56 protein-coding genes and 7 tRNA genes (2 of these 63 only partly in view) are annotated in these 57,144 nt (G+C 48.6%); 44 read left to right on the top strand and 19 right to left on the bottom strand.

Annotation, left to right across the window (positions count from 1 at the left end; all coding sequences use genetic code 11):
- The 9 genes in view from cybH to hypA are tightly spaced (at most 47 nt apart) and all read left to right on the top strand, a layout consistent with a single transcriptional unit that may run on beyond the window.
- Nucleotides 1-392: the 3' portion of a Ni/Fe-hydrogenase, b-type cytochrome subunit gene (gene cybH / locus IE064_RS02995; RefSeq protein ID WP_189616276.1), read on the top strand. Its footprint begins 277 nt before the window's first position; the window shows 392 of its 669 coding nt (coding positions 278-669); its start codon lies off the left edge, out of view; its stop codon occupies nucleotides 390-392.
- A 16-nt stretch (nucleotides 393-408) separates the two neighbouring features.
- On the top strand, nucleotides 409-1,008 hold the full coding sequence (locus tag IE064_RS02990; RefSeq protein ID WP_189616274.1) for a HyaD/HybD family hydrogenase maturation endopeptidase: 600 nt from the start codon (nucleotides 409-411) through the stop codon (nucleotides 1,006-1,008).
- A 2-nt stretch (nucleotides 1,009-1,010) separates the two neighbouring features.
- Complete coding sequence (locus IE064_RS02985; protein WP_189616272.1) at nucleotides 1,011-2,804, top strand: NiFe hydrogenase; 1,794 nt, start codon at nucleotides 1,011-1,013, stop codon at nucleotides 2,802-2,804.
- 3 nt (nucleotides 2,805-2,807) lie between these two features.
- Entirely contained in the window at nucleotides 2,808-5,210 is a 2,403-nt protein-coding gene (gene hypF, locus IE064_RS02980) for a carbamoyltransferase HypF (RefSeq protein ID WP_229799841.1), read from the top strand.
- A 47-nt stretch (nucleotides 5,211-5,257) separates the two neighbouring features.
- Nucleotides 5,258-6,022 (top strand): hydrogenase nickel incorporation protein HypB, encoded by a 765-nt coding sequence (gene hypB / locus IE064_RS02975; protein WP_189616270.1) that lies wholly within the window; start codon nucleotides 5,258-5,260, stop codon nucleotides 6,020-6,022.
- The gene (locus tag IE064_RS02970; RefSeq protein ID WP_189616268.1) at nucleotides 6,022-6,264 is read left to right on the top strand and encodes a HypC/HybG/HupF family hydrogenase formation chaperone; all 243 of its coding nucleotides are present in this window, start codon (nucleotides 6,022-6,024) and stop codon (nucleotides 6,262-6,264) included. Before hypB ends, IE064_RS02970 begins: the two co-directional genes overlap by 1 nt.
- Nucleotides 6,257-7,381 carry a hydrogenase formation protein HypD gene (gene hypD / locus IE064_RS02965; RefSeq protein WP_189616266.1) on the top strand — a complete coding sequence of 375 codons (1,125 nt, stop codon included), beginning with the start codon at nucleotides 6,257-6,259 and terminating at the stop codon, nucleotides 7,379-7,381. Before IE064_RS02970 ends, hypD begins: the two co-directional genes overlap by 8 nt.
- A gap of 2 nt (nucleotides 7,382-7,383) precedes the next feature.
- On the top strand, nucleotides 7,384-8,391 hold the full coding sequence (gene hypE, locus IE064_RS02960) for a hydrogenase expression/formation protein HypE (protein ID WP_189616264.1): 1,008 nt from the start codon (nucleotides 7,384-7,386) through the stop codon (nucleotides 8,389-8,391).
- Nucleotides 8,391-8,738, top strand: coding sequence for a hydrogenase/urease nickel incorporation protein HypA (gene hypA, locus IE064_RS02955; protein ID WP_133039475.1), 348 nt, complete (start codon nucleotides 8,391-8,393; stop codon nucleotides 8,736-8,738). The genes hypE and hypA overlap by 1 nt, the downstream gene beginning before the upstream one ends.
- 172 nt (nucleotides 8,739-8,910) lie before the next feature.
- Here the strand turns inward: hypA and IE064_RS02950 are convergent, their stop codons facing one another.
- On the bottom strand, nucleotides 8,911-10,599 hold the full coding sequence (locus tag IE064_RS02950; protein WP_189616262.1) for a VRR-NUC domain-containing protein: 1,689 nt from the start codon (nucleotides 10,597-10,599) through the stop codon (nucleotides 8,911-8,913).
- Nucleotides 10,599-10,877, bottom strand: coding sequence for a peptidylprolyl isomerase (locus tag IE064_RS02945; protein ID WP_189616260.1), 279 nt, complete (start codon nucleotides 10,875-10,877; stop codon nucleotides 10,599-10,601). Before IE064_RS02945 ends, IE064_RS02950 begins: the two co-directional genes overlap by 1 nt.
- Nucleotides 10,878-11,034: 157 nt before the next feature.
- On the opposite strand from IE064_RS02945, the gene IE064_RS02940 reads away from it, so the two are divergent.
- Nucleotides 11,035-11,454, top strand: coding sequence for a secondary thiamine-phosphate synthase enzyme YjbQ (locus tag IE064_RS02940; RefSeq protein ID WP_189616258.1), 420 nt, complete (start codon nucleotides 11,035-11,037; stop codon nucleotides 11,452-11,454).
- On the opposite strand, the gene IE064_RS02935 is transcribed toward IE064_RS02940, so the two are convergent.
- From IE064_RS02935 to IE064_RS02920, 4 genes are all read right to left on the bottom strand, one after another.
- Complete coding sequence (locus IE064_RS02935) at nucleotides 11,451-12,104, bottom strand: LysE family translocator (protein ID WP_189616256.1); 654 nt, start codon at nucleotides 12,102-12,104, stop codon at nucleotides 11,451-11,453. The two genes, IE064_RS02940 and IE064_RS02935, sit on opposite strands and share 4 nt — an antisense overlap.
- 85 nt (nucleotides 12,105-12,189) lie before the next feature.
- On the bottom strand, nucleotides 12,190-13,017 hold the full coding sequence (locus IE064_RS02930; RefSeq protein WP_189616254.1) for an AraC family transcriptional regulator: 828 nt from the start codon (nucleotides 13,015-13,017) through the stop codon (nucleotides 12,190-12,192).
- A 112-nt stretch (nucleotides 13,018-13,129) separates the two neighbouring features.
- Entirely contained in the window at nucleotides 13,130-14,344 is a 1,215-nt protein-coding gene (locus IE064_RS02925) for an RsmB/NOP family class I SAM-dependent RNA methyltransferase (RefSeq protein ID WP_189616252.1), read from the bottom strand.
- Nucleotides 14,345-14,424: 80 nt separating this feature from the next.
- Nucleotides 14,425-15,084 (bottom strand): DUF3334 family protein, encoded by a 660-nt coding sequence (locus tag IE064_RS02920; protein ID WP_189616250.1) that lies wholly within the window; start codon nucleotides 15,082-15,084, stop codon nucleotides 14,425-14,427.
- Between the two features lie 265 nt (nucleotides 15,085-15,349).
- Between IE064_RS02920 and IE064_RS02915 the strand changes: the two genes are divergently transcribed.
- The 13 genes from IE064_RS02915 (at nucleotide 15,350) to IE064_RS02855 (ending at nucleotide 26,710) form a co-directional block, all read left to right on the top strand.
- On the top strand, nucleotides 15,350-16,984 hold the full coding sequence (locus IE064_RS02915; RefSeq protein WP_189616248.1) for a methyl-accepting chemotaxis protein: 1,635 nt from the start codon (nucleotides 15,350-15,352) through the stop codon (nucleotides 16,982-16,984).
- Between the two features lie 89 nt (nucleotides 16,985-17,073).
- A complete protein-coding gene (locus tag IE064_RS02910) occupies nucleotides 17,074-17,463 on the top strand; it encodes an ACT domain-containing protein (RefSeq protein ID WP_189616245.1) in 390 nt (129 codons plus the stop codon).
- Nucleotides 17,464-17,520: 57 nt separating this feature from the next.
- Nucleotides 17,521-17,778, top strand: a complete 258-nt coding sequence (locus IE064_RS02905; RefSeq protein WP_189616582.1) for an HPr family phosphocarrier protein — start codon at nucleotides 17,521-17,523, stop codon at nucleotides 17,776-17,778.
- Nucleotides 17,779-17,787: 9 nt separating this feature from the next.
- A complete protein-coding gene (gene ptsP, locus IE064_RS02900; RefSeq protein WP_189616243.1) occupies nucleotides 17,788-19,497 on the top strand; it encodes a phosphoenolpyruvate--protein phosphotransferase in 1,710 nt (569 codons plus the stop codon).
- Between the two features lie 90 nt (nucleotides 19,498-19,587).
- Nucleotides 19,588-20,097: a PTS glucose transporter subunit IIA gene (gene crr / locus IE064_RS02895; protein ID WP_133039464.1), complete on the top strand. Its 510-nt coding sequence runs from the start codon at nucleotides 19,588-19,590 to the stop codon at nucleotides 20,095-20,097.
- Between the two features lie 104 nt (nucleotides 20,098-20,201).
- The gene (locus tag IE064_RS02890; RefSeq protein WP_189616240.1) at nucleotides 20,202-20,558 is read left to right on the top strand and encodes an arsenate reductase; all 357 of its coding nucleotides are present in this window, start codon (nucleotides 20,202-20,204) and stop codon (nucleotides 20,556-20,558) included.
- Complete coding sequence (gene dapE / locus IE064_RS02885) at nucleotides 20,555-21,685, top strand: succinyl-diaminopimelate desuccinylase (RefSeq protein ID WP_189616238.1); 1,131 nt, start codon at nucleotides 20,555-20,557, stop codon at nucleotides 21,683-21,685. Before IE064_RS02890 ends, dapE begins: the two co-directional genes overlap by 4 nt.
- A 2-nt stretch (nucleotides 21,686-21,687) precedes the next feature.
- Nucleotides 21,688-22,389: a M15 family metallopeptidase gene (locus tag IE064_RS02880; protein ID WP_189616581.1), complete on the top strand. Its 702-nt coding sequence runs from the start codon at nucleotides 21,688-21,690 to the stop codon at nucleotides 22,387-22,389.
- 137 nt (nucleotides 22,390-22,526) lie between these two features.
- Complete coding sequence (gene can, locus IE064_RS02875; RefSeq protein WP_133039460.1) at nucleotides 22,527-23,153, top strand: carbonate dehydratase; 627 nt, start codon at nucleotides 22,527-22,529, stop codon at nucleotides 23,151-23,153.
- Between the two features lie 268 nt (nucleotides 23,154-23,421).
- Entirely contained in the window at nucleotides 23,422-24,609 is a 1,188-nt protein-coding gene (kdnA, locus tag IE064_RS02870; protein WP_189616236.1) for an 8-amino-3,8-dideoxy-alpha-D-manno-octulosonate transaminase KdnA, read from the top strand.
- 20 nt (nucleotides 24,610-24,629) lie between these two features.
- On the top strand, nucleotides 24,630-25,700 hold the full coding sequence (kdnB, locus tag IE064_RS02865; protein ID WP_189616233.1) for a 3-deoxy-alpha-D-manno-octulosonate 8-oxidase KdnB: 1,071 nt from the start codon (nucleotides 24,630-24,632) through the stop codon (nucleotides 25,698-25,700).
- Between the two features lie 72 nt (nucleotides 25,701-25,772).
- A complete protein-coding gene (kdsB, locus tag IE064_RS02860; RefSeq protein WP_189616231.1) occupies nucleotides 25,773-26,510 on the top strand; it encodes a 3-deoxy-manno-octulosonate cytidylyltransferase in 738 nt (245 codons plus the stop codon).
- A 20-nt stretch (nucleotides 26,511-26,530) separates the two neighbouring features.
- Nucleotides 26,531-26,710 (top strand): DUF2897 family protein, encoded by a 180-nt coding sequence (locus IE064_RS02855; protein ID WP_189616229.1) that lies wholly within the window; start codon nucleotides 26,531-26,533, stop codon nucleotides 26,708-26,710.
- A gap of 71 nt (nucleotides 26,711-26,781) precedes the next feature.
- Here IE064_RS02855 and IE064_RS02850 read toward each other — a convergent pair whose 3' ends face one another.
- The 4 genes from IE064_RS02850 to zwf are packed head-to-tail and all read right to left on the bottom strand — an operon-like array spanning nucleotide 26,782 to nucleotide 31,465.
- Entirely contained in the window at nucleotides 26,782-27,423 is a 642-nt protein-coding gene (locus IE064_RS02850) for a bifunctional 4-hydroxy-2-oxoglutarate aldolase/2-dehydro-3-deoxy-phosphogluconate aldolase (protein WP_189616227.1), read from the bottom strand.
- 19 nt (nucleotides 27,424-27,442) lie between these two features.
- Nucleotides 27,443-29,269: a phosphogluconate dehydratase gene (gene edd / locus IE064_RS02845; protein ID WP_189616225.1), complete on the bottom strand. Its 1,827-nt coding sequence runs from the start codon at nucleotides 29,267-29,269 to the stop codon at nucleotides 27,443-27,445.
- 9 nt (nucleotides 29,270-29,278) lie between these two features.
- The gene (gene pgl, locus IE064_RS02840; RefSeq protein WP_189616223.1) at nucleotides 29,279-29,983 is read right to left on the bottom strand and encodes a 6-phosphogluconolactonase; all 705 of its coding nucleotides are present in this window, start codon (nucleotides 29,981-29,983) and stop codon (nucleotides 29,279-29,281) included.
- Between the two features lie 9 nt (nucleotides 29,984-29,992).
- Entirely contained in the window at nucleotides 29,993-31,465 is a 1,473-nt protein-coding gene (gene zwf / locus IE064_RS02835; protein WP_133040033.1) for a glucose-6-phosphate dehydrogenase, read from the bottom strand.
- A 345-nt stretch (nucleotides 31,466-31,810) separates the two neighbouring features.
- Between zwf and IE064_RS02830 the strand changes: the two genes are divergently transcribed.
- Entirely contained in the window at nucleotides 31,811-32,665 is an 855-nt protein-coding gene (locus IE064_RS02830; RefSeq protein WP_133040034.1) for a MurR/RpiR family transcriptional regulator, read from the top strand.
- Between the two features lie 189 nt (nucleotides 32,666-32,854).
- On the top strand, nucleotides 32,855-34,291 hold the full coding sequence (gene pyk, locus IE064_RS02825) for a pyruvate kinase (protein WP_189616220.1): 1,437 nt from the start codon (nucleotides 32,855-32,857) through the stop codon (nucleotides 34,289-34,291).
- A 71-nt stretch (nucleotides 34,292-34,362) separates the two neighbouring features.
- Here pyk and IE064_RS02820 read toward each other — a convergent pair whose 3' ends face one another.
- From IE064_RS02820 to smrA, 3 genes are all read right to left on the bottom strand, one after another.
- On the bottom strand, nucleotides 34,363-36,639 hold the full coding sequence (locus IE064_RS02820; RefSeq protein ID WP_189616218.1) for an acyl-CoA dehydrogenase: 2,277 nt from the start codon (nucleotides 36,637-36,639) through the stop codon (nucleotides 34,363-34,365).
- A gap of 15 nt (nucleotides 36,640-36,654) precedes the next feature.
- Nucleotides 36,655-37,290, bottom strand: a complete 636-nt coding sequence (gene psrA / locus IE064_RS02815; RefSeq protein ID WP_133040037.1) for a TetR family transcriptional repressor PsrA — start codon at nucleotides 37,288-37,290, stop codon at nucleotides 36,655-36,657.
- 121 nt (nucleotides 37,291-37,411) lie between these two features.
- The gene (smrA, locus tag IE064_RS02810) at nucleotides 37,412-38,002 is read right to left on the bottom strand and encodes a DNA endonuclease SmrA (protein WP_189616217.1); all 591 of its coding nucleotides are present in this window, start codon (nucleotides 38,000-38,002) and stop codon (nucleotides 37,412-37,414) included.
- Nucleotides 38,003-38,119: 117 nt separating this feature from the next.
- On the opposite strand from smrA, the gene IE064_RS02805 reads away from it, so the two are divergent.
- Nucleotides 38,120-38,680 (top strand): YybH family protein, encoded by a 561-nt coding sequence (locus tag IE064_RS02805; RefSeq protein WP_189616215.1) that lies wholly within the window; start codon nucleotides 38,120-38,122, stop codon nucleotides 38,678-38,680.
- Nucleotides 38,681-38,685: 5 nt separating this feature from the next.
- Nucleotides 38,686-39,174 (top strand): YchJ family protein, encoded by a 489-nt coding sequence (locus IE064_RS02800; protein WP_229799840.1) that lies wholly within the window; start codon nucleotides 38,686-38,688, stop codon nucleotides 39,172-39,174.
- On the opposite strand, the gene IE064_RS02795 is transcribed toward IE064_RS02800, so the two are convergent.
- From IE064_RS02795 to IE064_RS02785, 3 genes are all read right to left on the bottom strand, one after another.
- On the bottom strand, nucleotides 39,163-41,343 hold the full coding sequence (locus tag IE064_RS02795) for a putative bifunctional diguanylate cyclase/phosphodiesterase (protein ID WP_189616212.1): 2,181 nt from the start codon (nucleotides 41,341-41,343) through the stop codon (nucleotides 39,163-39,165). The two genes, IE064_RS02800 and IE064_RS02795, sit on opposite strands and share 12 nt — an antisense overlap.
- A gap of 131 nt (nucleotides 41,344-41,474) precedes the next feature.
- Nucleotides 41,475-41,765, bottom strand: coding sequence for a DUF406 family protein (locus tag IE064_RS02790; RefSeq protein WP_189616211.1), 291 nt, complete (start codon nucleotides 41,763-41,765; stop codon nucleotides 41,475-41,477).
- A 70-nt stretch (nucleotides 41,766-41,835) separates the two neighbouring features.
- On the bottom strand, nucleotides 41,836-42,321 hold the full coding sequence (locus IE064_RS02785) for a VC2046/SO_2500 family protein (RefSeq protein WP_189616209.1): 486 nt from the start codon (nucleotides 42,319-42,321) through the stop codon (nucleotides 41,836-41,838).
- A 126-nt stretch (nucleotides 42,322-42,447) separates the two neighbouring features.
- On the opposite strand from IE064_RS02785, the gene IE064_RS02780 reads away from it, so the two are divergent.
- The 3 genes from IE064_RS02780 (at nucleotide 42,448) to IE064_RS02770 (ending at nucleotide 42,769) form a co-directional block, all read left to right on the top strand.
- Nucleotides 42,448-42,532 (top strand) — tRNA-Tyr (locus tag IE064_RS02780).
- A gap of 37 nt (nucleotides 42,533-42,569) precedes the next feature.
- A tRNA-Tyr gene (locus IE064_RS02775) sits at nucleotides 42,570-42,654 on the top strand.
- Nucleotides 42,655-42,684: 30 nt separating this feature from the next.
- A tRNA-Tyr gene (locus tag IE064_RS02770) sits at nucleotides 42,685-42,769 on the top strand.
- Nucleotides 42,770-42,850: 81 nt separating this feature from the next.
- Here the strand turns inward: IE064_RS02770 and queE are convergent.
- On the bottom strand, nucleotides 42,851-43,519 hold the full coding sequence (gene queE / locus IE064_RS02765) for a 7-carboxy-7-deazaguanine synthase QueE (RefSeq protein ID WP_189616207.1): 669 nt from the start codon (nucleotides 43,517-43,519) through the stop codon (nucleotides 42,851-42,853).
- Nucleotides 43,520-43,670: 151 nt separating this feature from the next.
- On the opposite strand from queE, the gene queC reads away from it, so the two are divergent.
- Entirely contained in the window at nucleotides 43,671-44,393 is a 723-nt protein-coding gene (gene queC, locus IE064_RS02760; RefSeq protein ID WP_189616205.1) for a 7-cyano-7-deazaguanine synthase QueC, read from the top strand.
- Nucleotides 44,390-44,971, top strand: coding sequence for a rhombosortase (gene rrtA / locus IE064_RS02755; protein WP_189616203.1), 582 nt, complete (start codon nucleotides 44,390-44,392; stop codon nucleotides 44,969-44,971). The genes queC and rrtA overlap by 4 nt, the downstream gene beginning before the upstream one ends.
- A gap of 63 nt (nucleotides 44,972-45,034) precedes the next feature.
- Here rrtA and uvrB read toward each other — a convergent pair whose 3' ends face one another.
- Nucleotides 45,035-47,050, bottom strand: coding sequence for an excinuclease ABC subunit UvrB (gene uvrB, locus IE064_RS02750; RefSeq protein ID WP_133040046.1), 2,016 nt, complete (start codon nucleotides 47,048-47,050; stop codon nucleotides 45,035-45,037).
- Between the two features lie 900 nt (nucleotides 47,051-47,950).
- Here uvrB and IE064_RS02745 point away from each other — a divergent pair.
- From IE064_RS02745 to gloA, 12 genes are all read left to right on the top strand, one after another.
- A tRNA-Asn gene (locus IE064_RS02745) sits at nucleotides 47,951-48,026 on the top strand.
- 38 nt (nucleotides 48,027-48,064) lie between these two features.
- Nucleotides 48,065-48,140 (top strand) — tRNA-Asn (locus IE064_RS02740).
- A gap of 22 nt (nucleotides 48,141-48,162) precedes the next feature.
- Nucleotides 48,163-48,238, top strand: a tRNA-Asn gene (locus IE064_RS02735).
- A 26-nt stretch (nucleotides 48,239-48,264) separates the two neighbouring features.
- Nucleotides 48,265-48,340, top strand: a tRNA-Asn gene (locus IE064_RS02730).
- 658 nt (nucleotides 48,341-48,998) lie between these two features.
- The gene (gene rsxA / locus IE064_RS02725; RefSeq protein ID WP_133040068.1) at nucleotides 48,999-49,577 is read left to right on the top strand and encodes an electron transport complex subunit RsxA; all 579 of its coding nucleotides are present in this window, start codon (nucleotides 48,999-49,001) and stop codon (nucleotides 49,575-49,577) included.
- A gap of 12 nt (nucleotides 49,578-49,589) precedes the next feature.
- Nucleotides 49,590-50,132 (top strand): electron transport complex subunit RsxB, encoded by a 543-nt coding sequence (rsxB, locus tag IE064_RS02720; RefSeq protein ID WP_189616201.1) that lies wholly within the window; start codon nucleotides 49,590-49,592, stop codon nucleotides 50,130-50,132.
- A gap of 12 nt (nucleotides 50,133-50,144) precedes the next feature.
- Complete coding sequence (gene rsxC, locus IE064_RS02715) at nucleotides 50,145-52,445, top strand: electron transport complex subunit RsxC (RefSeq protein ID WP_229799839.1); 2,301 nt, start codon at nucleotides 50,145-50,147, stop codon at nucleotides 52,443-52,445.
- A gap of 1 nt (nucleotide 52,446) precedes the next feature.
- The gene (gene rsxD / locus IE064_RS02710; RefSeq protein WP_189616199.1) at nucleotides 52,447-53,496 is read left to right on the top strand and encodes an electron transport complex subunit RsxD; all 1,050 of its coding nucleotides are present in this window, start codon (nucleotides 52,447-52,449) and stop codon (nucleotides 53,494-53,496) included.
- A 10-nt stretch (nucleotides 53,497-53,506) separates the two neighbouring features.
- A complete protein-coding gene (gene rsxG, locus IE064_RS02705) occupies nucleotides 53,507-54,142 on the top strand; it encodes an electron transport complex subunit RsxG (RefSeq protein WP_189616197.1) in 636 nt (211 codons plus the stop codon).
- Entirely contained in the window at nucleotides 54,139-54,834 is a 696-nt protein-coding gene (locus IE064_RS02700; RefSeq protein ID WP_189616195.1) for an electron transport complex subunit E, read from the top strand. Before rsxG ends, IE064_RS02700 begins: the two co-directional genes overlap by 4 nt.
- Before the next feature lie 22 nt (nucleotides 54,835-54,856).
- Complete coding sequence (gene nth, locus IE064_RS02695) at nucleotides 54,857-55,495, top strand: endonuclease III (RefSeq protein ID WP_189616193.1); 639 nt, start codon at nucleotides 54,857-54,859, stop codon at nucleotides 55,493-55,495.
- Between the two features lie 329 nt (nucleotides 55,496-55,824).
- Nucleotides 55,825-56,235: a lactoylglutathione lyase gene (gene gloA / locus IE064_RS02690; protein WP_133040051.1), complete on the top strand. Its 411-nt coding sequence runs from the start codon at nucleotides 55,825-55,827 to the stop codon at nucleotides 56,233-56,235.
- Nucleotides 56,236-56,373: 138 nt separating this feature from the next.
- On the opposite strand, the gene IE064_RS02685 is transcribed toward gloA, so the two are convergent.
- On the bottom strand, nucleotides 56,374-57,144 hold the end of the coding sequence (locus IE064_RS02685) for a TonB-dependent receptor (protein WP_189616191.1). Its footprint extends 1,779 nt past the window's final position; the window shows 771 of its 2,550 coding nt (coding positions 1,780-2,550); the start codon falls outside the window, past its right edge; the stop codon is at nucleotides 56,374-56,376.

The following is a 57,144-nucleotide window of genomic DNA, read 5'->3' as shown; positions in this document are numbered from 1 at the left end:
ATGTGATGAGCTTTAAAAGCTGGATAGCTCAGATCAAATCCTATCTGTGGATGGGCCATCTGGATAAAGCAGGGATATATGGACCGCTGCAGTTTATGACCTATTTTGCGATTTCGGTTGTAGCTGCTTTGATCTGTGTTACCGGACTGATATTGTATGCCAACGTTTATCACGAAGGCTTGGGTGGCGCGCTGTGGAGCACCGCATCCTGGTTGACTGAAGCAATGGGTGGCCTGGCCATGGTGCGTATCTGGCACCACTACATGACCTGGGTATTCATTATCTTCGTGGTAATTCACGTGTATATGGCCGTTTGGTATGGCATTCGCTTCAAGCACAATGCTGTGGATGCGATAGTATCAGGGTACGATTACCACCCAGAAAAGCACTAGGAGTCCAATGCGCCCAATGAAAGTATTATTATTGGGAATTGGCAATGTACTGTACGCCGATGAAGGTATCGGCGTACATTTTGTCAATTATATTCACGAGAACTACCGCTTCTTCCATCCTGAGCATGAGCTAGTTATGCTCGATGGCGGCACGCTGGCACAAGGTCTCACCCCTATTATTAGTCAATTTGATTCACTGATAGTGGTCGACACCATCAACGCCGCTGGCTGCGAACCAGGGGAAGTTTACTTTTTCGACTTTGATCGGGCTCCGCCTGAAGTTGACTGGCAAGGCAGCGCCCACGAAGTGGAAATGCTGCAAACATTGACAATGATGGAAATGTTAGGCGACCGTCCGCACACGATGGTGCTGGGGGTAACGCCAACCGTCATTGAACCTATGACACTGGGATTGACCGAGCGTATTGCCGCCGCTGTACCTCTGATGGAAACTGCGCTTCTCAAACATCTTGAAAATCAGGGATGGCAATGTGAGCGTATTTCCTATACCGACATCGCCGATCTTATTCCGCAATCCTACAAACCCCGTCTGTCCATGGGCGACAGAACCAGCGGCCACGCCCCGCGCCGGCAGGAAACGCAGGACACCGATTAATAATGAAATTGCTGAGATTCGAGTTTGACTGTTCTAAACAGGTGCCTTGGTATGGTTACTTATGCAATCAATACCTTAATTACCAAAAACTGAATTTAACCATAGGCTTGCTGGCTATCCGCCACCAGGCCGATAGCCATTTGGAGCAACAGAAAAAGCCGGTCATCACTTGGCGCTATTTGCTGGAAGCGGAAGGCGAGCAGGCACAACTGGAACAGTTAGCTGAGCAGATAGCCGCTGATTTTCTGATTAGCGTTAACCTGCTAGATTCTCGGATATTGCTCGCTACTGAACGTCTTGGTGATAACAAGCCTATTGACGTTACCGCGGCACAACTGCCCTTCTGCCAACACTGTCAGCCTCGTTTAGGTGATAACCAACATGCTGATTTTGCCAACCTGACATTGACATGTGAACACTGCCACGGTGAACAGGCGACAAAATCGCTCGCTAAAGTTGCGGGATTACAGCGTCAGGACATACAGCAACTGGCAATGCGTTTATTGGAAGGTGAAACGCTGTTCCTTGACGATGTCAACGGAAAGCTGGTTGTCAGTCGTCAAGCTATTGGCTCAGGACGGCAACAACTGTTGGTATGTAACCCCAATACGCTCAATAGTTTGTTCCAAGTCAGCGATAACGAAGTGCTGGCGTTATCTTCTATTGAAAAACCGCTGCTACTATTGCGTCCTACCGCAGCGGCCAAACTGCCAGCACCTTTGTATGAAGTGGGTTTCGCAGCATCGCGTCTGCAATTGGTACTGACAGAGTTTCTCCGGGTCAAAGGCGTTGATGCTATCTATTGTCGTCGGGAAAATCAGCAGGCGTTATATGCTCATATGCTTGGCATGGATATCCCTGTTCGCGCGCCGATAGTCATACTCAATCAAGCCAAACTCGGGCAACCGTTGCCAGAAACCCTGCATGACAGTGCCAGATTTGGCCAATATGTGGCCAAAGCGAATGGTAAACGCCAACAACAGTTGACCGTTAGCTTGAGTGACGATGACTCGATTTGGGATTCCACTGAAGCCAGCAACGCTGCACAGTGCGCATTGTTAGGTATTGCCGCTGAAGATGGCAGTAGTAATAATCTAGGATTACTGTATTTCAGTGACGAATATTGCTCTCAGTTGCTCACCTCTGACGATAAAGGCAATGTCAGCTGTTTTATGCAGATCCCCGAGTTACCAGTACATGGACGGGAAATTGTGGCGGCGTTAGAAGCCAGTCCACAACAAGGGGTATTTGCCAAATTTGCCGAGCAGTATCCAGAACTGTACCAACGGCTAACGCAGCTAGATCTCAGTGATTGCCCGAAACAGAGCCTGAAAACTTTATGGGTAGTGGCTGCAGTGATCATCGGTATTCAAGCTGATAGCAATGCGCAACTTGCCGATGCATTTGTGGCTGCCGCGATGAGCAATACCAGTGCCAATGCACCACGTATTGACTATCCACTGGTGTCCGGTGACAGCGCCAGTTTCAATTGGTGTAAGACTTTTGGCACCTTAATCAGTTTCCGTCTTGCCGGGGATGAAGATGCCGCCAAACTGGCTTTTGCCATGAACGATTCACTGGCGGATTTTATCGCAAACTGGATTGAACGGCTGGATCTTAATACCGCAATTCGCCGTGTTTATCTGGCAGGTAGTAGCTTTGCCAACCCAGTACTGGGCCGCCGCATTGCATTGAGGTTAGGGAAAAACTTCGCGCTTGGCGTTAGTCAAATGCAGGATCTCGACGGTGCGCTGTTAGCTGCTGGGGCGCTTTACCTGCGTCAACGCCGGAGATAGCTCATGAACGAAGCCGTCACATGTTCATCGGAAAACACTAACAGCAACATGCTGCTGGCCCGGTGTTACCATGTGACGGGGATTGTCCAGGGAGTGGGATTCCGCCCCTGGATTTATCAACTTGCTAAACGCTATGGTCTGTGCGGGCATGTACTGAATAACGGTGAGGGTGTAACCATTGCGGTACAGGCGGATATGGCCGCACTGCAAGCGTTTGATCATGCTCTGCAGTCAGAACGTCCACCATTGGCACGTATCGATAGCCTGCATTTTGAGCCAGCCGCCGTAGATGCAGCGCTTAACGATTTCAGCATTCATAAAAGCACCGCCACCACCCAGGCGCTGGTTGCTGTGGGTACCGATAAAAGCTGTTGCCCGGAGTGCCTGAAAGAGATCCGCGATCCCAATAATCGTCATTACCACTACCCTTTTACCAACTGCACCCATTGCGGCCCGCGTTATACCATTATCAATAATCTGCCTTATGACCGGCATAACACTTCAATGGCCGCATTTGCGATGTGTGATGATTGCCGTCGAGCGTATGAAGACCCCATGGACCGCCGTTATCATGCGCAGCCAGTCAGTTGCCCTAAATGTGGCCCGCAACTGCGCTTTGTCGATAATCAAGGCCATGAACTGGCAACACGAGAACCGGCATTTACCGCCGCCGTAGCCGCCATTCTGGCGGGAAAGATTCTCGCCATAAAAGGGCTGGGTGGTTTTCATCTAGTGTGTGATGCCACCAATCATCAGGCGGTCACAACACTCAGACAACGCAAACATCGGCCCGCCAAGCCACTGGCAGTGATGGTGGCTGACTTGTCAATGGCGCGGCAATATGCCGTTGCAACCGATGCCGAATGGCAACTGCTAAGCAGCCAGGAGCGGCCGATTGTCTTGCTGCAAAAATCAGTTGCTGCTGAGATCCCGCTAAGTGCTGCGGTTGCACCAGATATCGACCGCATCGGGCTGTTTATGCCTTACACACCGCTGCACACATTATTGCTCGATGCCGTGAAAACGCCATTAGTGGCAACCAGTGCTAATCTTTCCGGTGAACCAATAATCACCGACGGTGAAGCAATTCTCGCCCAGTTGGCCAACGAACATTTTAGGGTGATCGACGCCATGCTGGATCACAACCGGCCAATCCTAAATGGCTGTGATGATTCTGTGGTACAAATGTGCGGCGGTGAATTGCAAGTGTTGCGACTCGCGCGCGGTTATGCGCCGCTGAGTCTCCCCAGTAAAGTGTTAGCCACACAAGCGTTGCCGTCAGTGCTGGCGGTAGGTCCACAGCAGAAAAACACTTTAGCATTGAATATTGGCAACACCCTGTACCTGAGTCCGCATATTGGTGATCTATTCAGCATAGGTGCCGAAGGTTATTTCCAGCGCACACTGGCCAGCTTCAAGCGGATGTACCATGTTAATGCCGACTTAATCGTGCGCGATCTGCACCCAGATTACGCCTCTAGCCGTTGGGCACAGGAACAAATACAACCTGTTACCGCAGTGCAACATCATTATGCCCATGTATTAGCGACACTGGCGGCCAACGATTTTGATGGTAAGGTGTTGGGATTCAGCTTTGACGGTACCGGTTTAGGCGCTGACGGCGAACTGTGGGGCGGCGAGTTGTTATTGGCCGATAGCAACGGTTACCAGCGCCTTGCCAGTATCAGTCCGTTTGCCTTGCTTGGCAATGAACTCGCCATCAAATCTCCGTTTCGCTTAATGCTGGCGCTATTGCTGCAGCAATTTAGTATTGACGAGATTATCGCCATGGAATTGCCAGCGTTACGTGGTCACAGCCACGCGTTGCTGCGCAATCTGGCAAAAATTTTTGCCGCTGGCAAAATGCCAAAGTCCCACTCAGTTGGCAGACTTTTCGATGCACTGGCGGTATTGTTGGGCCAAATGCAAGATACGCAGTATGAAGGCCAGGCCGGAATTATTATCGAAACATTGGCTCGGCGTGCAGAAGCTGAGGGTAAAACCGAAGAAGCAAGCGCACTGCTGCTGCAGTTACCATTACGGCAGCACCCAGGGTTATTATTGGGACAATGGGATACAGTGGCGCTATTCAGTCAGTTGCTGCAAGCCAAGCAACAGCAACGGGATAACGGCGTTATTGCCATTGCCTTTATGCAGGCACTTGGCGATGCCATCTGCCACAGTGCTGTAAAAGCGCAGCAGCTTTTAGGAAGCGCACTACCCGTGGTATTGACCGGTGGTGTATTTCAAAACCGTTTTTTAACAGAGTATTGCTATCAACAACTGCAGGCGCGAGGCATACAAAGGTTGCCGCAACACTTGGTGCCAGTTAATGATGGCGGTATTGCCTTAGGACAGTTGTGGTATGGTCTCAAGCACGCCACACCGCTGCCCGACCCAATTTAAATCGGCTGACGCCATTGGCGCAGCCCACAGTCAAACCGGAGTTTGCTATGTGTAAAGATTGCGGTTGTTCTATTGCAGGACATGAACACAGCCATGATCACCACCATCATCATGAACTGTCTACTAACCCACAACTCAACGACAAGAAAACCTTGTCAGTGATCCATAAAATTCTCGACAAGAATGATGTTGAAGCCGCCCATAACCGTGAGCATTTCGAAGAACACGGCGTGATGGCGTTCAATCTGATGAGCAGCCCAGGTTCAGGTAAAACCACGTTGCTGGAGCATCTTGGCGACTACACTAGCAAGAAATTCTGTGTGATTGAAGGCGACTTGGAAACCTCACGCGATGCTGACCGCTTGAAGGCAAAAGGCATCAGCGCGGTGCAGATCCAAACCGGCAGCGCCTGCCACCTAGATGCCTTTATGGTGCATGGTGCCCTGCATCAGCAGCCACTGGATAACATGGATATCTGCTTTGTTGAAAACGTGGGCAATCTGGTGTGTCCAGCCAGTTACGATGTTGGCACCCATAAGAATGTAGTGCTGGTTTCTGTACCAGAAGGCGAAGATAAGATTGAAAAATATCCGGTCATGTTTCGTAAGGCCGATGTCGTCCTGATCACCAAATGTGACCTGCTGCCCTACTTCGACTTCAGTACCGAAGAGGCTAAAAGCCAAGTGCAGAAACTCAATCCTAATGCCAAGGTGATCTGCGTTTCCATCAAAGAAAAAGAAAGCATGCAGGAAGTTGCCCACTGGTTTGAACAGGAACTGGCGGCATTCAACGCAACTTTGGAGACTGTCTAATGTGTCTGTCTATCCCTTCGCAAGTTGTTGAGCTGCATCCAGAGACACAAAGTGTCACCGTTGATACGCTTGGCGTAAAACGCACTGTCAGCTGTCATCTGCTGGAAGAGCCATTAGCCATAGGTGACTATGTATTGATCCACATAGGTTTTGTGATGAATAAAATCGATGCTGCATCAGCAATGGAAAGCCTAACGCTGTATAAAGAGATCGTGGATAAAATGGAGGCTGCCGATGTCTGAGCTGCAACTCAAGCAGCTCTATGATGGTTTTCGCGACCCCCGTACTGTTGCAGAGCTAGCCTCACAAATCAAAGAGTTAGCAGCAAAGTTGACGGAGCCGGTAAACGTCATGGAGGTGTGTGGTGGTCATACTCACACCATCATGAAATACGGTCTATTACAGCTGCTGCCAGATAATATCGAATTTATTCACGGCCCCGGCTGCCCTGTGTGCATTATGCCCAAAGAGCGTATCGACCAGGCTGCCGCACTAGCACAGTTACCAGATGTCATTTTAGTGACGCTGGGCGATATGATCCGAGTACCGGGCTCCGAAGGCTCCTTAGCGCAGTTCCGTGCTAAAGGCTGCGATATTCGTCCTGTGTATATGCCATTGGATGCTTTGAAAATTGCACAGGAAAACCCGGATAAAACCGTGGTGTATTTCGCCATTGGCTTTGAAACCTCCACACCCATGACTGCGGTGCTGCTGGAACAAGCTGAAAAACTCGGCATCCACAACTTGCTATTCCATATCAACCATGTACTGGTACCGCCCGCTATTGATGCGGTGATGGCTGATCCCGAAACTCGGGTAAATGCGTTTATCGGCCCATCCCATGTGAGCGTGATCACTGGCAGTCAGATTTATCAGCCAACAGTAGATAAATATCACACGCCGGTTGTAGTTTCAGGGTTTGAACCCGTCGATGTGATGCAGTCAATCCTGTCGATTGTCAAACAAAAGGTCGAAGGTCGTTGTGAGCTGGAAAACCAGTACGAACGTGCCGTTAGCTACAAAGGCAATGAAGCCGCACAGCGTAAGGTGGCTCAATATTTCACCGTGCGCCCTAGCTTCCGCTGGCGAGGGCTGGGGCCTATTCCTAACTCAGCACTCATGCTCAGGCCAGAATACCGTCACCGCGATGCCGAACTCAAATACGGTGAGCGCTTGCCGGTGAAAGAAATTGACGATCACAAAGCCTGTCAGTGCGGCGATATTCTGCGAGGCAAAGCCAAACCTCAGGACTGCAAAGTTTTTGGCCGTGGCTGCACGCCTCAAACACCATTAGGTAGCTGCATGGTAAGTTCCGAAGGTGCATGTAATGCCTACTACCGCTATGCAGGAGTAAAATAACCATGTCGACCCCAAAACAGATCCAACTCAGTCACGGTGGCGGTGGCCGCGAGATGGCCGAATTGATTGGCAAGCTCTTTTTTGAAGCCTTTGATAATCAGATCCTGCGCCAAGAAGAAGATGCCGCCAGCCTTAACATGACTGGTCCGATTGCCTTTACTACCGATTCTTTTGTGGTTTCGCCCCTGTTTTTCAAAGGTGGCAATATCGGCAAACTGGCCATTGCCGGCACGGTAAATGATCTGGCAATGATGGGCGCAGAACCGCAGTACCTCAGTTGTGGTTTTATCATTGAAGAAGGCTTTGAAATCGCGAGGCTCAAAGAGATAGTGCAAACCATGGCGGCTGAGCTGAAAAAAAGCGGCGCCAAAATTGTCTGCGGCGATACCAAAGTCGTTCCCAAGGGCTGCGCTGATGGGGTGTTTATTAATACCTCTGGCGTTGGCCGCATCCTCAAGCCGGGAATTTCGGTACACGCGGTACAGCCTGGAGATGCCATTATTCTGTCCCGCGACATTGGTTGTCACGGTGCCGCAATTCTGGCAGCACGTGAAGGACTAGAATTGGAAAGCGAACTGCAATCCGATTGCGCCACGCTGTGGCCTATGGTCGAACAACTGATTGCCGCCAATCTGCCGCTGCACGCTATGCGCGACGCCACCCGCGGCGGTATTGCTGCGGTACTCAATGAATGGGCTAAAGCTGCCAATGTTGGGATTGAGCTCAGCGAAGAAGCGATTCCAGTGCGCGATGAAGTGCGTGGTGTTTGTGAACTCTACGGTTTTGAACCTTGGGACTTAGCAAACGAAGGCACCTTTGTGATCGCCCTGCCCCAAGAAATTGCCGCTGAAGCGATCAACGTCATGCACCAGTTCTGCAATTGCGATCAGGCGCGGATTGTCGGTACCGTCACCGAAGCCAATGCTGAGAAAGTGATCCTGCATTCGCCTTGGGGCAGCAAACGCTACCTAGAACTGCCCGCGGGTGAATTGTTACCGAGGATCTGCTGATGCATGAGTTTTCCATTGTTAGCGCATTAATTGAACAGTGTGAACAGCTTGCGCTAGAGCATCAAGCCAAAGGTATAGCCAGAGTAGCGGTTAAAATTGGCGCGCTCAGTGGCGTTGAACCGCAACTGGTCAAAACCGCTTTTGATACTTTCCGAGAAGATGGCATGTGCAAAGGTGCTGAACTGGAAATGGATGTCGCACCGCTGGAGCTAGACTGCAAAGCCTGCGGCGCTCACTCGATTCCGGACGAAATCGCCTATCTGTGCCCGGTTTGCCAAAGTCGTGACATCAAAGTCAGCGGCGGCGAAGAGATGCTGCTGATGCAGCTGGAACTGATTTACGATTGAGCTTAAATATTTAACGTCAAAACGGACTGTCGATCCCCGATCCACAGTCCGTTTTTTATGGCGTAAGCCGCTGTTGGCTCGTTATCTGCTAGAGTTAACAAGCGCTCATAAAATCCATAAAAGTGTTTTAAATATATTAATAATCAACAGGTAAGTTGATTTACGCGTTAAGTTATTTAGTATGTTTCCAACTCACGTAACACACTTTAGCGGCATAAAATTCGGATAAGAAGTGTAACCAATAACTTTGATGATCGTCCAGCTTATCGCCTGGACCTTTAACTTCCACAAACTGCGGTTGTCCGTCAGTAGTAAATAGCAACAGATCCGGGTGACCACTGCGGTAATGCTGCGGATCACGTAATATCCGTTGAAATAACGCCAGTAAAAATTCTGTAGAAAAGGTGGTGATACAGCGTTTGAACAGTGGTTCGGTAAAAACTTGCCAATTGACCCAATCGTTCACCAACCCTTGTTTACAGACAAAATGCTGTTGCAGTATGTGCTTATCACCGCTAGCCAGCTGCGCCATCCGCTGGGTAATCAAAGTTTGTCGGCGCGCGACAAAGTCTGGCTGATACATATCCCGGGGCGCTCGCTGATACGGATTATCAAACACACCCGCGACTGGCGCGAAGATAATATCCCAAAATGCCAAGCCGAACAGGCCACATAACACACTGTTTTCACTGAACCAGGCATCATAACCTTGAGCTGCAAAATAATCTGCAGTCAGACGTTCCACACGCATTTCTGGCACTTGAGCTAATTCCAAATGGATTTCATCGGGTTTATACGGTTTTGTTATATCGAAAAGCGCCTGCAATGCCCCCGGTTCAGCGACGGTAAATCGTCTATTAAGTCGATTGCCGATCCTCACCACGGTTTGCTGCTGCGTTTCATTCTGGGCTTGTTGTGCAAGCGAGGTTAATACCGCCAGCGCTTGTGGTGGATTAACCTTTTCCAGACAGCGGCATAGACGTTCTGCGGCATCCCAACCGTGACATTGTTGATACAGTGACATTGCCAACGCTAGCTGTTGCTGCCGTTCGGCTTCTCGTCCCAATTGCAGCAGCAGTTTCTGCCTCCGCCGCTCCAAGAGCGGATTGTCTTGTGGCGCGGGTAATTGTGCCAACCAATCTGCCAGCACAATCGGCTCTTTTTGTTGGGTGGTTTGCTCCCAGTTAGCGGCTAACGCCGCCAAGGATAAAGCCGTTTGTAGTTCTATTGATGACTGATAAGTTCGCCCTTCCCGGGTTAATGGGTAACTCTCAAACCGCTGCAAGCCAAGATCGCTTAACACAAACTGACTTAGATCTTGATAGCGATTGCCAAAATACAGCAACAACAGTAGATCCAGTAGCGGCTGACAATTGAGTTGCAGCCAAACCAGCCCCTGTTGTTGCTGCCATTGTGGCAGTTGCGTTTGCAACTCTGGTGTTGCCTGCAACAGCTGCCACAACTGTTGTTTGCTGCGCCAAGGACTGAGCTGTGGGTCATTGATATCATGCAGTAGGGTTTTCAGCTCCGCTAGAGTGACGGCGCTAAACCAGATCTCTAGCGGCGGCAACGTTTGTTGCAACAGTTCCGTGTGAAGCAGGGGCTGCGCCGCATCCGCGATATCGCCGATTTCACTGTAATGCAGTTTATCCAGGCGAAACCACTCGCCTTTTCGGGATAATAACCGCACCAGCAACATTTTGCTTTTGTCTGGCAACGACCGATAACACTGTAATGCCCGTTGCTGGTCAGCAGGGAAAATATCCAGATAACGCTCTGCTACGCTCGTCAGCATCTGTTCAAAGTTTTGCAGATAATAATCGGCGGGCAATAGCGCTGTCGTAGCAGGTGTTTCAGCCATCAACTGCGATAAAGCGTCTGGATAAGATGAAACCCGAAACGGGTTTTTACCGGGCCATGAATCGTAAGTAACGATTTTTTAAACACCACATCATCAAAGGCTTTGACCATCTGGCCGGGACTAAATTCGCCCAGATCGCCACCTTGTTTTTTGGAGGGACACAGCGAATACTTTTTCGCTAATACCGCAAAATCTTCACCTTTTTCTAGGCGTTGTTTTAGCTTTTCCGCTTCTTCACGGGTCTTGACTAAAATATGGCGGGCACTGGCGCGGGCCATGATATTTCTCTCTTAATTGACACTATGATGACTAGCCGTCAGTTTATCACAGCCACAGATAACGCTCATCTGCGGTTAATCCAATAGCACGATTTTGGGGTTATGCTATCCCCGCTATCATCAATCACGGCAAGAAACAGCGCAGAGGAATAGACGTATGTGGCAACAGCAACTATTGCAGTTACGGGAAAGAAGCCGCGGCTTTCATCTTATCACTACCGACATTGCTGCCGCATTGGCACAGTTCAAGCCGATCAATATAGGGTTGCTGCATCTACAGTTACAACACACCTCAGCATCACTGACGCTCAATGAAAATGCCGATCCCACCGTGCGCGATGACTTTGAGGCTTGGTGCAATCATACCGTAGCCGAAGACAGCGGTTATTTTCGTCATATCGATGAAGGTGCCGATGATATGCCAGCACACATCAAATCCAGTCTGCTCGGCACCAGTTTACTGTTGCCGATACGCAATGGGCAATTGGCGTTAGGCACTTGGCAAGGCATCTATCTGGGCGAACACCGCAATCACGGCGGTAACCGCCATATATTGATGACATTACAAGGCGACTAGCCTACCAAGCGCTGGTAGCCCTGTAACAGCAGAAACATTGCGAACAGCAGCAGGATCACGCCGCTAAAGACTAAAATCCCACGATTATTACGCTGCAACCATTGGCTGCAACGGGGGATATTCAGTGCCCAGCCAAGAAATCCGAACCACAATAACGCCAGACTGAAAAACAGGATCACTAATGCCAGCTTAAACTGCAGTGGGCTTTGCAGTGGCAGCATCCCGGCAATCACACTGAAAAAATACACATAGGCTTTAGGATTCAACGCATTGGTGGCAAAACCTGTCCACCAGCCATGACGGCGAGAATAGCTCCGCAGTGTCTTGGGCATTTCTTTATGTTGCACTGAGTCTTGCGTGGCAAGCGCCCCAGACAAACAGCCATAGCCCAGATATCCCAGCCACAATGCAGCACACCAAGGCAACCATAACATCAGTTGCGGCAACCAGTGTTGCAACAAGGCTGCGGCAAACGTTACCGTAATGGTATGTAACATAATGGCCGAGGCCAGTCCCAACGCTAGGAAAAACGCATAACGGCGTCCCCCCACAACACTGGCTCGCAGCATCAGCGCAAAATCGGGGCCAGGAGCGACCAACGCCGCCACATGCACGGTTCCCAAGGTAAATAACAGCGATAACCAACTCATAGTTTGTTTTCTGTGAACCCAATAAGCCTTAGATAGGCACCAGTGTAATAGAGTCTATTGGCGAAGGGATTGGAAAAAATTGCAGCTAACCAGCAAGTTGACGCCGATACAGCGCAGGCGTCAGATTGTAACGCCGTTTAAAGTAATGATGCAGATGACTTTGATCATAAAATCCAGCGGCACTGGCCGCGGTAGCCACATCTTTGCCTGCTGCCAGTAGTTGCCGAGCATAATCCACACGCAGAGCCAAGATATAAGCATGCGGTGTCATACCAAAACTACGGCGGAACCTTCGTAGAAATTGAAACTCATTGAGCTGAAACAGTTGGGCGAGGGTCTGTAAGCGGTGATTTGCGGCTAAATCGGCATAGAGAAAATCCTTTAACTGCGTTATCTGCCATGCTGTTAGCCCGCCAGCAACCGCAACCGAATGTCGTTGGCTGTCGCCATGACGCTTGATAAGTGCGCTCATCAGCTCCAGCAGTAAACCATCAACCGCGATGGGGGCGCCGTGTGGCTGATTCACCAGTTGATGCAGTTGTAATAAGCCGCGATATAGTGGTTGATCAACAATCTCTGGCCCACTGAAATAGGGTTCGGCCGCATATCCTAATTGCTGTGCAAACTGAGCCCATGCCGCCCCACTGATCCGTAACAACCGCACTTGGTAAAGTGCTTTGTTCAGTCCTTCACCATCATGCACTTCATCCGGGTTAATCAGCGAAATCCGCCCAGGTGCCAGTAAATACTGAGATCCGCGATGCATAAAGCGCTGGGCACCACAATCGACCACACCGATATGAAAGTCAGCATGCACATGCCGATCAAAGGCAAATCCCTGATAACGGGCACGTACTAACTCGATACCGCTAACCGGCGTCAATAATTGATGTTCAATCGCAGGTGCTGACAAGATAAACACAACTCAGATAAGCAGCAGATTAAAGTCAGTGTAAACGTCTGCACTCGCCAATACTTGTAAAAAACTGCAGCAAACCTGCAAAAAAAGTGCACTATTTAGACGATTATTCTGCAGTACGTTGCAATCTTGCCCAATAAAAACCATCAAACCCACTGTTGGCCGGGCTGATAGTGGCATCATCTAATAGCCGGAAGTTGCTATGACTGGCGAGAAAGTTATCAACTTGCTGTCGGTTTTCATCCGGCATAATGGAACAGGTGGCGTACACCAGAATGCCGTCAACTTTCAACATCCGGCTGTAGCTGTCGAGGATCTGTGCTTGCAATGCCTGTAATACGGGTAAACGCGTTTCTGTGTCACGCCATTTGGTATCAGGGTTACGTTTTAGCACTCCCAAGCCAGAACACGGGACATCCAGTAGTAAGCGATCTGCCGACAATTTCAGGCGTTTAATGGTTTTACTGGAGCTGATCAGCCGGGTCTCAACATTGTGTGCACCAGCACGGCGTGCGCGCTCTTTGAGATTGTCCAGCTTCCACTGTTCAATATCCATTGCCAGTAATCGGCCTTTGCCCTGCATTTTGGCAGCCAGGTGCAGCGTTTTCCCACCCGCACCAGCACAGGCATCAATCACCCGCATTCCCGGTGATACATCCAACACGTCAGCCACATGTTGTGAGCCGGCATCTTGCTGTTCAAACCAACCATCCTTAAATGTGTCAGTACGAAATAACGCCGCATCAGAAGTCACTTCCAGCGCCGTTGCAACGCCTTCCACCGCAACCGCGGAAATGCCCTCTTTTGCCAGCCGCGATTGCAGTTGATTACGGTCACATTTGAGCAGATTAGTGCGCAGATAGCGCTTAGGTGCTTGCGCCAACGCCGCACGCTCGGCCGCCCAACTGTCACCTAACTGCAGCTGTCCCAGCTCATCCAGCCACGCCGGACAACCATCGCGTAATGCTGCCACACTATCGGCATGCTGCAGCCGTAATGCCAGTGTTTTCGCGTCAATGGCCTTAGCCTGTTGCCAACCGGGGGGCGGTAATTGCCGATAAGCATGCCAGGCCATCAGTAAATCGGCAGCATGTTTGCCCGCATCGGCTAAGGACACATGCGCTAGATAACAGTAAAAGTTCAATCGTCTGATAATCTCACCAACCACACGAGTTATCTGTGCTTGCTGTGCAGGGGCTAATTTCAAACCAGCAAACTGTCGAGAGTAAGCCCGATCCAACGGCGCTCCATCACTGATAACATCACGGATAACTTGCGCAGCGAGTTCACAGGCATAGATGGATAAAGAGTATTCAGACATAACAACAGCCTCGGCAGCAAAAACCGCGGGATCATAGGAGGATGTCCGGGCCTTGGCAAGCCCGGACTGGACACAGCAGATTAGATACCGAGTTTATCAAACAAGTCTTCAGTGACATCCCCGCTGTGACTGGCACCTCCCGAATGCATCGCTAAAATATCATCAGGGTCCATTTCCTCTTCGACTTCAACGGACGCCAAACCGATGAATTCAGTGTTATCCATGGCAAATTCAAGGTAAAAGATATTATTGTTTTCAGTGCGGAAACTCACCCGACGAGTGACCGGCTCATCCAGATTAGCCTCAATAGATAATGTCAGTTCACGGTTGATAGTGAGCATTTTAGGCTGACTCTGACTGATGGACGTTTGCAACTCTTTGGAAACCTGATTAATAAAGTTACCCAACATCTGGTTCATCAGCTCACCCATCACGTTTGCCACTTCATCAGAGGTGTATTTGATGGCTAACTCATCTTCCGGCATGCCCATACTTAACAGGTAACGGCGGTAGATCTCCATGGCCGCATCAGCTGAAAAGTTGATCACCACCAGTCCTGAGAAACCACCATCAAAAATCGAAAAACACCCCAGATCTGGCCGCAAACGCGTTTGCCCGATGCGCTGAACCATACCAGCATGACTAATTTTGCTAGCCGTGGTGGTTGACAAGACCTGCGACACCGACCGACATAGTTTTAGTAAAATATCATCCGAGTTGATCACTTGAGATGGCTGCATCTGAGCTGCTCCTGATAGCCATCCGGATAATGCAATAGCTACATATATCCGGAGAGAAAACAAATAATTATAAAGCGTAGTCTGATTCTATGCTGCTGGCTTCCACAAAGGCAAAGTAATTTGCTTGCCATCCCGCGTTTATGACGGAAAAATGAGCGTGATCAACTATTGAAAATGCCGTTTAGCGAAATACTTTCAAATGCTAATGGAATTGCTGTATATTCGACGCAACTTATAGAAATATAACATAAAAAGGATTGCATCCATGAATCTGCTGCGGCAACTTACCATCCTGCAAAGATTGATCCTGATGTTAGTGATGGCAGCAATAGGAACTGTATGCTTCGCAAGTTTTTCTATTAAGGAGCAATACAGCAATCTAATCAATCAGAAATGGGTGCAGAATGATTCGTTACTGAATTCTGCATTATCGATTGTTGAGGCGAGCCGACTCCAAGCCTATGCCAGTAATACTTCAGAAAAAGAGGCACAACAGCAAACCATTCGTTTATTTGATGGTATGCGCTTCGGCAAGGATGGTTATTACATCCTGATTGGCAGTGATGGCGTTATTTTGTCTGACAGCCAGTACCCCAAATTGGTCGGGACAAACGTTTCCGAGTTAAAAACCGCTGATGGTGAACGCCCTTTTGTCAAGTTTATCAATGATGCGAGAGCCAACGATAAAGCGACTATCACCTATAACTACCGCAATCCAGCGACCGGGCAAGACGAAAAAAAACTCACTGAAGCCCGCCATGACAAAACATGGGACTGGACAATTATGACTGGCACCTATGTCAGCGATATCAATGACACCATGACCACGGTATCCATCCATTATTTAGTGATCATGCTGATTATCTCATTGCCGATTTTTGCTTTCTTCTTGGTGTTGAACAAATCCATTACCAGCCCAATTAACGAAGCTATTAACGCCATGAAGGATATTGCCCAGGGTGAAGGTGACTTGCGCAAGCGGCTAAACAGCCCGGGCAAAGATGAGGTGTCATTACTGGCCGATGCATTCAATGAGTTTGTTGCCAAGATTGCCACCGCACTGCAACAGATGAAACCGCTGGGACTGGATCTGAATACCGATGCCGGACAACTGATGAATGCAGTACAAGAATCGAATGAAAGTGCAGATCATATCCATAAAGAGATTGCCAGTGTTGCAACAGCTATCAATCAAATGCTGAGTACGACTCGTGAAATGGCTGGCAATACCCAGCAAGCGGCCGATGCGGCCACGAGCGTGAAGCAGCAAGCGCTCCAAGGTAAGCAAACCATGGAAAATACCTTGGAAGGCTGCCGCACGTTAGCGAGTGAATTACAATCTTCGGCAAGTTTAACGCTGGCTCTGGGTCATGCATCTGAGAAAATCGGCAGTATTTTGGAAGTTATCCGTTCTATTGCCGACCAAACCAACCTGTTGGCCCTGAACGCGGCGATTGAAGCTGCTCGCGCAGGAGAACATGGGCGAGGATTTGCCGTTGTGGCCGACGAGGTGAGAGCGCTGGCCACTCGGACTCAGGAATCCACTAACGAGATCCATACCATTATTGCCGAGATCCAACACGGTGTTGACAGTGTCATGAAGAGTAACCAACTGACCCAAAAAGAGTCACAGGAGTTGCAGCAGCATGCACAGAATACCAATGCCGCCGTGGAAAAAATCCTGCAATTGGTTGCCGCTATTTCCGATATGAACACTCAATTGGCGAGTGCTACCGAAGAACAATCTTTGGTGACAGAAGAAATTAATCGTAATATCAGTAATATTTCTGAGCTCACAGAAGTGTCCGTCCAAGCGAATGCCAGCAACAGCCATGCTGCCGCCGATATGGGCAAAATCAGCCAGCAGATGGCTGCGGCACTTGGACAGTTCAAAACCTGACGGTTATGATGTGAGCCGAAGACAAGGAGCGTCACACATATATATAACGGGCATCATTAAGATGCCCGGTTATCCAGAGGAATTATGTTGTGCGCTTGACGCTGGCTATTCACCCTACGCTCTACACCATACATAGTTTCGCTGCTGATACCGCCGTTCCGTCAGTCGTGCTTGAACAGCCCACCTATTTTTTGGCGAAGACCCGCGAAGAAATGTCAATTGTGATTGATGCCCGCGTGCCACTCGATAGCCTAGAACAAGAGAGCAGTTGGCGCTGTTTGGAGATACTCGGGCCGCTGGGATTTTCTGCTACCGGGATACACGCTAAGATTGCCACAACCTTAGCAGACGCTCATGTCTGTATTTTTTCATTATCTACATTCGATACCGACTATATACTGGTTAAGTGGGATAAGCTGGACACTGCGATAAAAGCGTTACGCGCTAAGGGCTACCAAGTGATTGAATATGACCGCTGAGTGCGGCATGCTAGCGCCAGATAACGGCTGTTTGCGATCAACATGAGTCTGAAGTCTATGTATGAAAAAACCGTTACCATCACTGCTCCCCATGGCATCCACACCCGCCCGGCAGCGTTATTGGTCAAAGAGGCGAAACAGTTTCTGTGTGATGTCATTGTGGAATGTCAGGGCAAGCAAGCCAGTGCCAAGAGTTTATTCAAATTACAAACCTTGGGATTATATCACGGTTCCCATGTGCGGATTTTCGCCCACGGGCAACAAGCAGAGCAAGCTGTAGATCGTATTGCTGAACTATTGATGACACTGAGTTAAGGACAGCCAATGGAGATGAAAGGAATCGCCGTATCCTCTGGTATCGCCCAGGGCAAAGCTGTCCTGTTTGAGCCCTTCGATAACAGTCTCGATTATCGTCTATTGCCGCTTTCCAGTATTCCCGCCGAACAAGCAAAGGCGAGTCGCGCTGTCGCCCAACTGTGCCAGCAATTACGTAACAGTCTTCTTTCCCTTGAAGCAGGCTCTGCCAACTACCAACTAGTGGAAGCCGATTTACTGTTGTTGGACGATGCCGAACTCATTAGCCAGCTCCATCGTTCCATTAATACCCTGCAACTGTCCGCGGGAGCGGCAGTGCAGCGTGTGTTCTACCACCAGGCCAGTGAAATGGAAGCACTGGACGATCCTTATCTCGCCCGCCGTGCGCAGGACGTACTGAGTCTGTCTAAAAGACTGATTGCCACCATTAATGGTGCCGGAGGCGAACGGCTGCAACAGCTTCAGGAAGACAGTATTCTGCTATCGGAAGACCTGACGCCAGCTGAATTTGCCTTACTCCCGCTGAATCACATCAAGGGCATTGTGCTAAAAACCGGTGGTATCACTAGTCATACCGCCATTCTGGCCAGGGCTGCCGGGATCCCGGCCCTGCTGTCCTGCAATTTTGACGCTGCGGCTATCAGCAATGGTACTGAGCTATTTCTGGATGGTTATCAAGGCAAACTATACGCACAGCCTGACGCCAAAGAGTTGGCGACATTGCAAAAGCAGTTGGCGGATGATCAACAAAGGCGCAATGCCCTCGCCCGCTACCGCGATATTCCCTGTGTCACCCAGGATGGTCACAGTTTGACACTGCTCGCTAACGTCGGGAATCTTAACGATATTGCCAGGCTGCCACAATCTGGTGCCGAAGGAATTGGCCTGTTTCGCACTGAGTTTATGCTGATGGATGCCGTGTCCATGCCGGATGAAAAAGAGCAATTCAGCCTCTATTGCGAGGCATTACAGCTCATTAAAGGCAAGTGTCTGACCATTCGCACACTCGATGTGGGTGCCGATAAAGAGTTTTCCTGCATTAATCAGCTGTTGGCAGAAGATAACCCCGCTCTTGGCGTTCGTGGTCTACGCTACACCTTACGGCATAAAGACGTGCTGCACACTCAACTTCGGGCCGTATTGCGAGCCGCGGCGTTTGGTCAAGTACGGCTGATGTTTCCTATGGTATGCCAGCCGGAAGAGTTAGATGAGCTGTTTGCTGAAATCGAGATCTGCCGCCAGCAACTGCTATTGGAACAGAAGCCGTTCGCCGAACCTGAATACGGTATTGTGGTAGAAACCCCTGCCGCAGTCGTTAATCTGTCCACCATGCTACCGCGACTAAGTTTTGTCAGCATTGGTACCAATGATCTGGCGCAATATACCCTAGCCGCCGATCGTGGTAATCCACAACTGACCGCCAGCTACCCAGCATTCTGCCCGGCGGTACTGCAATTGATTGCGCAAACGTTAAATACCGCCAAAGCGGCCGGAGTCACCACCTCTTTGTGCGGCGAGCTTGCCAGCGATCCCCGTATTGCGCCGTTACTGATGGGGATGGGCTTTGATGAACTGAGTGCCAATGCTGCCGCGTTGCCGGAGATAAAAGCCGCCATTTGTGAAGGTAAATTCAGTGAATTTGTCGAGCTGGCGCAAAAAGCATTGCAATGCCAACGAATTTCTGAGTTGGAAAGTCTGTTATCCGGTTGTCAGATATAGAAATAATTCAGTATGCTAAGACTATCGTTTCCTGAGCATGGCCGAACAGGAAGCAACTACAGAATCACCCTTATTAAGGACAGTTAACCCATGGGATTTTTAAGCCGCGTCCGGCGCCTGGTTTCAGGTCAACCCAACATCGAAGGTGGTATCAAGGTCTATGCTCCTATTTCCGGTGAAATAGTACCGATTGAAAAAGTGCCGGATGTGGTTTTTTCGGAAAAAATTGTCGGTGATGGTATCGCTATCTCCCCTGCCGGACAGTATATGCTGGCACCAATAGATGGTACTGTTGGCAAAATATTTGAGACAAATCATGCCTTTAGCATTGAGTCACCGCAAGGATTGGAACTGTTCGTACATTTTGGCGTAGGCACTATCGAACTTCGAGGTAAGGGCTTTAAGCGCCTGGCGCAGGAAGGCCAACAAGTGAAAGCTGGTGATCATATTCTGGAGTTCGACCTGGAATACCTGCAGGGCCAGGTCAGCAGCCTATTAACGCCGGTAGTGCTGGCGAATATGGAAGATGTGCGTTTTCTCGAAAAACGCCAAGGTAGTGTAACGGCTGGTAAAGACGTGATCTTCACCGTAGAACTCTGACCTGCTGAGATTTCTCGGGATCTGGACTGTTTGGTCTGGTGATCCGTATCACATTTTTTTATACTCACGGCACCAGCGTGCCGTCTATATCACACCTGACACTTATGACATCCACTCTATATGGCATATCGCCCAAAGTATGCGACACAGTAAAAAAAACACTGCAATGGCTGGAAGCCAACCACCTACAAGTCAGTTTTTTTGATTACCGAGAACAACCGTTACCGCCAGCCACGCTCGATAGCTGGATTGAGGCCATCGGCTGGGAAGCACTGCTAAATAAACGCTCAACCAGCTTTCGCACCTTAGCCGATGAAGATAAACAGCAGTTGGATACCGAAAAAGCCAGACAGCTCATGTTGGCAAATCCGACACTCATCAAACGTCCGGTTCTCCAACGGGGAACACAGGTGATGGCGGGATTTAATGAGACAGCTTACCGGGAGTGGTTTGGACTATGAGCAACGAAGTTCTGGCTTTGGCACAACAGTTGATCTCTCGTCCATCGGTAACGCCGCTGGACGAGGGGTGTCAACAGTTGCTGGCCGAACGGCTAGCGAAACTGGGATTTATTAATGAATCCATGGTGTTTGACGACACCACTAATCTCTGGTCGCGCCGCGGTAGTCAGGGACCGCTATTCTGTTTTGCGGGTCACACTGATGTTGTCCCGGTAGGAGATGCCAATCGCTGGCATACCCCGCCATTTGAGCCTGTGGTGATAGACGGATATCTGCATGGTCGCGGAGCCGCCGACATGAAAGGGTCGCTGGCAGCCATGATAGTTGCCACCGAGCGCTTTGTGGCCGAGCATCCCACGCATTCAGGATCGATTGCTTTTCTCATCACCAGTGATGAAGAAGGGCCGTTTATTAACGGTACCACTCGAGTGATTGATACCCTCGAAGCCCGTAACGAAAAAATCACCTGGGCCCTCGTCGGTGAGCCATCCAGTACCCATAAACTGGGCGATGTTGTCAAAAATGGCCGTCGCGGCAGCCTTACCGGTAACCTGACGGTTAATGGAATTCAAGGACATGTGGCGTATCCGCATCTGGCCGATAATCCTATTCACAAGGCCGCGCCAGCATTAGCAGCGTTGGCCGCTACTCAGTGGGATAACGGCAATGCCTTCTTCCCGCCAACCAGCTTTCAGATTGCCAATATTAACGGAGGTACTGGCGCATCCAATGTGATCCCAGGGGAACTGCAGGTCATGTTTAACTTCCGTTATTCTACCGAAGTTACCGCTGATGAACTCATCGCCAAAGTGCAACATATTCTGGATGTACATGGGTTGGATTATGACATCAGCTGGATATACAACGGCTTGCCTTTTTTGACGGACACAGGGCCATTATTGGAGGCGACCCAAGCAGCAATTCTGGAAACTACTGGCATCCAGACCGATGCGCAAACATCCGGTGGAACGTCAGATGGCCGCTTTATCGCTCCGACCGGTGCGCAAGTGATTGAATTGGGGCCGGTAAATGCCACCATTCATAAAGTCAACGAATGCGTTAGCGTGGCCGATTTAGAGTTATTGGCGCAGTGCTATCAGCGGATATTGGAAAAGTTATTGTGTTGAACATGTCTGAAAAGCGCCTTTATGGTCTCGATGACACTGGACTGGTAACGCTTCAGAGCCGCGATCAACGGCAGTTTTTACTGGAAACGCAAACGGCACAAGCTTTTACCCAAATGCAGCAAGCGGCTGCCGCTGACGGGATCAGTATTGCTATCTGTTCGGCCTATCGCAGCTTTTCGCGCCAACAGCAACTTTGGGATGCAAAGGCCAGTGGTCAACGTCCATTGTTGGACTGCAACTCCCGCCCTATTAGCGATAGGCAATCAATGGATGAAAACGCGCTGCTGCATACTCTGTTATTGTGGTCTGCCCTGCCCGGCACTTCCCGCCATCATTGGGGGACAGATCTGGATCTGTTTGATGATAGAGCCATACAACGCCAACAATTGCAGCTAGTGAATGTCGAATATCAGGCCGACGGTCCTTGTTTTTACTTACATCAATGGTTAGCAGCTAATGCCGCAGATTACGGTTTTTATCGGCCGTTTCAGGCAGGCATGAGTGGTACAAGCCCCGAATTGTGGCACTACAGCTACTATCCTCTGGCCGAACAACTGCGATGTCAGTATGACGTAACGCAGTTGGCCGATATATTGGCTAACAGTAATATCTGTCTTAAAGGTCCGATACTTGAACAACTACCGGCATTAGTAACACGTTATGTGAAAACCGTAGCACCAATACCAACAGCCAACTGCAACTAATTGAAAACAAACTATTGGCCGTAATGCTGCTGGCGGCAACCTATGGTTCAATGGATAGACCAGACGCTGTTCTGCTTCTGGTAATATCAGTAACACAAGGACACCACGTCCTAGACAACCAAGAGCTAATAACACCAATGAGATTACTTAAACCCCTGTTTGATAATAACCGTCGCTGGGCGGAACGTATCAATGACGAGAATCCTCATTTTTTTGAAACCCTGGCTAAACAACAAACCCCAGAATTTTTGTGGATCGGTTGTGCAGACAGCCGTGTGCCCTCGAATCAGATCATCGATCTGATGCCGGGGGAAGTATTTGTTCATCGTAATATTGCCAATCTGGTTATCCATACCGATCTCAATTGTCTGTCCGTCATTCAGTACGCCGTTGACGTGCTAAAAGTGAAACATATTATGGTAGTTGGTCACTATGGCTGCGGCGGCGTGAAAGCCTCTATGTCAACACAACGCCAAGGGCTTATCGATAACTGGCTAGGCCATATTCGCGACATCTATCGTCTGCATCAACAGGAACTGGATTCGTTGGACGAGCAAGCGCGTTATGATCGGCTGTGCGAACTGAACGTAATGGAACAGGTGGCCAATGTTGTCAGTACCTCTATCGTGCAGGATGCGTGGGAACGTGGACAGGAACTGGCAGTGCATGGCTGGCTCTACAGTATCGAGAATGGCCTCCTAACGGATTTGGATGTGACCATTGACGGTCAACAGTGGTTGGCAGAACATCCGCTGAAAAAGTAAATCAGACACAGGGGACGTAGGTCCCCGTCTTTTTACCTGAAAGATTGTCGCCATTGCCGCAAATTTAAGCACACGAAGGAAATTTTCCTTAATAAAACATCGCAGTCTGAAGGCGTGCTCGGTATAATTCGCCAATCTAAACGGGTGCTCATTGCGGTCACCCCGGCATTTCCGCCCGCCGCCGTGAGGCTCCGTCCGAAAATCCGGCCTGAATGCCACTACTGGCAGATCTCAAGAGCACAATTTTTATCCTAGGAGATAACTTCCCATGCCCGGTTTTGAATTATTCGGTCCTGAAGAAAAACAGGAAGTGGCAGATGTGATGGAGCACGGTTTTACCTTCCGTTACAACTTTGACCAGATGCGTAACGGTCGCTGGAAGACCCGCGAGATGGAGCAGCTGCTGTGCGAAAAAATGGGTGTCAAACATGCACATCTATTGTCTAGTGGCACTGCAGCACTGCAGACCGCACTGGCCGCTGCTGGCATCGGTGCTGGTGATGAAGTCATCGTACCGCCATTCACCTTTGTTGCTTCTGTAGAAGCGCTGGTGCTGGCGGGCGCGGTTCCTGTGTTTGCTGAAATTGATGAGACACTGTGTTTGTCGCCAGAAGGCATTGAAGCCGCTATCACGCCACGGACTAAAGCCGTGAATCTAGTACATATGTGCGGTTCTATGGGGAAGATTGATCAGATTAAGGCCATCTGTGACAAACACAATCTAGTATTGCTGGAAGATGCCTGTCAGGCTATCGGCGGTAGTTATCATGGTAAAGCACTGGGCGCTATCGGTGATGTCGGCTGTTACTCTTTTGACTCAGTAAAAACCATTACTTGTGGTGAAGGTGGCGCCGTTATCAGCAATAACGACGAAATCTATAAAAACGCGCATATGTTTTCCGATCACGGCCATGACCATATCGGTAATGACCGTGGCGCTGAAACCCATCCCATCATGGGGCTGAATTTCCGTATCAGCGAAATGAATGCGGCATTAGGTCTAGCACAACTGCGAAAACTGGACACCATTATCGATATCCAGCGCAAAAACAAAAAATTGCTGAAAGATGCGATGGCCGATATTGCCGAAGTAAGCTTCCGCGAGATCCCTGATGAAGCCGGCGATAATGCCAGCTTCCTGAGTTTTATGCTGCCGACTGAAGCCCGTACCCAGGAGATCAGCAAAAAATTGGCCGCTAACGGTGTTGACGGCTGTTTCTACTGGTATGTCAATAATTGGCATTACCTGAAAAACTGGCAACATATCCAGCATATGCACAGTGCTGCCGCCCTGCCGATCACATTAATTGCAGACCGGCCGGATTACACTAAAGTATCTGTGCCAAAATCTGACGATATCATGAGCAGGACCATCTCCATGGCGATTAAGCTGTCCTGGACTGACGCACAGATTGCTGATCGTATTGTCAATATCAAAAAGGCGTTTGCCCAATAATTTCCCAGGAGCAAGTAGCTATGAAATTTAAGAATTTCCAAGTTGTCCCCAAAATGATTTTCGGTCGTGGTTCTTTCGCACAGTTAGACGAAGTGCTGGCCGCCGAACGTAAACACGCTGATGATTTCGTGGTATTTGTCGTGGACAATGTACACCAGGGCAAACCATTGGAAAGCCGTCTGCCAGTAAAAGCGCAAGACATTCTGTTATGGGTTGATGTGACTGATGAACCAACCACTGTGCAGGTAGATGGCTTGACTGAACAGGTTCAGCAGTTTTCTAACAAACTGCCGGTCAGCGTTGTCGGTATTGGTGGTGGCGCCACTATGGATCTGGCCAAAGCCGTATCACTGATGCTGACCAACGAAGGTGGCTCTGCTAAATATCAAGGCTGGGATCTGATTAAGAACCCCGCAGTTCACCACATTGGTATTCCAACTATCTCTGGTACTGGCGCAGAAGCATCACGCACTGCAGTGCTGTGTGGCCCAGAACGCAAGTTGGGGTTGAACTCAGATTACACCGTATTCAACCAGATCATTATGGACTCTGAGTTGATCGCTGGCGTACCAACTGATCAGTGGTTCTACACCGGTATGGACTGCTGGATCCACTGTGTCGAATCTCTAGAAGGCACCTTCCTCAACGAATTCTCCCGCGCCTATGCCGAAAAATCACTGGAGCTATGCCGTGAAGTATTCATTGAAAATGACCCGAACAAAGATGACAAGCTGATGATGGCTTCATTCATGGGCGGTATGAGCATTGCGTATAGCCAAGTGGGTGCCTGCCATGCTGTGTCCTATGGTCTGGCCTATGTTCTGGGTTACCATCACGGTATTGGTAACTGCATTGCGTTCAATGTATTAGATGAATTCTACCCTGAATATATGGATGAATTCCGCGGCATGATGAAGCAGCACAATATTCAGTTACCACAGAATATTTGTAAGGATCTGCCTGATGAAACCATCGCCGCCATGGTGAAAGTCACCAAGAGCATGGGGCCATTGTGGGCGAACGTTTACGGTGATAGCTGGCAGGAAAAAGTCACCGATGAGATGTTGACCAAGCTATTCCGTCGCATCTAAGCTTGATAGTCGTTATTCTTTAACTCCTCAGGGTCCGTTATGGACCCTGTCATTTATTTATAGGTATTTTCAATGAATGTTACCCTGTTAATCCCTGCACGTTATGGTTCCAGCCGTTTTGCCGGCAAACCTTTGGCACCGATTAACGGCAAGCCGATGATCCAGCGCGTATATGAACGGGCATTGCTGGCGAAAGGAATCGATAATATCTACGTAGCAACCGACGATGAACGTATCAAACAGGCGGTAGAAAGCTTCGGTGGCCAGGTGATTATGACCGATCCTGCTGCGGCCTCTGGCACTGATCGCATCAATGACGCCATTACGCAGTTGGGGTTGGCTGATGATGATTTGGTTATCAATCTGCAAGGTGATCAGCCACTGATTGATCCCATCTCTATTGAACAGATGGTTGACCTGTTTAAACGTCATCCCGGTGAATTTGAAATGGCGACCCTCGCCTATCAAATCACTGACCCAGTCGAGCTGGATGACCCTAAACACGTCAAAATGGTATTTGATAACAATAACTTTGCCTTATATTTTTCCAGAGCCTGCATTCCCTTTGGCCGCGATGTACAAGAATATCCTGTATATAAACACTTAGGCGTTTATGCTTATACTCGGCGCTTTGTCGAAACCTTTGCCAAGTTACCAATGGGTCGATTGGAAAACTTGGAAAAACTGGAACAACTGCGAGCACTGGAGTATGGATATCCAATTAAAATTGCCATCAGTGCCTTCGATTCACCGGAAGTTGACACACCAGAAGATATCCGCCGTTGTGAACAGCGTCTCGCCGTAGATTAAGTAGATAGGTTGGGTGACTTATGTCTGACTGGGAAGTGTGGCTGATTATATTACTGGTGATTGGTGTCGTATTCAGCAATCTGGCAGTGTTGAAATATAGTTCAAAGTTTAAACTGCCGCCCTTTGGTCAGCCACAGAAACCGGCCGATAAAAACAAAGATGTAGCAGACAAACAAGATAACGATCAGAAAAAAAACTGACAGCATCAATCCCATTAAAGGCCACTTAATATTTAAGTGGCCTTTTTGATTATTGTGTACCTGTACTTAGCTTAAATACCATTGAGCGCTTGCTGGCACAACTGTGTTATCTGGTCCCAGTCACCATTATCCATGGCACTAATCGGTGCTACCCAACTGCCGCCAATGCAATCCACATTAGGCAGTGCCAAATAATCACGGTAGTTTTCCGGGGTGATACCGCCAGTTGGGCAAAAATGCACATCCGCCAGCGGACCAGCAAAGGCTTTTAATGCCTTTACACCACCAGAAGCTTCTGCAGGGAAAAACTTAAAGTAACGATAATCCTCGCTGAGCCCTTCCATGATTTCTGAAATGCTGGCAACACCAGGAATTAACGGAATACGCCCAGCTTTACCGGCTTTCAGCAATGCTTCTGTCGCTCCGGGAGTGATAGCAAACTGTGCACCAGCGGCTTCAGCATCGCGCAGCATCCTTTCATTGAGAATTGTGCCTGCACCGACCACCGCTTCTGGCACTTCTGCCGCAATTTTTTTGATAGCATCTAACGCACAGGATGTTCTCAGTGTCACCTCAAGGACACTAACTCCACCAGCAACTAAGGCTTTAGCCAAAGGAACTGCCTGTTCAATTTTATTGATAACCATTACAGGAATGATCGGGCTCAGCGCAAAAATCGCTTCTGGCTGCAACGACCAGTTGTTCTGTGTCATGTTACGGCTCCTAAAATGGTTAATAAAAATCGTCAATGGCGCTAGTGCTACGGGCACCTGTTTCAGGACTGCTGAAGTTTGCCCGTAGCGCAGTAAATAATTCCCGTCCCATGCCATAACGCACTTGCCGCAGCGGTACCGCTTCAGCGTTGCGGGCAGCCAGCTCAGCGTCTGGAACTAACAGTGAAATTTCCCCTTTTACCGCATCAACCCGGATACGGTCACCATTGCGCACTTTGGCAATAAGTCCGCCATCCAATGCTTCTGGAGACAGATGAATCGCCGCTGGCACTTTACCGGAAGCGCCTGACATCCGCCCGTCTGTCACCAAAGCAACGTGGTAGCCTTGATCCTGCAACGATCCCAGCAGTGGCGTTAGTTTATGTAGCTCCGGCATCCCATTAGCCTTTGGCCCTTGGCCTTTGACGACCACCACGCAGTCCCGATTAAGTTGACCACTGCTGAATAACTCATTGAGTTTATGTTGCTCGTCTATCACGACCGCTTCGGCCTCAACGATACGGTGAGTTTCTCCCACCGCAGAGATTTTCATGACCGCTCGTCCCAAATTTCCGGTGAGCAGTTTAAGCCCGCCGTTGTGCTGGAATGGTTTATCAACAGAAGTCAGCACGTCTGGATCCAAACTGGTTACCGGCCCATCAACCCAAGTTAACCCTTCGGCAAGTAGCTTAGGTTCCTGGGTATAACGCGAGAGCCCAAAACCCGCGACGGTATTGACGTCTTCATGCAATAATCCGGCTGCCAATAATTGCTTTATTAATAGCGCCATGCCGCCTGCCGCGTGGAAATGATTAATATCGGCTTGACCGTTGGGGTACACTTTTGCCAGCAACGGCACCACATCAGATAACTCAGCGAAGTCATCCCAGTTGATAATAATGCCAGCGGCTCTCGCGGCAGCCACCAGATGAATCGTCAGGTTGGTAGAGCCGCCAGTCGCCAACAGCGCCACAACACCGTTAACAATAGACTTTTCACACACCAGTTCGCCTATAGGTGTATATTGCGTTCCCAAGGCCGTTAAACGGCAAACTTGCTTGGCGGCAGCTTGGGTCAACGCCAGTCGTAGTGGGTCATCTGGGTTCACAAAAGAAGAACCGGGTAACTGCAATCCCATCACTTCCAGTACCAACTGATTGCTGTTCGCGGTGCCGTAGAACGTACATGTACCTGCGCTGTGGTAGGACTTAGATTCCGCTTCCAGCAATGTTTCTCGACTGACCAAGCCCTGAGCGAATTTCTGTCTTATCCTCGCCTTTTCTTTATTGGGTATCCCTGAACGCATGGGCCCGGCGGGGACAAACAACATCGGCAAATGGCCGAAGCTCAATGCACCAATCAATAACCCGGGAACAATCTTGTCACAAATGCCCAATAACAAGGCACCGTCAAACATGTTGTGTGACAACCCAACCGCTGTCGCCATCGCAATGACTTCGCGACTGATAAGGCTCAGCTCCATGCCCGGTTGCCCTTGGGTGACACCGTCACACATTGCCGGAACCCCGGCAGCAACCTGCGCTACGCTACCAACCTGGTGACAGGCGTCACGCAGAATTTGTGGATAATGCTCATAAGGCTGATGCGCCGACAGCATATCGTTGTATGCTGTGACAATCCCAATATTGGCTTTGGTAAGTTGCCGAAGAGACTGCTTATCGTCGGTTTGACAGGCGGCAAAGCCGTGAGCCAAGTTACCGCATCCCAAACTGGCGCGATAAACCCCATCAGCTTTTGCTTCTTGAATTGCGGCTAGGTATTTTTTCCGAGTAGCCTTGCTACGGGCGATTATCCGTTCGGTAACGGCCTTAACGGTCGGATTCATAACTTCTCCTTATGCGGCCCAGTACACATCCACAGGAATTTTATGTTGGGACAGGACCGCTCTGACGGGCATCTCCATGATATCGTCTGCAGCAAGCGCCCGATGGTAAACATCCAATTTTTGCTGACCTACCAGATGCAGATATATCTGGCGACTACCGAGCACCGCATGTCGACTCAAAGTAATTCGCGCATGAGGCGCTGTTTGGGGATGCATGGCACACAGTAATGCGTCTGTAGTCAACGCGTGCTGTAGCTCGGCTGCGGGTGCGCAGGGGAACCAAGAGCAAGTGTGTCCATCGTTACCCATGCCTAGGACCACCACATCAAACGGACGCGGAATATTGGCCAGTTGTTCGGTAGTCATCGCGACCCCCGCCGCTGCGGTGGCAAACATATTCTTCAGGCCGCGAAATTTGGCACTTGCAGCATGATGTTGTAACAAATGCTGACGCACCAAATGTTCATTGGAATCAGCACTTGCGTTATCCACCCAGCGTTCATCCGCTAAGGTCACAAACACTTCGCTCCAATCCAACACTTTACGGCTGAGCTTTTCAAACAACCCTAGCGGTGTGGAACCGCCAGAAACCACCAAGCTCGCCTTGCCGCGATTATCGATGGCTTCCTGCAGTCCAACGGCAATGCGCTCGGCAAGTTGCTGTTCCAGTTGTTCTTTTGAATCAAAAGATTTGAACACTGTTTCTTTCAGCATACGGCCTCCTTATTCATCCCAAGAACGCCCGTCTTTAGTGATCAGTGCCACCGAAGCCACCGGCCCCCAGGTACCGGCAGGGTAAGGTTTTGGCTTTTCATTGCTCTGTTCCCACGACTGAATGATACCGTCTACCCAGATCCACGCCTGTTCGACCTCATCACGGCGCACAAACAATGCCTGATTCCCCGACATCGCCTCCAGCAATAACCGTTCATAGGCATCGGGAATACGTTCGTTCTTGAAGGTATCAGAAAAACTTAAGTCCAGTTTCGTGGTTTGCAGCCGTTGTTTCTGCTCCAGCCCAGGCACCTTATTCATCATCTGAATTTCCACCCCTTCATGCGGTTGCAGGCGAATAGTCAACTTATTAGGTGGCAAATTACGATAGCTGGAACGGTAAAGATTGTGCGGGGGATTCTTAAAATAGATAACAATTTCAGAACTTTTGAACGGCATACGTTTACCGCTGCGCAGATAAAATGGCACACCAGCCCAACGCCAGTTGTCGATATCCACCCGTAGCGCGACAAACGTCTCGGTATTAGATTCAACGTTTGCGCCCTCTTCTTCCAAATAACCTGGAACTGGTGAGCCTTTAAGGAATCCTGCCGAATATTGTCCGCGAACAGTATTTTCAAACACATTGTCCATTGTGATAGGACGCAGCGACTTCAACACTTTCACCTTTTCGTCACGGATACTGTCCGCGTCGAGGTTTACCGGAGGGTCCATGGCAATCAATGTCAGCACTTGCAACAGATGGTTCTGGATCATATCGCGCATCTGTCCCGCTTTATCAAAATAGCCCCAACGACCTTCAATCCCTACTTCTTCCGCTACCGTTATCTGCACATGATCTATGGTGCGGTTATCCCATTTTGAGGCAAACAGTGAATTGGCAAAACGCAGCGCAATCAGGTTTTGTACCGTTTCTTTACCCAAATAATGGTCGATACGATAAACTTGGCGTTCCGCAAAATATGCCGATACCTGATCGTTAATGACTTTGGACGAGGCCAGATCGGAACCAATGGGTTTTTCCAATACCACCCGAGTTTCGGCATTAATCAATCCCTGCTCATGCAGGCAACGGCAGATATCACCAAAAATTGCCGGCGGTGTAGCAAAGTAATTCACCATTACGCGGTTTTGGCTATCGAGGATGTCATGAAAAGCCGCATAACCATCAACATCAGTAAAATTGGTGCCAATATAGTGGCAACGCGCCAAAAAACGCTGCAGTGTTTGCTGACAAACGTCTTCCTTCACAAATTTGTTGATGGACTGGGTAACACGTTCCAGAAATTCTTCCTGAGTGAAAGCATCTTTGGCAACGCCAATGATGCGAGTGTCTTGGTGCAGCAAATTGGCCTTATCGAGTTGATACAGGGATGGCAACAATTTGCGCCGGGCCAGGTCTCCTTTAGTGCCAAAGAGTACAAAATCGCAAGCTTTGGTCTCGGATGATGATTTGCCCATCGCTAAACTCTCTCCTTTCAATGAGGGTGGCTTTCACTTTAACAGATCCAAGCTTAAACCACGTATGAGGAAATCGATATACAATTTTGTTGTAATATAACAACAAAAACATCAGGCCGCATCTGTTATTTAGCCACAAATTACGGCTATATCGCTAGTCAGCTATGTCATAAATCTGTTATGCTGACAAAGTTACAAACCCTACAACAGTCGGCGTTTAAGCAGGTTAACGTTGCCTTAACCGACAACAGCATGTGACATTAGACTGATGCTAAATATCGAAATACTTACAGCAAAGAAGCTAATAAAATTACATAACCAATGGGCTAGCGGACTTAATAACATATGAATACTTTAGAAAAGGTTCAAAAGAACCTGCCTCATTTCAGCAAATCTGAGCGTAAAGTCGCAGAGGTTATTCTGGCATCTCCGCAAACGGCCATCCATTCCAGCATAGCAACTCTCGCGAAAATGGCCGATGTGAGCGAACCCACGGTTAACCGCTTCTGCCGTCGGCTAGACACTAAAGGATTCCCAGATTTTAAATTACATCTGGCACAAAGTTTGGCTAATGGTACGCCCTATGTCAGTCGGCATGTGGAAGAAGATGATTCCCCTGACTCCTACACCAACAAGATCTTTGAATCTTCAATGGCCGCACTTGACACTGCCCGGCAAAGTGTCGATCCCTTAGCCATCAACCGGGCTGTCGATGTGTTAACTCAAGCCAAAAAAATCTCGTTTTTTGGGCTAGGGGCCTCGGCAGCCGTTGCTCATGATGCCCAAAACAAGTTTTTCCGCTTCAATGTACCTGTTGTATGTTTCGATGATGTGTTAATGCAACGGATGAGCTGCATTAACAGTGATGAAGGCGACGTGGTAGTGTTGATCTCTCACACTGGGCGCACCAAATCCCTATTGGATATTGCTCGGCTGGCGAAAGAAAATGGCGCCGCAGTCATTGCGATCACCGCCCGTAATTCTCCGTTATCGCGCGAATGTACCCTGCCCGTCACCATGGAAGTCCCTGAAGATACCGACATGTATCTGCCAATGGCTTCTCGGCTGGCACAGTTGGTGATTATTGACGTGCTTGCTACCGGTTTTACACTGCGCCGCGGTCCCCGTTTCCGCGAAAGTCTGAAACGGGTGAAAGAAGTCCTAAAAGAATCTCGCGTAGAAAAAACAGACGTGATGTAACAACATCTGGGTTACTCTGAATAAGCGACTGATGCACATCAGTCGCTTATTTTTTATGCTATTTTGTCTAAACTCACAAAAATTAAACATCCTAGCGACACTTTTTTGTTTGTAACTTTCCTACAAAACCAAGGTAACTCTGATAAGATATAGCCAGATCATATGCAAACTTAATGGGGTATAAACACCATGTTTCGCAGAACCAAAATCGTAACAACTCTTGGGCCAGCAACCGATCGTGATGATAATTTGCGCCGCATCATTGCTGCAGGTGCTAATGTTGTGCGCCTGAATTTTTCTCACGGCTCCGCAGAAGACCACATCAAACGCGCAACCGATGCCCGTAATATAGCCAAAGAACTGGGTGTACAAATTGCTATTCTCGGCGATCTCCAAGGGCCAAAAATTCGCGTTTCTACTTTCCGAGAAAATAAAGTCCTGCTGACACTTGGTCAGGATTTCATACTGGATGCCGAGCTGGCAAAAGGCGAAGGTGATGTCAATCAGGTGGGCATTGATTATAAAGAGCTACCAGACGATGTGCATGTTGGCGACATTCTGATGCTGGATGATGGCCGGGTGCAACTGCAGGTCACTCAGGTTGCCGGACGTAAAGTCCATACTAAAGTCACGGTGGCCGGTCCGCTCTCCAATAATAAAGGCATCAATAAAAAAGGTGGAGGACTATCTGCCGCAGCCCTGACAGATAAAGATAAACGTGACATCATCACTGCCGCTCAAATACAAGTCGACTACCTGGCGGTTTCGTTTCCACGCTCAGGTGCCGATCTGGAGTATGCCCGCAGACTAGCACAGGAAGCCGGTAGTAATGCATTGATTGTCGCCAAGGTTGAGCGCGCCGAAGCGGTGGCCTCAGATGAAGCCATTGACGATATTATCAATGCATCCGATGCGGTCATGGTAGCGCGCGGCGATCTGGGGGTAGAAATTGGCGATCCTGCATTGGTTGCGGTGCAGAAGAAGCTTATCAGCCGCTCACGTCAGTTAAATAAAATTGTGATTACCGCAACACAGATGATGGAGTCGATGATCACTAACCCAATGCCAACGCGCGCCGAGGTCATGGATGTTGCCAATGCCGTGTTGGATGGTACTGATGCGGTGATGCTCTCAGCAGAAACTGCCGCCGGCAGTTATCCAGAAGAAACCGTAGCGGCGATGGCACGCGTTTGTCTGGGCGCTGAAGCACATCCGAGTATCCGAGTATCTAAGCACAGATTAGATCAAAGCTTTAGTACTGTTGAGGAAACGATTGCGTTGGCCACTATGTATGCCGCCAACCATCTGCAAGCAGTTAAAGCTATTGTGGCACTGACAGAATCTGGTGCAACACCTAAGCTGATGTCACGCATCAGTAGTGCATTACCGATATTTGCATTAGCACGTCATCAACGTACTTTAGCGGCGATGGCACTATATCGGGGCGTTTACCCTGTTGCATTTGATTCTGCGGTACATGCGCCGGATTTTCTGGCTCAGGCGGCTTTGGAATGTTTGCGAGACAAAGGCTACATCCACAGCGGTGATATGGTACTAATGACCAAGGGTGACGTGATGGAGACTATTGGTGGCACCAACACCTGTAAGGTACTGATAGTGCCCTAGCCCTCTAGACGTAAAAAAGGTACGCGATGGCGTACCTTTTTTGATAAATCCCCGACGTTACTTACTCATGCCTACAGCTTGGCAAAGTCATCCACATTGATAGCATCAATCCGCAGCTTGTCCGCTGCGAGTAACCGCGATTTTTCATCCGCATTGATAACACCTTTCTCCAAGGCACTATTACACAAGTCCTCAAACGGCAGCTGTCTAGCTAGGATCCCCTGTTTCTGCGCATCGCGAATTTTAGCGTTGATTTCGCGGCACTGATAAACCGCTTGGAATGCTGCTTCCACCTCAGCAACACCACTTTTATCACCGCTAAATGCCGGACACAGGAACGTCAATCGTTCGCGTACTGGCGAAGGTTTTTGCAGGCTACTGGCGACCTTGCTGCTTAGCTTGTCACTTGGGCCTTTAAACCAATTACCAAAAGGAAACACCATTACTCGCATTATCCAAGACAGGGGTTTATTTGGGAAATTACGGATGGCCCCTTCGAGGGCATCGGCAGCCAACTGCAAACGGGTTTCCATCGCATGTTTTACCACTGGCAGCTCATCAAATTGCCGACCGTGATCCTCGAATAATTTCAGCGTTGCTGACCCCAGATACAGCTGGCTCAACACGTCTCCCAATCGGGCAGAAAGCATCTCTTTTCGTTTGAGATCTCCCCCTAGCACCAACATGGCAATATCGGTCATAAATGCCAGTGCCGCCGACATACGTGACATCTGCTTATAATAGATACGGGTATCACCACTGACCGGCGCTGACGCAAAATAACTACCACTCAGGGCATGCCCAATACTGGCAAAAGCATTACGCAACGCGTAACCAATATGTCCGGTCAGCAGTGAATCAAAACGATTAAGCGCTTCGGCTTCATCACTCATTCCGGCGGCTTCCATTTCCGACAACACATAAGGATGACAACGTGTTGCCCCCTGACCAAAGATCATCAGACTGCGGGTTAGAATATTGGCCCCTTCAACAGTGATGGAGATGGGATTTGCCATATAGCCATGAGCCAGATAATTTTTAGGCCCCATCTGGATCCCTTTGCCTGACTGAATATCCATCGCATCATTCATCACCTGACGCCCCAACTCAGTCATATGGTACTTGGCAATCGCGGTTACCACCGACGGTTTCACCTTCAAGTCAATCCCGGTGGTGGTCAAACGCCTAGCTGCTTCAAGCTGGTAAGTGTTGGCGATAATTCGGGCTAGAGCCTCCTGCACCCCTTCAAACTGACCAATAGACAGTCCAAATTGTTTGCGGATATAGGCATAAGCGGTGGTTGTTTTGGTTGCCAGATGGCCTGATGCCGTAGCGAGCGCTGGCAAAGAAATGCCACGGCCAGCGGATAAACACTCAACCAACATACGCCAACCTTTACCGGCATATTGTGGCCCACCGATAATCCAGTCGAGAGGAATGAAAACATCCTTGCCCTGGGTGGTACCATTCATAAATGCCATGTGCAGTGGGTCATGGCGGCGCCCAATTTTTACCCCTTTATGTTTAGTGGGGATCAGGGCACAGGTAATTCCTAGATCGGCAGTTTCCCCTAATAGACCCTGAGGATCTTTCATTTTAAATGCCAGTCCAAGCACAGTGGCAACCGGAGCCAAGGTGATATAGCGTTTGTTCCAGGTAAGCTTAAGGCCTAATACCTCTTCGCCATTATGCTTACCACGGCAAACAATGCCCTCGTCTGGAATGGCACCAGCATCAGAACCAGCTTCGGGACCAGTCAGTGCAAAACATGGGATTTCATCCCCTTTTGCCAATGCGGGTAACCAGTGCTCCTTTTGCTCTTGCGTGCCGTAATGCGTCAGCAATTCACCCGGGCCCAGAGAATTTGGCACCATAACAGTGACCGCAGCGCTGAGACTACGACTGGCAATTTTGCTGACAATAGTGGAGTTAGCGTAAGCGGAAAACCCTTTACCACCATATTTTTTAGGGATAATCAGCGCAAAGAAACCTTCGCGTTTGAAATAATCCCAGAGTTCTGGTGGCAAATCACGCCGCTGATTAACGATGTCATAATCATCAATCATGGTCAGCGCCGTCATTACCTGATTATCAATAAAGGCCTTTTCTTCAGAGGAGAGGGTCGGCTTACCATAATCGTGCAATTTGTCCCAGTTAGGCTTACCACGGAACAGTTCAGCTTCCCACCAAACATCGCCCGCCTCCATCGCTTGGCGTTCAGTATCAGACAACGGCGGCAACACTTTTCTAAAAAATGCGAGTACGGGCTTGGTTACAAACTGCATGCGTACATCGCGGACAAAAAACAACGCGACCAGTACCAAAATAAGCAGTAGCAGAATCGTCATAACATTATCCTTGCGCTATTTACCGGACACAGCCACACCGGCTGAGATATAAGGAATAACTTTGCGAATAACCGCTGCGATATCATTTTGTTCAGCAAAATCAGCCGCCGCAATCTCCATCAGCGCATCCGCGGATGCCATGGTAAACACCACAGTTCCTAGGGTGAAATGCAAGCGCCAGAAAATGTCAGCAGCGGGTATTTCAGGAACACTTTCGGTCACCGCACGCACAAATGTCTGTAGATGTTCACCGTAGTGAGAGGTGATAAACCAACGTAAGTGCCCCTGACTTTCAATATAGCCGCGCCCCAATAACTGCAGAAAGGTACGGGTACCGTCTGGGCATAACTGGTTCAGTTTGAGTAACGGCCCGACCAATGAAGAGAAGATCTGCTCCAGTGTTGCCTGTTGTTCCAACTTACGCTGAGTATTAATTGCCTGCGAAGCTGCAGGCATAAAGACATCAAGATAACGAGCCAATACCGCACGGATCAGTTCTTTCTTTGAACCAAAATGATAATTGACCGAAGCTAGGTTAACTTCAGCCTTGCTGGTGATCAGCCGCAAAGAGGTTTCCGAAAACCCGCGTTCTGCAAACAGCCTTTCAGCCGCATCGAGAATGCGAGTTTTGGTATCAAAGCGATTGGCCATTCCATCCCCCAGATTATTTTAAACACTCGTTTAAAATAATTGTTGGATTCACTGATGTCAAACGAAAACGCATCGCCACAATAGTTTTAGAAATAGCAAGAGCTAACCCGAAGCCTTTTCACTAGCGCAGATGACCGCCTCGGCGGTTAGTTTCACGATTTTCCAGGCGTTGTTGCTCGTTTTTTGGCAACATGACATATAGCGCGCCATAGCCCCCCTGCTCCCGTTGGGCACTATGAAATGCCAGCACCTCGTCCAGTTGTGTCAGCCAATAATTTACACAGGATTTGATCACTGCCGGAAAAGGTTTATTAGTATGGCCTTTACCGTGGATCAACAACACACAACGCTCGCCGCGCTGGCACCTTTGTAAAATAAAAGCCACCAGACTGTCGCGTGCCTGACGGACACTCATGCCATGAACATCAAGTTCGGCAGCAATCTTATATTTACCTAAGCGCAAATTTTTAAACACCGCATCCTGCACCCCTTCACGTTTGAAACTAAGCATATCGTCAGGTTTTACCGGGGGAATACGGGCAAGTTCTAACGGCAGGCGTTGCAGATATTCGCTGCTCTGTGCCGCCGCGTTACGCGCCAGTTGTGCCTCTGACACAGAAAAGCGTGCAACCAAATGCACACTATGACTTGGTTTTAATGGCACAACATCTGCCATTTCCTCTCTAAACAAATCCATATCTTTTTGATTCATAACAAAAGATAGCCCTTCAAATACGTCTAGATTACACACTTTGTTAAGAAATCAATCTTCTGATCGACCATGGCATCTATTATAGTTAGTCGCATTACACCTGATTAGACAGAACTGATGAGAATTATCCTGATAACGCTGGCGTTATTACTGTCTGTAGCAAAGGCAGGATGGGCTGCCACCGGCAATGATGCCGATGATGTTGCCCTGAATCAACATTATCAGCAATTTATCACCGCTTTTGCCGCGCTGGATACGCAACGATTAGTCACTATCTATGCCGATGACGCGACTTACATACCGGAACAACAAAATATTGGGATCGTTACTGGTAAAGCCAACATCATTGAACTTTATCAGAAATTCTTTGAGCGAATTCGTAAACGTAAGGCCCATATTGAAGTCGATTTTCGTTTGGTGAAAAGGTTGCTTAACGATAACTCAGCAACCGATGTCTGCTACTATCTGGTGCGTTTTTACCCACCAGCAGAAACCGAAGAACCGGTGAGTGAATTTGCGGGGAAAATGGTCACAGTTGCCGAGAAAAATCCGCAAGGTGTCTGGCAATGGAAAGTAGACATCAGCAACCGAGCAGATCCCAAACACTTTTTTGATGCGACGCCCAAATCCAATCTATATTATGGCAATCATCTGACACCGCTGACTAAAAAGCCGTAATAGTTATGATTGTTCAGCCCCAAACAATGGGACATGCCTGTCCTTGTGGCAGTGGCGCGACCTATGGCAATTGCTGTGCGCCATATCACCAGCAATTACGTGCGGCACCGACACCAGAAGCGCTAATGCGCTCGCGCTATTCTGCGTTCGTATTATGCTGTTTCAACTATCTTGAAGCCACGCACCATCCGGATTATCGCCACGGATTAACCGCAGCCGTGTTAGCCGAGGGACCGCATCCGCGCTGGCTATCATTACAGGTGCTAGAGAGTAGCCAACAGGCGAATCACGGTACAGTGCTCTTTAAGGCCTGGTTCGAGACTGACACAGGTTTAGATGCAATCTACGAACTATCTAATTTTCAGTGGGTGAATGGACAATGGTTTTATACTGAGGGCGAACAATATCAGGTGCAATTGCCAAAAAGAAATGATCTGTGTATCTGCGGCAGTGGTCGTAAATTCAAACACTGCTGCATCAGGTTAGTGAAGTAGTACTGAGCTGTCTGCCGTAATAAAACGGGCAAAATCAGCCTCCCGCAATGCCGGGCTATACAAGAAACCTTGAGCCTGATGGCATAAATTATCAGCGAGGAATTGTTCTTGCTCTTGGGTTTCCACACCTTCGGCCGTCAATGAAATATTAAGCGCCTTTGCCATCGCAATGATAGCGCTGACAATCTCCCGACTCTGGCGGCTGATATTAAGATCCGAGATAAAGGAACGGTCAATTTTAAGTTTGCTGATTGGAAACTGCTTCAGGTAACGCATGGAACTATAACCTGTACCAAAATCGTCAATTGCCAAGCCAACGCCTAAATCTGCTAATTCTTGACATAGGTTGGTGGCATAACGGATATCTTCCATCAATTCCGTTTCAGTAATCTCCAGGATCAGCGTTTTAGGCTTTAAACGATAGCGAGTCAACAAATCCCATACTTGTTCATACAGATTGCCACCAAAAAACTGCCGAGCCGAAACGTTGACGTGCATCGACATTTCAATATTACGATGCTGCCATAAATACAACTGCTTACAGGCTGCCTCCAAAACCCAACTGCCTATACTGTTGATGAGTCCCGTCTGCTCGGCGATATCAATAAATGCTCCAGGATACATAATACCGCGTTTAGGATGATGCCAACGGATCAAGGCTTCGGCGCCAATGTATGTCTGGCTTTGCAGATCTTTCAATGGCTGATAATACAGCTCAAACTGACGACCACGAATAGCTACGTTAAGATCCCGCTCAATTTCAGCATCATCCTTAAAGGCTTTAAGCAAGGTACTGTTAAAGATCTGAATCGCGGTGCCCTGTTTTTTCTTGGCGTATTGCAGCGCAATATCGGCGCAAGTCAGCGGCGCCACGGTTTCAGCTACTTCATCAATCGCCACTATCGCAACTGCCGGGCGAACGTCCACAGATTCGCGCCCTAAAGAGATGGGCATGCTCAACTGCTGATATAGGCGGCTGTAGCAATACTGCAGATCTTCTTGTGTTAATTCGGGCAATAATAAGCCGAACTCATCATTACCCACTCGCGCAGTTTCTGCGCCGCTATATAAAGCACAAAAATGTCGCAGACGACGACCAATCTCCACTAGCAAGTCATCGCCCTTACTATGACCGTAAGTGTCATTGTAACGTTTGAATCCCACCAAATTCACCAACAGCAGATAACCGCTGGTTGTGCGCTCAAGCATACGGTTGAAATAAGTGCGGTTGTACAGACCAGTGAGGTTACAGTGCCACGCCAGATGTTCCAGCTCAGTTTGGTGATAACGAGCATCAGTGTGATCTTCAGCCGTTACCAATACGTAATGATTGCCTCGACGAGTCTCAAATTGACTGGCATAGAACTTCAACCAGAACTGTTCGCCATTCTTGCGTTGTAAAAGGATTTCGTTGCGAACGACTTCTCCGCGACATAACTTATTCAGTACATCTTGAGCAACTTCCGGCGTTTGCCGAAAAAACGCTAGTTCTTTGATGTTGCGTCCAAGCAGTTTCTCACGAGGGATACCGGTAATCACTTCATGAGCAGCATTGACATACTCAATGGCTTCTGTGTGTAGATTTATTAATAGTGTAATCTGTGCTGATTTTTCAATCGCTGATTGAAACAGCGTTAACATCTCATCTTTATAGTAGGCGTCACTAGTTGCCCGAGTTAACGCTAGTTGATCTGCCACCTGACAAGCCAGATGCACCTCGGTATCACTCCAAGGACCAGACTCGACGTACCGTTCAAGACTCAGCACACCTTCTATATGACCATTGATCCTAACCGCCACTTCCAACGAACTTTTAATGTTATTGGGAAGAATATAATCATTGTGCAATTCGGCTAGGCGTTCATCTACTGCTGCATCAGCGGCGGCAATGTGTAGATGGTTGTGAAGCTCGGTGATGTAATTTGGTAGCGATAGTAGATTGGATGGGCGAACGGTTTTTTGCCTTGCCGACGCCCCAAAACTGGCGGTCTCAAATTGAATATGCTGATCCTTGGACCAAGACCAGACACTAGCGCGATCAATATGCAGATGCTCACAGAGCAGCTTGGTCGCCAAATCGGCAGTACCTGCAAAATCGCCCTGTTGCTTTGCTGTCGAATTTGTCAGCGACTCCAATAATCGCCAATACTGCCCACGATTAACGCCCATTCTTATCCAGCCAGATTTCAAGACTTAAATTCTTAAATTGTTGTTTTATAATTATCACGCATTGAGATTACACATTTAAGAATACCACAGCAATACCGATATATATTTACTTACACTTCCCGGGCGGCCACTTATGGCAAACTATTTTGCAATTGAAAAATCATCTTCTCTGCACTACAGCCAAACTCAAGTTGCAACAGCCAAACATTATCTTGCTCTGTTAAACGCACAATAACATCATTAAATCGCGCTTTGGCCTTATCAGCCAGCGCCTCAGCATCGGCTTTAGCCGCGTTCCCACTAAAAGGTAGTTGTAACAGTACATCACTTTCTTCGACTACGGCACCAATGTCCACAAAACTGCCGCATTCAGCACAGGTATCATTGACCAGATCGCTTTGTGCTTCTTTAATACTTTTCATAAGGCATCTCCTGAATGCACTATAACTCAACGATTATAGGCTGTTATGAGGAGGATTTCTGTGGTTCATTTCACGCAGCTTGTTGCCGTTCAACCGCTAAGCGCTGTTGTAGAATTAATTCCGGCAACTGGGGAGCTTCGGGCAGCAAGGGCAGTGTTTCGCCATTAAAACGCCGCTGCTCCAACAAACTGCAGTTTTCCAGCACTTCGGTGGTATCTAACGACCATTTCCCGCGACTCACTAACGGTTCTGGACGTAACACTTCAGCTAGGCGAAATGTTTCTGGGCCATCATTTAAAAAATAGTGAGCATTATCCGTTACAGCCTGCTGACTCAAATTCCCCAACAATGGTTGTGGCGTTGGTAATTCAAACTGCTGCCGCAGACGTTCGTCAGTTGCCAAGGTATCCTGCAGATGAAACTGCGGCCAATCGCGAGCATCCTGCGACAGCATCGACAATAATAGCCCAAAGTCCCCGCGCGCATTTTCTTCAACCGCATGGTTGAGGCGGGTCCCCAGTTGTAGTTCGTTAAGCAGTATCGGCTTTGATTGCATAAAAAAACATCGATTAAACAACCTGTTGTTATTTAATCGACCGAACTGCCACTAACTTTAGTGGTTTTTGCAAAATCGGGCTTTACATAAAAACGCTTTCTGTCTACTATTGCCGCCGCAATTTGAGGAGGGGTTCCCGAGTGGCCAAAGGGATCAGACTGTAAATCTGACGGCTCCGCCTTCGAAGGTTCGAATCCTTCCCCCTCCACCATGTTGCGCTGCCAATCAGCACTTTTGTGTGAGGTTGAGGAGGGGTTCCCGAGTGGCCAAAGGGATCAGACTGTAAATCTGACGGCTCCGCCTTCGAAGGTTCGAATCCTTCCCCCTCCACCATTTTCATCACAAAAGTAGCTCATTTTTCGGGGAGGGGTTCCCGAGTGGCCAAAGGGATCAGACTGTAAATCTGACGGCTCTGCCTTCGAAGGTTCGAATCCTTCCCCCTCCACCATTTATCCTTGCCAGTTGGCAACATTACCAACAACTTTCAAGCAGAACTCGACATTATCGCCATTGCAGTAATGCCAATAGGCTAATCTATTTGCAGATATTTATGGGTTTGTACTGAAAGCCGCCAATTGCGAGCAATACAGACTTTAATCGCTAAAGCGGTTGCATGGGATTTCTGACTGATAGGCTGCAGGCATACTACTTTGCCCGTCAAATCCACGCCCGCAAGCAAGGCATCCAATTGCTCGATATGGGTCGAGGTTGCCACCGGATGTTTGATCTCATTAGCGCGTTTTAGTGCCTGTGATTTGACGGCCAGCCCACCTTTCATGCCAATTTTTGGTGATACGGTCACCCAAGTCGAGTCACTGCACTTCACCTCGAAGGTGCCACTGGTTTCTAGCTGGGTGCTATAACCAGCGCGATTTAATGCTTGGGTGAGTTCTGTGAGGTCAAACAAGCAAGGCTCGCCACCGGTTAATACCACATGTTTGGCTGAAAAAGCTTTAGCAGTAAAAGCTGCGAGTAATGCTGCACTATTATACCAAGCCCAACGCCCTACACTGCCGTCCGTCTGTAATACTTGCTCTGGTGTAACTTCATTCTCGGGGAACTGTTCCCAAGTTTGGCGAGTATCGCACCAAGGGCAGCCCACCGGACACCCTTGCAAGCGGACAAAAATGGAAGGCAAGCCCGTATTGACCCCTTCCCCTTGAATGGTTTCAAATACTTCATTGACTGGATATAGCATAAAAGCGCCTCAAAAATCGCGGAGTGGGTGTCGGTCAATCGCGGGCGCTGTTATATAGCATTCATCTGCGAATGGCAAACATGTTGGCCATTAAGGAATTTGCAATATTTTGGGGTAAACTGTGGCCATTCTTTTTTGAGTGTATTTAAAAATGAGCATAACACAGCCTAAATCCACAACTCCGCGTAAAGCCATTATGGTGTTCAGTGGTGGTCAGGATTCTACTACGTGTCTCATACAGGCCCTTACCCAGTACGATGAAGTCCACGCGATAACCTTTAATTATGGTCAGCGCCATATTCATGAAATCGATATTGCTAGAATGCTGGCAAGCAAGCTGGGGGCAACCAGCCATAAAGTGATGGATGTCAGCCTGTTAAATGAACTGGCAATATCGGCACTCACCCGCGATAGTATCCCAGTTTCTACCGAACTGATGGATAATGGCTTGCCGAATACCTTCGTCCCCGGACGCAACATCCTGTTCTTGACGCTAGCGGGAATTTACGCCTATCAACTGGGGGCTGAAGCAGTCATTACTGGGGTATGTGAAACTGACTATTCCGGCTATCCCGATTGTCGAAACGACTTCGTCAAAGCGCTGGAATCGGCGTTAGTTCAGGGAATGGATCGACCGCTTCGATTAGTGACGCCGCTGATGTGGCTGAGTAAAGCTGAAACCTGGGCGTTGGCGGATAAGTACGGCAAGCTAGACTTGGTTCGGGATAAAACGCTCACCTGTTACAACGGCATTGAAGGCCGTGGGTGTGGCGAGTGTCCTGCTTGTAAACTACGCCAGCACGGTCTGGACGAATACTTGGCCAATAAAGAAGCGATAGCGCAACAATTGGCGGCCAAGAGTCCAAACGCATGAATTGGCGCGTTTCTCCGTGGCTGACAGTATTAACGGTTAGTGTGCTTTGCGGTGTGCTGCAATGGGCAGATGCCGCCGACATCATGGAATACCAGCGTCAGTTTATTGCACAAGGCCAATGGTGGCGATTATTGACGGGTAACCTGATACACACCAATCACTGGCATCTGCTGATGAATTTGGCTGGATTCTGGGTGGTGGTTTTTATCCACCGCATCCACTATGGCAACAGACATCTGGCCTGGCTGTTACTCACGTTATGCATCACCGAAGGATTGGGTCTTTGGATTGCGTTCCCAACGCTGAGTGCCTATGTTGGTCTCAGCGGCGTGCTACACGGATTATTTGCTTACGGCGCGCTGAGCGATATCAAAATTGGTTGGCGCTCCGGTTATTTGTTGCTTGTGGGGGTGATGGCAAAAGTCACATGGGAACAAACAATGGGCGCTAATGCAGAAGTCACGCAACTGATTGGCGCGCGAGTGGCAATAGAGGCTCATTTAGTAGGATTACTGAGTGGCATCGGTATTTTTCTGTTGGTGACGTTATACCAGCGGCAAAAACTCCCCACGTCATAACATAGCGCGAGGATAATCCCGAATCAGTAACAATGCCGGAGATAAACGCCGGCATTGCTTCTTTCAGGCACTGATCAATTGCCGCCTGAGCCCAGCAATCTGATCCCTGAGCGCTGCGGCTTCTTCAAATTCCAAATCGCGCGCATGCTGCAGCATCTGTTTTTCCAAACTATCTATTGCATGAGCCAGATCCGCGGCACTCTGTTTTTGATATTGTGTTTTAGGTTCAGCCACTTTTCGCCAAGACTGTCCCCCATGACCAGCTCGCTCCGTGTCGCCAATATCCATGACATCGGTGATCCGCTTCACCAATCCTCGAGGAATAATGCCGTGTTCTAGGTTAAATTGATGCTGTTTTTCACGACGACGCGCCGTTTCATCCATCGCTTTCGCCATGGATGGCGTTACTTTGTCAGCATAAAGGATCACTTTACCATTAATGTTACGAGCCGCCCTGCCTATAGTTTGGATTAACGAGCGCTCAGAACGCAAAAAGCCTTCTTTATCCGCATCAAAAATACACACCAAAGACACTTCTGGCATATCCAAGCCTTCACGTAACAGGTTAATGCCAACCAGCACGTCAAAAATCCCTTTCCGTAAATCCCGAATAATTTCAACACGTTCAACCGTTTCCACATCTGAATGCAAATAACGCACTTTAACGCCATGTTCATCAAGATATTCGGTAAGGTCTTCCGCCATCCTTTTGGTCAAGGTAGTCACCAGTACCCGTTCATTCACAGCTACCCGTTTTGCGACTTCAGACAACAGATCGTCCACCTGAATCGCGACGGGTCGAACTTCCACCTCTGGATCCAATAATCCGGTTGGCCGGACGACCTGCTCGGCAATTTCGCCGTCACAGCGTTCCATTTCATAAGTACCGGGTGTCGCAGACACATAAATTGTCTGCGGCATCAGCGCTTCAAATTCGTCAAATTTCAAAGGGCGGTTGTCCAACGCTGACGGCAACCGGAAGCCATATTCCACCAGTGTGGTCTTTCTCGAACGGTCGCCTTTATACATGGCCCCAATCTGCGGCACCGTCACATGTGACTCATCAATAATCATCAGGCCATCAGCAGGCAGATAGTCCAGCAAGGTTGGCGGACCTTCGCCGGGGCGTCTGCCAGACAAATAACGGGAATAGTTTTCGATACCGGAGCAGTAGCCAAGCTCCACCATCATTTCAATATCATATTGAACACGCTCGGTGAGACGCTGAACTTCCACCAATTTATTGGCATCCAGCAGCTGTTGCCGCCGTTGCCGCAACTCTTCTTTAATCTGTTCGGTGGCTGCAAGAATTTTTTCACGTGGCGTCACGTAATGGGTTTTAGGGTAAACCGTGGTACGAGCTAGGCGTTTACTGATGTGGCCAGTTAAGGGATCAAACATTGACAACTGTTCAATTTCGTCATCAAACAGTTCCACTCTAATTGCATCGCGCTCAGACTCTGCCGGAAAGATGTCGATAACCTCCCCCCGCACACGGAAAGTGCCTCGAGCCAGCTCAATATCATTACGGGTATATTGTAACTCGCTCAAACGTTGCAGAATATCTCGCTGCCCCATGATGTCGCCCTGACGCAGATGCAACATCATTTTCATATAGGAATCGGGATCGCCCAAACCATAAATGGCCGAAACCGATGCCACCAATACCACATCTCGACGCTCCAGTAGCGCTTTAGTCGCCGATAAGCGCATCTGTTCTATATGGGCATTAACCGACGCATCCTTTTCAATAAAGGTGTTAGTCGCTGGCACATAGGCTTCTGGCTGGTAGTAATCGTAGTATGAGACAAAATACTCTACAGCATTATGAGGAAAGAACTCTTTCATTTCGCCATAAAGCTGCGCCGCCAATGTTTTGTTTGGCGCCATAATGATGGTAGGGCGTCCTAAAGTCGCAATCACGTTGGCAACGGTGAATGTTTTACCGGACCCAGTCACCCCAAGTAAGGTTTGATGCGCCAACCCGGCCTCCAGACCTTCCACAAGCTGCGCAATAGCCGTGGGTTGATCGCCCGCGGGCTTATATTGAGAAACTAATTTAAACACTGGTTCGGACACGAATTTGTTCCCTCCGTTTTAACCCGTCATTGTATCCTCGCCATAAACGGCATGCCACCGATAACAGACATTTATCAATACAACTGAAGGCACAATAATAGCTAAAGCTGAAATTCAATAACGGCATGACTAACTGTCCTTGCTATGCATAAAATTGAGCCAAAGCACCAATTTAATGCACAGCGGTGCCTGATTACTTTCTTACAAATTGATTACAAACCCGCTCAACTTTTATTCCATCGCTTGACTTTTACAAGATGCTGTTTTTATTCGCTTTTATATTTTGTAGAGTTTTTTGGCAGATTTAAGTCCACCCCAGAAGCCTCAGGGGTTTGCCGCATATTTACCGGACAAACTCACAGGGTTATCCACAGATTCAGTGGATAACTGAATTCAGCCCAGTAACCATGCGGGATTGCCATTTTTCAACCTTACCCTTGCGCGAGCCCCACCCCATGAAAGTTAATTACATTTAAAATGTCCCCCTTAGAAAAGTGAGACACGGCTCACAAAATACACAGACAGTCATGCTCCAAAAATCGACCAAACAGTATTTTATTCGGTGCATTGCAATGCCTGTTTTTTGACGGTTGAGCAAGGGGGATGCATAGCATCGTTAGTGGTTTGCAAGACATCCGCAAAAGGATCTGTTTAGCAATCCCGAAATGATTGATTGCCGCCCTATTTAAATGCCGATACAAGGACAGATTTTCATCACTATGGATTTACCTTAGCTGTTATTTTTTAAGCATAATCCCGCTGTTTTCTATCAAAAAGTAATTGTATGAACATTTGATAAGCAATCAGCCCCGCAATTACGCTTTTTTTGTATTGCCGAGTTGACTCAACTGCACGAGCGATTTACTATGCGCTCCGTTCTTCAGCGATGCTAATTGCAATTCCCCTGTAGTTCAGTCGGTAGAACGGCGGACTGTTAATCCGTATGTCACTGGTTCAAGTCCAGTCAGGGGAGCCACGTTGAAGAATATATGCAAAATAAAATTTCTGTATCATTCCCCTGTAGTTCAGTCGGTAGAACGGCGGACTGTTAATCCGTATGTCACTGGTTCAAGTCCAGTCAGGGGAGCCATACAGCAATATTGAAAATTTGTTCCCCTGTAGTTCAGTCGGTAGAACGGCGGACTGTTAATCCGTATGTCACTGGTTCAAGTCCAGTCAGGGGAGCCATTTCAAATGCAGTTATCAATATCTGTTCCCCTGTAGTTCAGTCGGTAGAACGGCGGACTGTTAATCCGTATGTCACTGGTTCAAGTCCAGTCAGGGGAGCCATATCTACTTTGTTACACTTGTTGTAGACCCATACGCCATTTTGAATCGCTTGATTTAGTATCAAAGTACTTCTCACAATATCTTCGTTTTACCGGCCTCCTCGTTAAAAATTATCAGACTAATCTGGGCTATTTCTGTTTAACGTGGGTTCTGTTTAATCTGGGTGCCTCAACTCAATTCATCGGCGATGAGCACCATAACGTTACACACATAACATTATGATAAATAATATAAAATATTAAAACCTTGAATTACATCTACATCATTGTTGTTGCGACTGGTACTTGTGTGAACCAGCAAGACCGATAGCCTGATGATGTTTGCCATCAGAGCAACATGCTGGCATGGTGAGTCACGTCGCTTTTAATGTCCGCCGCCCTTGGTCATTTTTGCTGAGGGAACGCCCATTATCTATCTTGTCTGCTTATTCATTGAGTGCGGAACTGCAGCGCGAGTAGTCGAATTTTACGTTTAGCTTAAATCTGGGATAACTTGTCATACAAAGCACTGAGGTGTTGAGTTCACGGCTTTGGTTGCATCACGGCACCAAACTGAATTGCGATTGTCACAATCCTATTAACCCCTATATTTCATGTGTTGTTAATAACGGCTGAAACACCGATAATAACCGCCAAGAAATTGTAACGCTGTGAATATGATGAGTGATTATCTGCTGTTGCTGATTGGTACAGTACTGGTCAACAACTTTGTCCTAGTTAAATTTCTGGGTCTTTGCCCGTTCATGGGCGTATCCAGTAAACTGGAATCAGCAATCGGCATGTCGATGGCGACCACCTTTGTGCTGACACTTGCCTCGATTCTCAGTTATCTGGTGGATCAGTATCTGTTACAGCCTTTTGAACTGGGCTACCTGCGCACCATGGCGTTTATTCTGGTCATTGCGGTTGTTGTGCAGTTCACAGAAATGGTGGTACAGAAAACCTCTGCGAGTTTATACCGTGCCTTAGGTATCTATCTGCCGCTGATCACTACCAACTGTGCTGTTCTCGGCGTGGCACTGCTGAACATCAATGAGCAGCATAACTTTATGCAATCGGCGGTATATGGGTTTGGTGCCGCACTCGGGTTTTCACTGGTATTGATCCTGTTCTCCGCAATGCGTGAACGTTTGGCGGCTGCCGACGTGCCGCTACCTTTTAAAGGCGGTGCCATTGCGATGATCACTGCGGGTCTGATGTCACTGGCCTTTATGGGCTTTACTGGTCTGGTCAAGTAGAGTGAATTTTCCATGTTGATAGCTGTAGTTTTATTAACACTGCTGGCATTAGTGTTTGGCGTTGTGCTGGGATTTGCGGCCGAAAAATTCAAAGTTGAAGGTAACCCCATTGTCGACCAGATCGAAGCTTTACTGCCACAAACACAATGTGGCCAGTGTGGTTATCCAGGATGTCGCCCCTATGCTGAAGCTATTGCCAACGGTGAAAAAATCAACCGTTGTCCTCCTGGCGGTTCAGCCACCATGGAAAAGCTGGCAGATTTGATGGGAGTTGAGCCAGAACCGCTCACCGCCACCGCCGAAACTCAAGTAAGAAAGGTCGCTTTTATTCGCGAGGAGGAGTGTATCGGGTGTACCAAGTGCATCCAAGCATGTCCTGTTGACGCGATTGTAGGTGCAGGGAAATTGATGCATACGGTACTTGCCAGTGCCTGCACCGGTTGCGATCTATGTGTTGAACCCTGCCCGGTAGATTGCATTGAAATGCTTCCGGTTAAACAAGACTTGCGGACCTGGGACTGGCAACTCAATGCCATTCCGGTCAAGACGCTGTAAGAGGATTTTCCATTGAGCCTAACTGCATCCACTGAGCATACAGTCCTCTGGCCGCTGACAGGAGGTATTCATCCGCCAGAGATGAAACTGCTGTCTAATACCACGCCTATCCAGCGACTATTACCCGCGAATGAATATTTTTTGCCCTTACCACAAGTTGGCGAAACGGCCGTTCTGGCTATTAAACAAGGCCAACGAGTGTTAAAGGGACAGCCGCTTACGCGTGGAATTTCCGCCATGTATCTGGCGGTGCACGCCCCAACTTCCGGTACTATTGCCGCCATCGAACCAAGACCGAGTAACCACCCTTCAGCCCTACCCGTGCTGACCTGTGTTTTACAGTCTGATGGCCTTGATGAAGCGGTGAGTTTCACTGCGGCATCGGAGCCATTAAGCCATGAGCAAATACTGCAACGTATTCGTGATGCGGGGATCGCTGGCATGGGGGGCGCTATGTTTCCAAGCCACATCAAACTCAATCCTGCTAGCAAGATAAAACGGCTGATCATCAACGGTGTTGAATGTGAACCTTACATCACCGCAGACGACAGGTTGATGCGCGAGTATGCCAGTGACATTCTTAACGGTGTAGCGTTGATGCAGCAACTGCTGCAACCAGAAACCACTACTATTGCCATTGAGGACAATAAACCGGAAGCCGCACAAGCCATGAGACAAGCATTAGCGGCCTCGACCTTGCCCCAATGCAGCATTCAAGTGATTCCGACTAAATATCCCTCTGGTGGCGAAAAACAACTGATCCAGATCCTTACCGGTCAGGAAGTGCCGTCCGGTGCAATCCCCGCGCATTTAGGTATTGTGGTGCAAAATGTCGGAACTGCGTTTGCCATTCAACAAGCCGTTTATCAAGGAGTACCGTTGCTTGAGCGCGTGATAACCGTCACGGGGAGCAATATTGAGAAGCCTGGCAATTATTGGGTATCTGTAGGAACGCCCATTCGCCATATTCTTGAACAGACAGGTTTTAAGGCCACGCCTGACAGCAAAGTGATCGTTGGTGGGCCGATGATGGGTTACACCCTGTCAACAGTTGATGTTCCAGTACTCAAGGGCAGCAACTGTCTGTTATTACCACAAGCGCAGGAACTCGCGGATGCGCCGCAGGAGCGCTCCTGTATCCGCTGTGGTGAATGTGCACAGGTGTGCCCGGTATCATTGTTACCACAACAGTTGTATTGGCACGCCAAAGCTGCTGAATATGATAAGGCAGAGAATTTCCATCTGCAGGACTGCATCGAATGTGGTTGCTGCAGTTATGTCTGCCCGTCCGATATTCCATTAGTGCAGTATTATCGCGTGGCCAAGGCGGCGATCCGCAAAACTCGCGAAGAAAAATTACACGCTGAACACGCCAAAATGCGTTTTGAAGCACGCAGCTTACGTATGGAGCAAGAAAAACTGGAGCGCGAAGCTAAAGCTCGGGAAGCCGCGGAAAAACGCAAAAGCGCCATGTCAGGAAATGAAAAAGACGCCGTGGCTGCAGCGCTTGCGCGAGTAAAAGCCAAACAAGCGGCGCAGGGGGCGGTAGAAGAGTCACCCGCACCAACAACTGCAGATAGTAAGGCCACTATTGCTGCTGCGGTGAGCGGAATAAAAGCGCAAAATCAAGAAACCAGCGGCTCAAATGTCACTAATCAGGAAGACAAAAAAGCCGCTATTGCTGCAGCGATAGCTAGGGCTAAAGCCAAAAAAATCGCAGCTACTCCAACGTTGACCGAAACGCTAACGGCGTCCGCTCCGGCCCAAGCAGCAGACAAAAAAGCTAAAGTGGCTGCGGCGATCGCCAGCGCCAAGGCCAAGAGAACTCAAGCCGCAGACACGCCTAACACCGAGGCCCAACTTTCTGCACCCAATGCCACCGATAAACAAGCCATGATAGCTGCCGCCGTAGCGAAAGCGAAGGCGCGAAAAGCAGCTGTTGAGAACACTTCAGCGGAAGTAGATAACGCCGCGGTGACAGTAGAAGCTTCCTCAGCACCAACAACGCTTACTGAAAGCACTACTGATGCGGCCCAAAAAGCCAGAATTGCCGCGGCCGTTGCTAAAGCTAAAGCCAAGAAAGCGTCATCAGCTACTGCAACCGAAGCGCCAGAAAAGACCACAGCCGCAAGCACAATCGCTGCTGCAGCAAAGCAGCACACTGAGGGCAACATGCCTGAAACCGTTAATACAGACGGTGATACTCATGCGTCGGTGTCATTGAGTGATGATAAAAAAGCCCGCGTGGTGGCGGCTGTAGCGAAAGCCAAACAAAAGGCTCGTGAACGTGCTCGTGAGCAGGAGAATAACTGATATGGCGTTCAAAATTGCATCGTCCCCCCATATTAACCGCCAATTACAAACAAGTACGGTAATGCAACGGGTTCTGCTATGTGCCATGCCGGCACTGGTAGTGCAATGTGCATTTTTTGGCTGGGGCACATTGATCCAGGTGATACTGGCCATGACCGTCGCCATGTGTGCTGAAGCGTTGATTATGCAACTACGCCAACGCCCGGTTATCCATACAATTTCTGACAACAGTGCGCTATTAACCGCATTTTTGCTGGGTGTCGCCATTCCGCCTTTGGCACCTTGGTGGCTGATATTGATAGGTACCGCATTCGCCATTGTCATAGTCAAACAGTTATATGGTGGTCTGGGACAGAATTTGTTCAACCCAGCCATGGCGGCCTATGTGTTACTACTGATTGCCTTTCCAGTACAGATGACCAGTTGGGTGGCGCCGATCACTGCCGCGCAGCACTCAGTAAGTTTTCTCGACACCTTACACATTATTTTCAGCAGTTCACAAATCGCCGTCGCAGATACCTACCGACTTGGCATCGATGGCACCACGATGGCAACGCCGCTCGATACATTGAAGACAGATCTGCATTCAGGTATCACAACCGCGGATAGTCTGCAAAAACTTATTTTTAACGGTTGGGCGGGCAAAGGCTGGTTCTGGGTGAATTTGACCTATCTGGCTGGCGGCCTAATGATGCTGCGGCTTAAATTGATCCGTTGGCATATCAGTGCCGGGGTACTCGGCGCGCTCTTTATCTGTTCTGCTGTTGCTTGGGCTTGGGAGCCATTGACACATGTCAGTCCATTGATGCAGCTGTTTTCCGGTGCCACGATGGTGGGCGCATTTTTTATCGCCACCGATCCGGTTACTGCGGCCACCAGTAATAGGGGCCGACTGCTATTTGGTGCCATCATCGGTGTGCTGGTATATCTCATTCGTAGCTTTGGTGGCTATCCCGATGCTTTTGCTTTTGCAGTATTACTGGCCAACATCAGCGCACCACTGATTGATTATTACATCAAGCCACGTACATACGGTCACTTACGGGGTTGAGGAACTCATCTTGCAAAATACAATGTTGAGAAATGGACTGCTGCTGGGTTTGTTTGCGCTGATCTGTACTGCGCTGGTGGCTGCCGTCAATCTGATGACCCAACAGACCATTGCTGAACAGCAACGACTGCAGTTGCTGAAAGTATTGCACCAAATTATTCCTGATGCGATACATGACAATGATTTAGCCCAAACCTGCACCCTGCTACACGCCCCGGAGAGTCTCGGAACCCGTCGAGCCCTTCCCGCCTATATCGCCATGAAAAATGGGCAGGCGGTCGCAATTGCTATTGAAGCGGTAGCCCCAGATGGTTACAACGGTGAAATTCAGCTAATTGTGGGTGTACGCAATGATGGCACAGTATTAGGAGTCCAGACCCTATCGCAGCAGGAAACTCCGGGGCTGGGCGATAAAATCGATAGCCGCAAATCAGACTGGCTGAAGCACTTTGTCGGAAAAGTCTTTGACAGCAGTAACGATAAGAGTTGGTATGTCAAGAAAGATGGTGGGGATATCGATCAGTTTACTGGAGCCACAATCACCCCCAGAGCCTATACCAAGGCACTGAGAAAGGCGCTTAGCTACTTTGAAAAGAATCAACAGATGATCTACCAGCAACCCATGAATTGTGAGGCGAATCAATGAGCCAATATCGAGAAATCGCTTGGCAGGGATTATGGAAAAACAATCCGGGGCTGGTACAGCTACTAGGCCTCTGTCCGTTACTTGCCGTCACAGCTACCTTGACCAATGCTATCGGGCTTGGGGTTGCAACCATGGCAGTATTAATTGGTTCAAATATACTGGTTTCCCTGGTAAGGGACTATGTCCCTAAAGAGATCCGTATTCCGGTATTCGTCATGATCATTGCGGCGTTAGTAACTGCAGTGCAACTACTGGTTAATGCTTATGCATATGGCTTATATCTGTCGCTGGGGATTTTCCTGCCGCTGATTGTGACTAACTGCATTATTATCGGCCGCGCTGAAGCCTTCGCCTCGCGGAACAATCCGTTGAAAGCCGCGTTTGACGGTTTAATGATGGGAATGGGATTTACTTTGGTACTGATGGTATTAGGTGCTGTGAGGGAAATACTTGGGCAGGGAACACTGTTTGATGGTGCCGACCAACTGCTTGGCAGTTGGGCCAGCGTACTGCGCTTAGAAGTCTGGCAAGTAAACACGCCTTTCTTACTGGCGATGCTACCTCCAGGCGCGTTTTTTGGTGTAGGTCTGCTGATTGCACTGAAGAATGTGATCGATAAAAAGCTAGCATCCCGTAAAACCCAAGTCACAGAAACAACCGTCCAGCGTGTGCGTGTCACCAAGGTGAACTAATCCTCTCAGTGAAGGACCAACTGTGAATAATGCTAAAAGAATAGAGATCCTTAAACGCCTTAGAGATCATAACCCTCACCCTAAAACTGAATTGCACTATAGCAGTCCATTTGAGTTATTGGTGGCAGTTACATTATCAGCCCAGGCCACGGATGTGAGTGTCAATAAAGCCACCGCTAAACTATTTCCGGTAGCCAATACCCCACAAGCCATAGTGAATTTAGGCGTTGAAGGCCTCAAACACTTTATCAAGACGATTGGTCTGTACAATAACAAAGCCGTTAATGTCGTTGCACTGTCACAGAAATTACTGGATGAGTATCAAGGACAAGTGCCCGAGGACCGGGAGGCATTGGAATCACTGCCAGGTGTAGGGCGAAAAACCGCGAACGTGGTGCTTAACACCGCATTTGGCTGGCCTACCATTGCGGTTGACACTCATATTTTCCGGGTTAGCAACCGTACCAATTTTGCCCCAGGGAAAAACGTGCAACAGGTGGAAGATAAGTTACTGAAAGTTGTTCCTGCCGAATTTAAAGTCGATGTTCATCACTGGCTTATTCTGCATGGACGCTATACCTGTATCGCTCGAAAACCCAGATGTGGCAGCTGTATTATTGAAGATCTCTGTGAATTTAAAGAGAAAGTTTATCCAGAATAAAAAGCCGCCTCTTGGGGCGGCCTTAACCGAAAATATAATCGCCAGTGAAAAGGGATTACACTTCTTCAGAACATTTGCGCGATAAGAGCAGCAAATACTAGCGCGATAACACAAGTTGTTCCCAAAGCCATTTTTAATTCTGTGGTCATTGTTATCTCCCTAAGTGAATACCGACCTCATTATTGATGATATGGCAATAATTTCAACATCAGGTGACTTAATATGTGACCTAGCAAACATCCACACAGTTATGCAAGTGATCGTTAACACATTTTGGTAAATTAGCTTTGTAGTTAAACTACAAAGCCATAAGTAATTGAGAGGTAAGTATGTCGCAGGTTTTACACACAATGATCCGCGTTGGTAATTTGGAACGCAGTATTGAATTTTACACCAAAGTAATGGGAATGAAGCTACTGCGCCAATCAGAAAATCCACAATACAAATACAGCCTGGCTTTTGTTGGTTTTGATGAAGAAAGCAAGGGAGCCGCAGTGATTGAACTCACCTATAACTGGGGCACAGAAAAATATGATATGGGTAACGCCTTTGGCCATATCGCGATTGGTGAAAAGGATATTTATAGTCGCTGTGAAGCCATTGCAGCCGCAGGAGGGAAAGTGACCCGAGCGCCTGGTCCTGTAGCCGGTGGGCGCACAGAAATAGCATTCGTAGAAGATCCTGATGGCTATAAAATTGAGCTAATTCAGATGCGTTCTGCCGAAAAAGGTTTAGGCTAATCCCCATACCTTTTCCATGCAGCTCTCTATTTGCGAGCCTATATTTCAGTAGCTAGTCCTGAAATACATTGCATTTATTTCCGCCATAAAAAAGCCCTCTTAACGAGGGCTTTTTAGATTATAGGACTCCGCGAACTATCAGAACTTGTAGCTTACACTACCGTATATCTGACGACCGACAACATCGTAAACCTGTGGAGAAGTACCACCATCACTACCGTTAGAAACGTATGATGGTTTCTCATCAGTGAAGTTCTTAACGCCAGCAGATAAACTCAAGCTATCAGTCAAGTGATAAGTACCCACAATGTTGTGGTATAGCACTGAATCAGCTTTGCTACCATCATTTAGATTATAGTCACGCATACTGCTGATATAGCGATTGTAGTACATGACATTCCACGCATCCTGGCCTGCGGTGATGGTGAAGTTATTACGCCACTTAGCGTAGCCTCCCATATTACCATCGACATAATCAGAATAATCAATGCCATCTTCAATATGCTTGATCAGATAAGTAGCATCGTTATTGATACTCCAGTCCAGCCCCAATCCAGAGAATTTATAAGCAACGTTAATATCAACACCACTAGTTTGAACTTTACCAACGTTAGTGAGCGCAGCAGTCAGATTTGTTAAGTCACCGTCTGCAGTCACATTGATAACAGCACAAGCCGCGGCATCACCATCATGACAAGCATCTAAGTTAGCCTGAACATCAACACGGCTAATTGCGTCAGTAATATTGAACTTCCAATAATCAATGGTGGTAGAGAAACCGTCAAGGAAGCTTGGTGAGTATACAATACCCGCGGTATAAGACTCAGATTCCTCCGGCTTCAGATTTTTATCTGATGTGCGGTTAACAAGCAACTGCGCATCTAATGCGTTGCCCCATGGGTCATCCAG

This window comes from Shewanella fodinae (assembly GCF_014651955.1).
Classification (GTDB): Bacteria; Pseudomonadota; Gammaproteobacteria; order Enterobacterales; family Shewanellaceae; genus Shewanella; species Shewanella fodinae.
The sequence above is the reverse complement of the archived record's forward strand: the minus strand, read 5'-3'. Positions and strand labels throughout refer to the sequence as shown.

What these genes read in the sequence shown, in the direction of transcription:
- IE064_RS02820 (WP_189616218.1), bottom strand. Translation starts at nt 36,639, where the DNA reads ATGACGATTCTGCTACTGCTTATTTTGGTACTGGTCGCGTTGTTTTTT.
- zwf (WP_133040033.1), bottom strand. Translation starts at nt 31,465, where the DNA reads ATGGGCAAATCATCATCCGAGACCAAAGCTTGCGATTTTGTACTCTTT.
- edd (WP_189616225.1), bottom strand. Translation starts at nt 29,269, where the DNA reads ATGAATCCGACCGTTAAGGCCGTTACCGAACGGATAATCGCCCGTAGC.
- hypD (WP_189616266.1), top strand. Translation starts at nt 6,257, where the DNA reads ATGTCTGAGCTGCAACTCAAGCAGCTCTATGATGGTTTTCGCGACCCC.
- kdsB (WP_189616231.1), top strand. Translation starts at nt 25,773, where the DNA reads ATGAATGTTACCCTGTTAATCCCTGCACGTTATGGTTCCAGCCGTTTT.
- can (WP_133039460.1), top strand. Translation starts at nt 22,527, where the DNA reads ATGAGATTACTTAAACCCCTGTTTGATAATAACCGTCGCTGGGCGGAA.
- IE064_RS02905 (WP_189616582.1), top strand. Translation starts at nt 17,521, where the DNA reads ATGTATGAAAAAACCGTTACCATCACTGCTCCCCATGGCATCCACACC.
- hypE (WP_189616264.1), top strand. Translation starts at nt 7,384, where the DNA reads ATGTCGACCCCAAAACAGATCCAACTCAGTCACGGTGGCGGTGGCCGC.
- IE064_RS02700 (WP_189616195.1), top strand. Translation starts at nt 54,139, where the DNA reads ATGAGCCAATATCGAGAAATCGCTTGGCAGGGATTATGGAAAAACAAT.
- smrA (WP_189616217.1), bottom strand. Translation starts at nt 38,002, where the DNA reads ATGAATCAAAAAGATATGGATTTGTTTAGAGAGGAAATGGCAGATGTT.
- pgl (WP_189616223.1), bottom strand. Translation starts at nt 29,983, where the DNA reads ATGCTGAAAGAAACAGTGTTCAAATCTTTTGATTCAAAAGAACAACTG.
- IE064_RS02970 (WP_189616268.1), top strand. Translation starts at nt 6,022, where the DNA reads ATGTGTCTGTCTATCCCTTCGCAAGTTGTTGAGCTGCATCCAGAGACA.
- IE064_RS02940 (WP_189616258.1), top strand. Translation starts at nt 11,035, where the DNA reads ATGTGGCAACAGCAACTATTGCAGTTACGGGAAAGAAGCCGCGGCTTT.
- IE064_RS02985 (WP_189616272.1), top strand. Translation starts at nt 1,011, where the DNA reads ATGAAATTGCTGAGATTCGAGTTTGACTGTTCTAAACAGGTGCCTTGG.
- IE064_RS02890 (WP_189616240.1), top strand. Translation starts at nt 20,202, where the DNA reads ATGACATCCACTCTATATGGCATATCGCCCAAAGTATGCGACACAGTA.
- IE064_RS02830 (WP_133040034.1), top strand. Translation starts at nt 31,811, where the DNA reads ATGAATACTTTAGAAAAGGTTCAAAAGAACCTGCCTCATTTCAGCAAA.
- IE064_RS02850 (WP_189616227.1), bottom strand. Translation starts at nt 27,423, where the DNA reads ATGACACAGAACAACTGGTCGTTGCAGCCAGAAGCGATTTTTGCGCTG.
- IE064_RS02800 (WP_229799840.1), top strand. Translation starts at nt 38,686, where the DNA reads ATGATTGTTCAGCCCCAAACAATGGGACATGCCTGTCCTTGTGGCAGT.
- gloA (WP_133040051.1), top strand. Translation starts at nt 55,825, where the DNA reads ATGTCGCAGGTTTTACACACAATGATCCGCGTTGGTAATTTGGAACGC.
- IE064_RS02795 (WP_189616212.1), bottom strand. Translation starts at nt 41,343, where the DNA reads ATGGGCGTTAATCGTGGGCAGTATTGGCGATTATTGGAGTCGCTGACA.
- rsxA (WP_133040068.1), top strand. Translation starts at nt 48,999, where the DNA reads ATGAGTGATTATCTGCTGTTGCTGATTGGTACAGTACTGGTCAACAAC.
- IE064_RS02915 (WP_189616248.1), top strand. Translation starts at nt 15,350, where the DNA reads ATGAATCTGCTGCGGCAACTTACCATCCTGCAAAGATTGATCCTGATG.
- IE064_RS02950 (WP_189616262.1), bottom strand. Translation starts at nt 10,599, where the DNA reads ATGGCTGAAACACCTGCTACGACAGCGCTATTGCCCGCCGATTATTAT.
- queE (WP_189616207.1), bottom strand. Translation starts at nt 43,519, where the DNA reads ATGCTATATCCAGTCAATGAAGTATTTGAAACCATTCAAGGGGAAGGG.
- kdnA (WP_189616236.1), top strand. Translation starts at nt 23,422, where the DNA reads ATGCCCGGTTTTGAATTATTCGGTCCTGAAGAAAAACAGGAAGTGGCA.
- queC (WP_189616205.1), top strand. Translation starts at nt 43,671, where the DNA reads ATGAGCATAACACAGCCTAAATCCACAACTCCGCGTAAAGCCATTATG.
- psrA (WP_133040037.1), bottom strand. Translation starts at nt 37,290, where the DNA reads ATGGCCAATCGCTTTGATACCAAAACTCGCATTCTCGATGCGGCTGAA.
- dapE (WP_189616238.1), top strand. Translation starts at nt 20,555, where the DNA reads ATGAGCAACGAAGTTCTGGCTTTGGCACAACAGTTGATCTCTCGTCCA.
- IE064_RS02920 (WP_189616250.1), bottom strand. Translation starts at nt 15,084, where the DNA reads ATGCAGCCATCTCAAGTGATCAACTCGGATGATATTTTACTAAAACTA.
- hypF (WP_229799841.1), top strand. Translation starts at nt 2,808, where the DNA reads ATGAACGAAGCCGTCACATGTTCATCGGAAAACACTAACAGCAACATG.
- IE064_RS02925 (WP_189616252.1), bottom strand. Translation starts at nt 14,344, where the DNA reads ATGTCTGAATACTCTTTATCCATCTATGCCTGTGAACTCGCTGCGCAA.
- rsxB (WP_189616201.1), top strand. Translation starts at nt 49,590, where the DNA reads ATGTTGATAGCTGTAGTTTTATTAACACTGCTGGCATTAGTGTTTGGC.
- rsxD (WP_189616199.1), top strand. Translation starts at nt 52,447, where the DNA reads ATGGCGTTCAAAATTGCATCGTCCCCCCATATTAACCGCCAATTACAA.
- IE064_RS02935 (WP_189616256.1), bottom strand. Translation starts at nt 12,104, where the DNA reads ATGAGTTGGTTATCGCTGTTATTTACCTTGGGAACCGTGCATGTGGCG.
- rrtA (WP_189616203.1), top strand. Translation starts at nt 44,390, where the DNA reads ATGAATTGGCGCGTTTCTCCGTGGCTGACAGTATTAACGGTTAGTGTG.
- IE064_RS02880 (WP_189616581.1), top strand. Translation starts at nt 21,688, where the DNA reads ATGTCTGAAAAGCGCCTTTATGGTCTCGATGACACTGGACTGGTAACG.
- hypA (WP_133039475.1), top strand. Translation starts at nt 8,391, where the DNA reads ATGCATGAGTTTTCCATTGTTAGCGCATTAATTGAACAGTGTGAACAG.
- pyk (WP_189616220.1), top strand. Translation starts at nt 32,855, where the DNA reads ATGTTTCGCAGAACCAAAATCGTAACAACTCTTGGGCCAGCAACCGAT.
- kdnB (WP_189616233.1), top strand. Translation starts at nt 24,630, where the DNA reads ATGAAATTTAAGAATTTCCAAGTTGTCCCCAAAATGATTTTCGGTCGT.
- IE064_RS02805 (WP_189616215.1), top strand. Translation starts at nt 38,120, where the DNA reads ATGAGAATTATCCTGATAACGCTGGCGTTATTACTGTCTGTAGCAAAG.
- IE064_RS02785 (WP_189616209.1), bottom strand. Translation starts at nt 42,321, where the DNA reads ATGCAATCAAAGCCGATACTGCTTAACGAACTACAACTGGGGACCCGC.
- ptsP (WP_189616243.1), top strand. Translation starts at nt 17,788, where the DNA reads ATGGAGATGAAAGGAATCGCCGTATCCTCTGGTATCGCCCAGGGCAAA.
- IE064_RS02990 (WP_189616274.1), top strand. Translation starts at nt 409, where the DNA reads ATGAAAGTATTATTATTGGGAATTGGCAATGTACTGTACGCCGATGAA.
- hypB (WP_189616270.1), top strand. Translation starts at nt 5,258, where the DNA reads ATGTGTAAAGATTGCGGTTGTTCTATTGCAGGACATGAACACAGCCAT.
- IE064_RS02945 (WP_189616260.1), bottom strand. Translation starts at nt 10,877, where the DNA reads ATGGCCCGCGCCAGTGCCCGCCATATTTTAGTCAAGACCCGTGAAGAA.
- IE064_RS02855 (WP_189616229.1), top strand. Translation starts at nt 26,531, where the DNA reads ATGTCTGACTGGGAAGTGTGGCTGATTATATTACTGGTGATTGGTGTC.
- crr (WP_133039464.1), top strand. Translation starts at nt 19,588, where the DNA reads ATGGGATTTTTAAGCCGCGTCCGGCGCCTGGTTTCAGGTCAACCCAAC.
- IE064_RS02790 (WP_189616211.1), bottom strand. Translation starts at nt 41,765, where the DNA reads ATGAAAAGTATTAAAGAAGCACAAAGCGATCTGGTCAATGATACCTGT.